At 60.7% G+C, this 57130-nt stretch carries 52 protein-coding genes (1 of these 52 cut by a window edge); 28 read left to right on the top strand and 24 right to left on the bottom strand.

What is annotated here, in order from left to right; all coding sequences use genetic code 11:
* Together tldD and FHT82_RS25665 are read left to right on the top strand one after the other, a co-directional pair.
* Positions 1–1244, top strand: partial view of a metalloprotease TldD gene (gene tldD, locus FHT82_RS25670; RefSeq protein ID WP_183735526.1) — the 3' portion only. It extends 172 nt beyond the left edge of the window; only the last 1244 of its 1416 coding nucleotides appear in the window; the start codon falls outside the window, past its left edge; its stop codon occupies positions 1242–1244.
* A gap of 12 nt (positions 1245–1256) precedes the next feature.
* Positions 1257–1754 carry a GNAT family N-acetyltransferase gene (locus FHT82_RS25665; protein ID WP_183735525.1) on the top strand — a complete coding sequence of 166 codons (498 nt, stop codon included), beginning with the start codon at positions 1257–1259 and terminating at the stop codon, positions 1752–1754.
* 12 nt (positions 1755–1766) lie between these two features.
* Here FHT82_RS25665 and FHT82_RS25660 read toward each other — a convergent pair whose 3' ends face one another.
* Entirely contained in the window at positions 1767–2072 is a 306-nt protein-coding gene (locus tag FHT82_RS25660; protein ID WP_183735524.1) for a pyrophosphatase, read from the bottom strand.
* Between the two features lie 62 nt (positions 2073–2134).
* Positions 2135–3427: a D-alanyl-D-alanine carboxypeptidase family protein gene (locus FHT82_RS25655; RefSeq protein WP_183735523.1), complete on the bottom strand. Its 1293-nt coding sequence runs from the start codon at positions 3425–3427 to the stop codon at positions 2135–2137.
* Positions 3428–3659: 232 nt separating this feature from the next.
* On the opposite strand from FHT82_RS25655, the gene FHT82_RS25650 reads away from it, so the two are divergent.
* Positions 3660–4694 carry a polysaccharide deacetylase family protein gene (locus tag FHT82_RS25650; protein ID WP_183735522.1) on the top strand — a complete coding sequence of 345 codons (1035 nt, stop codon included), beginning with the start codon at positions 3660–3662 and terminating at the stop codon, positions 4692–4694.
* A 5-nt stretch (positions 4695–4699) separates the two neighbouring features.
* Here the strand turns inward: FHT82_RS25650 and pdxH are convergent, their stop codons facing one another.
* Positions 4700–5320 (bottom strand): pyridoxamine 5'-phosphate oxidase, encoded by a 621-nt coding sequence (gene pdxH, locus FHT82_RS25645; protein ID WP_183735521.1) that lies wholly within the window; start codon positions 5318–5320, stop codon positions 4700–4702.
* A gap of 63 nt (positions 5321–5383) precedes the next feature.
* Here pdxH and FHT82_RS25640 point away from each other — a divergent pair, with 63 nt between their 5' ends.
* The 4 genes from FHT82_RS25640 to FHT82_RS25625 all read left to right on the top strand — a co-directional run bounded on the left by FHT82_RS25640 (position 5384) and on the right by FHT82_RS25625 (position 8906).
* Positions 5384–5842 carry an RT0821/Lpp0805 family surface protein gene (locus tag FHT82_RS25640; RefSeq protein WP_183735520.1) on the top strand — a complete coding sequence of 153 codons (459 nt, stop codon included), beginning with the start codon at positions 5384–5386 and terminating at the stop codon, positions 5840–5842.
* Between the two features lie 289 nt (positions 5843–6131).
* Entirely contained in the window at positions 6132–7316 is a 1185-nt protein-coding gene (locus FHT82_RS25635) for a DnaJ C-terminal domain-containing protein (RefSeq protein WP_183735519.1), read from the top strand.
* Positions 7317–7438: 122 nt separating this feature from the next.
* Positions 7439–8257, top strand: coding sequence for an enoyl-ACP reductase FabI (gene fabI, locus FHT82_RS25630; RefSeq protein ID WP_183735518.1), 819 nt, complete (start codon positions 7439–7441; stop codon positions 8255–8257).
* Positions 8258–8291: 34 nt separating this feature from the next.
* Complete coding sequence (locus FHT82_RS25625; RefSeq protein WP_183735517.1) at positions 8292–8906, top strand: histidine phosphatase family protein; 615 nt, start codon at positions 8292–8294, stop codon at positions 8904–8906.
* Here FHT82_RS25625 and FHT82_RS25620 read toward each other — a convergent pair.
* On the bottom strand, positions 8899–9159 hold the full coding sequence (locus FHT82_RS25620) for a DUF1344 domain-containing protein (protein ID WP_112542941.1): 261 nt from the start codon (positions 9157–9159) through the stop codon (positions 8899–8901). The genes FHT82_RS25625 and FHT82_RS25620 overlap by 8 nt on opposite strands.
* 246 nt (positions 9160–9405) lie before the next feature.
* Between FHT82_RS25620 and FHT82_RS25615 the strand changes: the two genes are divergently transcribed.
* From FHT82_RS25615 to ribB, 3 genes are all read left to right on the top strand, one after another.
* Positions 9406–12579 carry an EAL domain-containing protein gene (locus FHT82_RS25615; RefSeq protein ID WP_183735516.1) on the top strand — a complete coding sequence of 1058 codons (3174 nt, stop codon included), beginning with the start codon at positions 9406–9408 and terminating at the stop codon, positions 12577–12579.
* A 175-nt stretch (positions 12580–12754) separates the two neighbouring features.
* Positions 12755–13852, top strand: coding sequence for a chorismate synthase (aroC, locus tag FHT82_RS25610; protein ID WP_183735515.1), 1098 nt, complete (start codon positions 12755–12757; stop codon positions 13850–13852).
* A 10-nt stretch (positions 13853–13862) separates the two neighbouring features.
* On the top strand, positions 13863–14966 hold the full coding sequence (ribB, locus tag FHT82_RS25605) for a 3,4-dihydroxy-2-butanone-4-phosphate synthase (RefSeq protein WP_183735514.1): 1104 nt from the start codon (positions 13863–13865) through the stop codon (positions 14964–14966).
* A 27-nt stretch (positions 14967–14993) separates the two neighbouring features.
* Here ribB and FHT82_RS25600 read toward each other — a convergent pair whose 3' ends face one another.
* Entirely contained in the window at positions 14994–16184 is a 1191-nt protein-coding gene (locus tag FHT82_RS25600) for a winged helix-turn-helix domain-containing protein (protein ID WP_183735513.1), read from the bottom strand.
* Between the two features lie 126 nt (positions 16185–16310).
* Between FHT82_RS25600 and FHT82_RS25595 the strand changes: the two genes are divergently transcribed.
* Genes FHT82_RS25595 through FHT82_RS25585 form a run of 3 tightly spaced genes read left to right on the top strand, consistent with a single transcriptional unit; the run spans position 16311 to position 18180 of the window.
* Complete coding sequence (locus FHT82_RS25595) at positions 16311–16985, top strand: ABC transporter ATP-binding protein (protein ID WP_183735512.1); 675 nt, start codon at positions 16311–16313, stop codon at positions 16983–16985.
* On the top strand, positions 16985–17593 hold the full coding sequence (locus FHT82_RS25590; protein WP_183735511.1) for an energy-coupling factor transporter transmembrane protein EcfT: 609 nt from the start codon (positions 16985–16987) through the stop codon (positions 17591–17593). Before FHT82_RS25595 ends, FHT82_RS25590 begins: the two co-directional genes overlap by 1 nt.
* A gap of 23 nt (positions 17594–17616) precedes the next feature.
* On the top strand, positions 17617–18180 hold the full coding sequence (locus FHT82_RS25585) for a biotin transporter BioY (protein WP_183735510.1): 564 nt from the start codon (positions 17617–17619) through the stop codon (positions 18178–18180).
* Here FHT82_RS25585 and FHT82_RS25580 read toward each other — a convergent pair.
* Positions 18177–18578, bottom strand: a complete 402-nt coding sequence (locus FHT82_RS25580; RefSeq protein WP_183735509.1) for an acyl-CoA thioesterase — start codon at positions 18576–18578, stop codon at positions 18177–18179. The two genes, FHT82_RS25585 and FHT82_RS25580, sit on opposite strands and share 4 nt — an antisense overlap.
* A gap of 186 nt (positions 18579–18764) precedes the next feature.
* Here FHT82_RS25580 and FHT82_RS25575 point away from each other — a divergent pair, with 186 nt between their 5' ends.
* From FHT82_RS25575 to FHT82_RS25565, 3 genes are all read left to right on the top strand, one after another.
* On the top strand, positions 18765–19700 hold the full coding sequence (locus FHT82_RS25575) for a histone deacetylase family protein (protein WP_183735508.1): 936 nt from the start codon (positions 18765–18767) through the stop codon (positions 19698–19700).
* Positions 19701–19702: 2 nt separating this feature from the next.
* Positions 19703–19954: an exodeoxyribonuclease VII small subunit gene (locus tag FHT82_RS25570; protein ID WP_183735507.1), complete on the top strand. Its 252-nt coding sequence runs from the start codon at positions 19703–19705 to the stop codon at positions 19952–19954.
* 87 nt (positions 19955–20041) lie between these two features.
* Positions 20042–20809: an SDR family oxidoreductase gene (locus tag FHT82_RS25565; protein WP_183735506.1), complete on the top strand. Its 768-nt coding sequence runs from the start codon at positions 20042–20044 to the stop codon at positions 20807–20809.
* 87 nt (positions 20810–20896) lie between these two features.
* On the opposite strand, the gene FHT82_RS25560 is transcribed toward FHT82_RS25565, so the two are convergent.
* Both FHT82_RS25560 and FHT82_RS25555 read right to left on the bottom strand, forming a co-directional pair.
* Positions 20897–21409, bottom strand: a complete 513-nt coding sequence (locus FHT82_RS25560) for a hypothetical protein (RefSeq protein WP_246698224.1) — start codon at positions 21407–21409, stop codon at positions 20897–20899.
* A 4-nt stretch (positions 21410–21413) separates the two neighbouring features.
* Complete coding sequence (locus tag FHT82_RS25555; RefSeq protein ID WP_183735505.1) at positions 21414–22103, bottom strand: hypothetical protein; 690 nt, start codon at positions 22101–22103, stop codon at positions 21414–21416.
* Between the two features lie 312 nt (positions 22104–22415).
* Between FHT82_RS25555 and FHT82_RS25550 the strand changes: the two genes are divergently transcribed.
* Together FHT82_RS25550 and dxs are read left to right on the top strand one after the other, a co-directional pair.
* Positions 22416–23339, top strand: coding sequence for a pirin family protein (locus FHT82_RS25550; RefSeq protein WP_183735504.1), 924 nt, complete (start codon positions 22416–22418; stop codon positions 23337–23339).
* 102 nt (positions 23340–23441) lie between these two features.
* Positions 23442–25358 (top strand): 1-deoxy-D-xylulose-5-phosphate synthase, encoded by a 1917-nt coding sequence (dxs, locus tag FHT82_RS25545; RefSeq protein ID WP_183735503.1) that lies wholly within the window; start codon positions 23442–23444, stop codon positions 25356–25358.
* A gap of 24 nt (positions 25359–25382) precedes the next feature.
* Here the strand turns inward: dxs and FHT82_RS25540 are convergent, their stop codons facing one another.
* Both FHT82_RS25540 and FHT82_RS25535 read right to left on the bottom strand, forming a co-directional pair.
* On the bottom strand, positions 25383–25712 hold the full coding sequence (locus FHT82_RS25540; protein WP_183735502.1) for an Atu4866 domain-containing protein: 330 nt from the start codon (positions 25710–25712) through the stop codon (positions 25383–25385).
* Between the two features lie 2 nt (positions 25713–25714).
* The gene (locus FHT82_RS25535; RefSeq protein ID WP_183735501.1) at positions 25715–26452 is read right to left on the bottom strand and encodes an SDR family oxidoreductase; all 738 of its coding nucleotides are present in this window, start codon (positions 26450–26452) and stop codon (positions 25715–25717) included.
* Positions 26453–26626: 174 nt separating this feature from the next.
* Between FHT82_RS25535 and FHT82_RS25530 the strand changes: the two genes are divergently transcribed.
* Entirely contained in the window at positions 26627–27502 is an 876-nt protein-coding gene (locus FHT82_RS25530; RefSeq protein ID WP_183735500.1) for an AraC family transcriptional regulator, read from the top strand.
* A 66-nt stretch (positions 27503–27568) separates the two neighbouring features.
* Here the strand turns inward: FHT82_RS25530 and FHT82_RS25525 are convergent, their stop codons facing one another.
* Complete coding sequence (locus FHT82_RS25525; protein WP_183735499.1) at positions 27569–29515, bottom strand: methyl-accepting chemotaxis protein; 1947 nt, start codon at positions 29513–29515, stop codon at positions 27569–27571.
* Positions 29516–29831: 316 nt separating this feature from the next.
* Between FHT82_RS25525 and FHT82_RS25520 the strand changes: the two genes are divergently transcribed.
* Together FHT82_RS25520 and FHT82_RS25515 are read left to right on the top strand one after the other, a co-directional pair.
* Positions 29832–30578 carry a TlyA family RNA methyltransferase gene (locus FHT82_RS25520; RefSeq protein WP_183735759.1) on the top strand — a complete coding sequence of 249 codons (747 nt, stop codon included), beginning with the start codon at positions 29832–29834 and terminating at the stop codon, positions 30576–30578.
* Complete coding sequence (locus tag FHT82_RS25515) at positions 30575–31825, top strand: class I SAM-dependent RNA methyltransferase (protein ID WP_183735498.1); 1251 nt, start codon at positions 30575–30577, stop codon at positions 31823–31825. Before FHT82_RS25520 ends, FHT82_RS25515 begins: the two co-directional genes overlap by 4 nt.
* A gap of 7 nt (positions 31826–31832) precedes the next feature.
* Here FHT82_RS25515 and FHT82_RS25510 read toward each other — a convergent pair whose 3' ends face one another.
* The 4 genes from FHT82_RS25510 to FHT82_RS25495 form a co-directional block, all read right to left on the bottom strand.
* A complete protein-coding gene (locus FHT82_RS25510) occupies positions 31833–32306 on the bottom strand; it encodes an SRPBCC family protein (protein WP_183735497.1) in 474 nt (157 codons plus the stop codon).
* Positions 32307–32310: 4 nt separating this feature from the next.
* Entirely contained in the window at positions 32311–32676 is a 366-nt protein-coding gene (locus FHT82_RS25505; RefSeq protein WP_183735496.1) for a metalloregulator ArsR/SmtB family transcription factor, read from the bottom strand.
* Positions 32677–32807: 131 nt separating this feature from the next.
* On the bottom strand, positions 32808–33560 hold the full coding sequence (locus tag FHT82_RS25500; protein ID WP_183735495.1) for a crotonase/enoyl-CoA hydratase family protein: 753 nt from the start codon (positions 33558–33560) through the stop codon (positions 32808–32810).
* Positions 33561–33570: 10 nt separating this feature from the next.
* Positions 33571–35349 (bottom strand): acyl-CoA dehydrogenase, encoded by a 1779-nt coding sequence (locus FHT82_RS25495; RefSeq protein ID WP_183735494.1) that lies wholly within the window; start codon positions 35347–35349, stop codon positions 33571–33573.
* A 309-nt stretch (positions 35350–35658) separates the two neighbouring features.
* Between FHT82_RS25495 and FHT82_RS25490 the strand changes: the two genes are divergently transcribed.
* Entirely contained in the window at positions 35659–36651 is a 993-nt protein-coding gene (locus tag FHT82_RS25490) for a transporter (RefSeq protein WP_183735493.1), read from the top strand.
* A 54-nt stretch (positions 36652–36705) separates the two neighbouring features.
* On the opposite strand, the gene FHT82_RS25485 is transcribed toward FHT82_RS25490, so the two are convergent.
* The gene (locus tag FHT82_RS25485) at positions 36706–37194 is read right to left on the bottom strand and encodes a BA14K family protein (protein ID WP_183735492.1); all 489 of its coding nucleotides are present in this window, start codon (positions 37192–37194) and stop codon (positions 36706–36708) included.
* A 143-nt stretch (positions 37195–37337) separates the two neighbouring features.
* Positions 37338–38582, bottom strand: a complete 1245-nt coding sequence (locus FHT82_RS25480) for an aromatic ring-hydroxylating dioxygenase subunit alpha (RefSeq protein ID WP_183735491.1) — start codon at positions 38580–38582, stop codon at positions 37338–37340.
* Between the two features lie 391 nt (positions 38583–38973).
* Between FHT82_RS25480 and FHT82_RS25475 the strand changes: the two genes are divergently transcribed.
* The 3 genes from FHT82_RS25475 to FHT82_RS25465 all read left to right on the top strand — a co-directional run bounded on the left by FHT82_RS25475 (position 38974) and on the right by FHT82_RS25465 (position 42098).
* Positions 38974–39582 carry a DUF6656 family protein gene (locus FHT82_RS25475; protein WP_183735490.1) on the top strand — a complete coding sequence of 203 codons (609 nt, stop codon included), beginning with the start codon at positions 38974–38976 and terminating at the stop codon, positions 39580–39582.
* A gap of 91 nt (positions 39583–39673) precedes the next feature.
* Complete coding sequence (locus FHT82_RS25470) at positions 39674–40648, top strand: L-threonylcarbamoyladenylate synthase (RefSeq protein ID WP_183735758.1); 975 nt, start codon at positions 39674–39676, stop codon at positions 40646–40648.
* 19 nt (positions 40649–40667) lie between these two features.
* Complete coding sequence (locus FHT82_RS25465; RefSeq protein ID WP_183735489.1) at positions 40668–42098, top strand: FAD-binding oxidoreductase; 1431 nt, start codon at positions 40668–40670, stop codon at positions 42096–42098.
* Positions 42099–42258: 160 nt separating this feature from the next.
* On the opposite strand, the gene FHT82_RS25460 is transcribed toward FHT82_RS25465, so the two are convergent.
* Positions 42259–45984 (bottom strand): DUF1217 domain-containing protein, encoded by a 3726-nt coding sequence (locus FHT82_RS25460; protein ID WP_183735488.1) that lies wholly within the window; start codon positions 45982–45984, stop codon positions 42259–42261.
* Positions 45985–46284: 300 nt separating this feature from the next.
* On the opposite strand from FHT82_RS25460, the gene FHT82_RS25455 reads away from it, so the two are divergent.
* Positions 46285–46851: a DUF6101 family protein gene (locus FHT82_RS25455; protein ID WP_183735487.1), complete on the top strand. Its 567-nt coding sequence runs from the start codon at positions 46285–46287 to the stop codon at positions 46849–46851.
* Between the two features lie 61 nt (positions 46852–46912).
* On the opposite strand, the gene ubiA is transcribed toward FHT82_RS25455, so the two are convergent.
* The 5 genes from ubiA to FHT82_RS25430 all read right to left on the bottom strand — a co-directional run bounded on the left by ubiA (position 46913) and on the right by FHT82_RS25430 (position 53185).
* Entirely contained in the window at positions 46913–47872 is a 960-nt protein-coding gene (ubiA, locus tag FHT82_RS25450; RefSeq protein ID WP_183735486.1) for a 4-hydroxybenzoate octaprenyltransferase, read from the bottom strand.
* Between the two features lie 55 nt (positions 47873–47927).
* The gene (locus FHT82_RS25445) at positions 47928–48737 is read right to left on the bottom strand and encodes a MipA/OmpV family protein (protein ID WP_183735485.1); all 810 of its coding nucleotides are present in this window, start codon (positions 48735–48737) and stop codon (positions 47928–47930) included.
* 117 nt (positions 48738–48854) lie between these two features.
* Positions 48855–49433, bottom strand: coding sequence for a histidine phosphatase family protein (locus FHT82_RS25440; RefSeq protein WP_183735484.1), 579 nt, complete (start codon positions 49431–49433; stop codon positions 48855–48857).
* A gap of 49 nt (positions 49434–49482) precedes the next feature.
* Positions 49483–50742, bottom strand: a complete 1260-nt coding sequence (locus FHT82_RS25435) for a cyclopropane-fatty-acyl-phospholipid synthase family protein (protein ID WP_183735483.1) — start codon at positions 50740–50742, stop codon at positions 49483–49485.
* Positions 50743–50875: 133 nt separating this feature from the next.
* Positions 50876–53185, bottom strand: coding sequence for a Tex family protein (locus FHT82_RS25430; protein WP_183735482.1), 2310 nt, complete (start codon positions 53183–53185; stop codon positions 50876–50878).
* 237 nt (positions 53186–53422) lie between these two features.
* On the opposite strand from FHT82_RS25430, the gene glyS reads away from it, so the two are divergent.
* Positions 53423–55600 (top strand): glycine--tRNA ligase subunit beta, encoded by a 2178-nt coding sequence (gene glyS, locus FHT82_RS25425; protein WP_183735481.1) that lies wholly within the window; start codon positions 53423–53425, stop codon positions 55598–55600.
* Positions 55601–55649: 49 nt separating this feature from the next.
* On the opposite strand, the gene FHT82_RS25420 is transcribed toward glyS, so the two are convergent.
* Entirely contained in the window at positions 55650–55859 is a 210-nt protein-coding gene (locus FHT82_RS25420; RefSeq protein ID WP_183735480.1) for a 4-oxalocrotonate tautomerase family protein, read from the bottom strand.
* 97 nt (positions 55860–55956) lie between these two features.
* Here FHT82_RS25420 and FHT82_RS25415 point away from each other — a divergent pair, with 97 nt between their 5' ends.
* Positions 55957–56865 (top strand): LysR family transcriptional regulator, encoded by a 909-nt coding sequence (locus FHT82_RS25415; protein WP_183735479.1) that lies wholly within the window; start codon positions 55957–55959, stop codon positions 56863–56865.
* Positions 56866–57130 lie beyond the last annotated feature (265 nt).

The raw sequence follows: 57130 nt of genomic DNA, 5'->3' as shown, positions 1-57130 counted from the left end.
AGGGTTTTGGCCTGCGCGCCGTGGCCGGCGAAGCTGTCGGTTATGCGCATGCGGGTGACCTCTCCGTCTCGGCGCTGAAGCGGGCCGCCGATGCGGTCGGCGCCGTCACGCGCGGCTATTCCGGCAGCTATGCGGCAGCGCCCCAGGGCACCAACCGCAAGCTCTACACCGACGAGAACCCGATCGGTTCGCCGACCTTCGAAGAGAAGGTGAAGGTGCTGACCGATATCGACGCTTATCTGCGCGGCAAGAACGACAAGGTGCGGCAGGTGACGGCCTCCGTCGCCGCAAGCTGGCAGGTGGTCGACATCCTGCGCGCCGACGGCCATCGCGTACAGGACATCCGGCCGATGACGCGCATCAACATCTCCGTGATGGTCGGCGAAGGCGATCGCCAGGAAAGCGGCTCCTACGGCCAGGGCGGCCGCATCGGCTTCGGCGATTTCATCGCGACGGGAAGCTGGCAGCACGGTGCCGACGAAGCGCTGCGCCAGGCACTCGTCAATCTCGAAGCGATCGACGCGCCGGCAGGCACGATGGACGTCGTGCTCGGCTCCGGCTGGCCGGGCGTCATGCTGCATGAGGCCGTGGGTCACGGCCTCGAGGGCGATTTCAACCGTAAGAAGACCTCCGCTTTTGCGGGTCTCCTGGGCCAGATGGTGGCAGCACCAGGCGTGACCGTCGTCGACGACGGCACAATCGACAGCCGCCGCGGCTCGATCACCATCGATGACGAAGGTACGCCTTCGGCCTATAATGTGCTGATCGAGAACGGCAAATTGGTCGGCTACATGCAGGATCGGCAGAATGCCCGGCTAATGGGCATGGCGCCTACCGGCAACGGCCGCCGCCAGGGCTATGCGCATGTGCCGATGCCGCGCATGACCAACACCTATATGCTCGGCGGGGACAAGTCACCGGAGGAGATCATCGCCTCGGTGAAGAAGGGTATCTATGCCGTCTCCTTCGGCGGTGGTCAGGTGGATATCACATCAGGCAAATTCGTCTTCGGCTGCACCGAGGCCTATCTCATCGAAAGCGGCAAGATCGGTGCGCCAATCAAGGGCGCCATGCTGATCGGCAACGGCCCGGATGCGATGAAGCGTGTGTCTATGGTCGGTAACGACATGAAGCTCGACACCGGCATCGGCAATTGCGGCAAGGCGGGCCAGTGGGTGCCTGTCGGCGTCGGCCAGCCGCATCTGCGCATGGATCAGGTCACCGTCGGCGGCACGCAGGCCTGAGGCGATACAACCATGGTCGAGATCGAAATCAGAACCTTCGCCCCTGACGATGCCGATGACGTGATCTCGGTCATCCTGCCGATCCAGCGTGAAGAATTCGGCATCGACATCACCGCTGACGCGCAGCCGGACCTGCGCGTCATTCCCGACTTTTACCAGTCGGGCAAGGGTCAGTTCTGGGTCGCGATCAAGGACGGCGCCATCGTCGGCACGCTCGCCCTCAAGGATATCGGAAACAATCAGGCTGCGCTCCGGAAGATGTTCGTGGCCGCCGAGGTGCGAGGCCGCGAACACGGCGTCGCCAACCGGCTGCTCGAGGCGCTCTTTGCCCATGCCGGCGAAGTCGGCGTGACCGATATATTCCTCGGCACGACGGACAAGTTTCTTGCTGCGCAGCGGTTCTATGAAAAGAACGGATTTTCAGAAATTCCCAAGAAGGACCTGCCGCGGGCATTCCCGCTCATGGCGGTGGACAGCAAATTCTACCAGCGCAAAGTCGCAACGAGCTGACCATCAAGCGGATCACGCCTCCGGCTTGAATTTCCATTTCCGTTCGACTGCAGCGGCGAGATCGATGTCGTGGCGACGGGCGAAGAGCAGGAGATGGCCGAGGATATCGGCGGTCTCATCGGCGAGGTCGCGTTCCATCTCCTCGGGCGAACGGCCTTTGGCACGACCACGACCGGTCAGGCGGTTCCAGGCCTGGGTCAGTTCACCCATCTCCTCCTGCAGCTTCAGCAGGAACCAGTCGGCATCGCGCTCAATGCCGTTGGCGCTGGCATAGGTTGACGATGAGGTCTCGAACTGATCGGCGAGCCGTTGCAGCATGACGTTCTCCTTTTGTTTATGAGGAGAGCGCCGATTCCCGGAAATTGTCCAGAGCGTGCAGCTCAGCCCTGGTTCGGCAGGAGCATGCAGTCGTAAGAGCGTTTCTTGAGAGCGTCGCAGGCAGAGGTCGCGTCTTCCTTGCTCTGAAACCCTGTGAAGCGGGCGCGGTAAACCGCATTGGCGCCCTTGCCGACAGCTTCAGTATAAGGCGAGGCGGAGACCAGCGGTGCACCGGCCTCGGACTGAGCCTGCGCAAGAAGCGCGCGGGCGGCATCAGCGCTCGGGGCGGCGGAAATCTGGATCTGCCAGCCGCCTGCCTTGCCGGCTGGTGCGTTGGCGACTGGCGCTTTCGACGCCTTGCCGGCATTGATGATCTCGTCCATTGCCGCCGGGCGCTCCAGCGGAATAACCCCATCGCTGGCATAACCGAGCGCCTTTGGTGCGGGTTCGTCCACAACGCGCGGTGCGCTCGCCGGCACGGGAGCATCGGCGTCATCGGCGGCCGAGGCGACCTCGACCTGCTGCTTGGCATTGATGCTGGCGGTCAGCCTGGCGCCGCCGGAGGAGGCACGTCCCATGTAGCGGTCGAAGAGTGCTGCCATCTTGGCGTCGCGGCTGCGGGCCGTGCGGCCGCCGAGCACCACGCCGACCACGCGGCGGTTGCCGTCCTTCACGGCGCTGACGATGTTGAAGCCGGAGGCATTGGTGTAGCCGGTCTTGATGCCGTCCATGCCCTCGTAGCGATACATTAGATTGTTGTGGCCGCGGATGGTCTTGCCGCGGAAATTGAAGCTCGCGATGGAGAAGAGGCGATATTCGCTGGGATAGTTCTTCATCAGCGCCACGGCGAGCGTGGACATGTCGCGCGCCGTCGTGATCTGGCGCTTGTCCGGCAGGCCGGATGCATTGACGAAGACCGTGCGGCTCATGCCGAGTTGGCGGGCCTTCTGGGTCATGAGCCGGGCGAAATTGCTTTCCGAACCGCCGAGTTTTTCACCGATGGCGGCAGCAGCATCGTTCGCCGACTTGACGATCATGCCATAGACCGCCTCACGCACGGTGATCGTACCGCCCGCTTTCACGCCGAGCTTCGTCGGCGGACGGGAGGCCGCATATTTCGACATCGTGACCGGCGTATCCCAGGTGATCTTGCCGCGATTGAGCGCCTCGAAGGTCAGATAGAGCGTCATCATCTTCGTCAGCGATGCCGGATGGTTCAGCGTATCGCCGTTTTCGGACGCAAGGACCTTGCCGGTGCGGGCATCGAGCACGAGGGAAGCGCTGCCGGCAAAGGCCGCAACGGGTGCAGAAAGTGCCAGCGTCGCGGTCAAAATGGCAGCCAGAAGCCTTCTCATGCACTTCCCCTCATTATATCCGGCGAGTCGCTCCAACCGGAATTATGTCCCGTATTGTGACAGATGCCCACAATCTGGCGCGACTTTGAGGCAACGCCCAAGTTTTTTCCAAGCTTTTGTTTCGCTTGGTTAACAGCCGATAAAGAAGCCACTTTCCAGGCCGGATTCAGCAAGGTTTAACGGCAGATTGGTAGCTTGTGTGACACGATTACAAAGCGGGGTCACGGGAAAAATGGGTCAGTGGAAGCGGCGTCTGAAGCGCATCGCGATCGGCGGCGGGCTGGAAGCGGCGTGGCTGGCGAATGCCGCAGGGCTCATGAAAGAGGCCCGCGGACGCGGTGTCATCTTCACGCTCCATCACGTGCGCCCGCATATCGCTCAGCCGTTCGAACCCAACGAACATCTTGAAATAACGCCGGAATTTCTGGACGCGGCGCTTCGGCGACTGAAGCGGAGCGGCTATCGTTTCGTACCGCTCGATGCCGTGCCCTCGCTATTGTCGGACCCGCAGGACGATCGCCTGTTCGCCGCCTTCACGCTGGATGATGGGTATCGCAACAATCTCGTCCATGCCCTGCCCGTTTTCGAGCGGCATCAGGCACCTTTTACCGTTTTCGTAACGCAAGGCTTTGCCGAGGGCTCGCACAGCATCTGGTGGGAAACCCTGGCGCTGCTGCTCGGCAGGGAGAACAGCATCGAGTTCAACTTCGGCCGCGGGAGGGAGAGACTGGCGCTCGACACGGACGTCCGAAAATGGGACGCTTTCGACCGGCTTGCCGAGCTTATCCACAGGCAGGACGAGAGCCGCGCCATCTTGGAGGTGGATGCGCTGGCCCGGCGCCACGGAATCGAGCCCGTCGACATCACGCGGGAACTGGTCATGGCGCCGCAGGAGTTGCGCAGACTTTCGGCAAGCCCGCTCGCCAGTCTCGGCGCCCATACGATCAGCCACCGGGCGCTGGCCCGGCTGCCGCAGGCGGAAGCACGGATCGAGATGGAAATCTCGGCCGATTATGTCGAATCGATCACCGGCATCCGCCCGCGGGCGATCGCCTATCCCTATGGCACGCGGGAAGCTGCGACAGGCCGCGAAGCGGAGCTCGCGGCAAAGCTCGGCTTTGCCGTAGCCGTGACAACGCAGCCGGGATTTCCGGCTGCAAGTCGGCCCACCTATATGCCGCGTATCTCGCTCAACGGCCTTTACCAGAAGCCACGCTATGTTTCGGCGCTGGCATCAGGCATTCCATTGAAACTGCTCGGCAAATAAACTCTTTACGGGTACATCCGCACCTTGTCCCACCCCCCCTCGGGCGTCGGCCGGCGGAATTCGATCCGGTCGTGCAGCCGGAACTTCTGGTCCTTCCAGAACTCAATCGAAGTTGGGCGTATCCGGAAGCCGGACCAGTAGGATGGGCGCGGAATCTCGCCGATTGCGTAGCGCGCGGTATATTCGGCAACCGCCTTTTCCAGTGCAAAACGGCTTTCGAGCGGGCGCGACTGCTTGGAAGCCCAGGCGCCGATGCGGCTGCCGCGGGCGCGGGTGGCGAAATAGGCGTCGGCTTCGGCATCGGTGACCATTTCGACGGGGCCGCGTACACGCACCTGACGGCGCAGCGTTTTCCAGTGGAAGCACATGGCCGCCTTCTTCTGTCCCAAAATTTCGCGACCTTTCTGGCTCTCGAAATTCGTGTAGAAGACGAATCCGTCGGTATCGAAACCCTTCAGGAGAACCATGCGGACATTGGGCAGCCCATCTTCATCGACCGTCGCGAGCGCGACAGCATTGGGGTCGTTGACTTCGGAAGCCTCCGCCTCCTTCAGCCATTCCCCAAAGAGCTTGAAGGGCTCCTCACTTTCGGTAAAGTCACCACCTGTTAACCCGTTTGCCGACATATTAATTCAAATCCCGCGGTTTATTAAACTGACCCAGCCTTCGACGCTGGGGAAGAACACAGGGTGGAAGTCATAGCAAAGACACATCGCCATACAAAGGGTTCGCTGCGCCGCAGCGTCAGACTCTCCATCGTCGGTATCGCGATTCTGTCCCTCTCCGGCTGCGTGGCCGGAGGGTTCGATTTCCTGAGTTCGGCAAAGGTGGATCGTTCGGTGGCGACAGGCACCGTGCCACAGCCCGCTCCCAGCACCGATACGCTTTCCGACGAGATGACGGTGCGCAACGCCGTAACCTCAGCCGATATCCAGAAGCTCGAGGGACAGCCCCTTCCCTGGGCCAATGCCTCGACCGGCAGCGCCGGTGTCATCGATACGATCGTCGAGAACAATGACGCCGGCCAGGTCTGCCGCCAGTTCCGCACGACGCGCCACTCCTATGTCGGCATCGCCAAGTTCTATGGCAAGACCTGCCTTGTCGGCGGCGGCAACTGGCAGCTTCTGAGCTTCCAGCCGGAAAGCTGAGCCCGTCTGCTCAGCTGTTTCGGCGGGATGCACGCCTGACGCGCCAGGGTTAATGTGTCGTGCCGATTCGCCTCAATGTTTAGTGAAAGACTAACCATTCGCGGCAAAACACCCCATGTCCAACTTCGGAAATAAGAAGTGATTAGCAACTCTCCCGCACGATCGGCCGACGAGCGGGCTTTCCTGTCGCATAAGCGAACGGGACGGCGCGTCATGAGTTGAGTATTCGGTTTCCGGGAACGGCCACGAGGAACATGCCTCCCGGATTGCGACAGCGGCGGTGCGAACAATGCGTGATCCATACAAGGTACTGGGCGTCAAGCGCGACGCGGGAGCGGATGAAATCAAGGCAGCCTGGCGCAACATGGCCAAGGCCGTGCATCCCGATCACAATCAGGGTGACCCGACGGCGACCGCACGTTTTGCCGAGATCGGCCGCGCCTATGAGACGCTGAAAGATCCAAGGAAGCGCAATCTCTTCGACAGCGCAGTGCGTATGGCAGAGGCCAAGAAGCAAGAACAAACGATCATGCAGCAGCGGCACGCAGCCCGTGAGGCGGCCGAGCGCGCAAAGGCCGCGCAGGCCAATGCCGAACGCGTGATGGAAGAGCTTGCGCGCGCCAACGCCAATGCACAAAAGGCCGCCGCGGCAGGTGCCAAACAGCAGCAGGCCGGCACTGCCGAAGCCGCAGAAGAGATGGTCGAACGGATCTTCGGTGCGCAGACAGCCCGCACTGCCGGCGCACAGGCCCAATCCCAGGCGCATTCGCAGCAAGCACAGGCCAAGCCGCATGCAGCGGAGGCCGCCAAGCAGCCGGAACAGGAAACCACCGAATCCGACCCCGCCAAGGCAGAGGACGAGCATATGGAGGCCTCCGTTACCGGCGGCACCAACATGTCCCTGCCGCTCAGTCTGCTGACCTCGCTTGTGCGTCGCTTCACCGGCGCCGGCCAGCCGGGCCTTGAAAAGGCGCCGGATGAAGGGGCGACCGCGACCGTGACGATCGAAGACATCATGAAGGGAAGCTGGACGACGGTTTCCCTTCCCGAAGGCCGCGAAGTGGGCTTTGCCCTGCCGGCCGGCACGACCGAAGGCCATCAGATCCGGCTCAAGGGCCAGGGTTTCAAGCTGCCTGGCATGCAGCGCGGCGATGCCGTGATCAATATCCACATCGCCCCCGACCCACGCTTCACCGTCGACGGTTTCGACGTGCATGCGGTGCTGCCGCTGAACATCGAGAATGCGGTGCTCGGCACTGAGGCGCGTATCGACGGGCCGCAGGGACCGCTCAATGTAACGGTCCCGGCCTGGTCCGGCTCCGACAAGACGATCCGCATTCCCGACCAGGGCCTGCCCAACGACAGCGGCGGAAAAGGCGATCTCGTCGTCGAATTGCGTATTATGTTGTGGGAAAAACCCGACGATAAAGTCACCGATCTCATGCGAAGTATGCGTGAAGGGCTGTTTTTATGAAATTTCAGTGACAATCGCACCCTTTGTTACGATCCCTAACAGTTGATGATCTTAGCCAAGCTTGAACCGATTAACGGCCTATGCCATAGGCAGGATCATCAGAATTCCTAGGGAAGCGAAATATGGCTCAAGCATCCGGCCTCATGGCAGGCAAACGCGGCGTCATCATGGGTGTCGCCAACAATCGTTCGATTGCGTGGGGTATTGCCAAGGCCATTCATGCGCAGGGCGGGGAAGTTGCATTCACCTACCAGGGCGATGCCCTGAAGAAGCGCGTGGAGCCACTGGCTGCCGAAATCGGCGCCGTCATGGTCGGCCATTGCGACGTCAGTGACGAATCCACGATCGATGCCGTTTTCGACAATGTCGAGAAGCTGTGGGGCAAGATCGATTTCATCGTGCACGCGATCGGTTTTTCCGACAAGGACGAACTGACCGGCCGTTACGTCGATACGACACCGGACAATTTCGCCAAGACGATGCAGATCTCCGTCTACTCCTTCACCTCGGTCGCTCGCCGCGCCGAGAAACTGATGACGGAAGGCGGCTCGATGCTCACCCTCACCTATTACGGTGCAGAAAAGGTGATGCCGAACTACAACGTCATGGGCGTCGCCAAGGCTGCTCTTGAAGCGAGCGTCAAGTATCTCGCCGTCGATCTCGGACCGAAAAACATCCGCGTCAACGCCGTTTCGGCAGGTCCGATCAAGACGCTGGCTGCTTCGGGCATCGGTGATTTCCGCTATATCCTCAAGTGGAACGAGTACAATGCGCCGCTGCGCCGTACGGTTACCATCGAGGAAGTGGGCGATGTCGGCCTCTACCTTCTCTCCGACCTGTCGCGTTCGGTGACCGGTGAGGTGCATCACGCCGACAGCGGCTATCATGTCATTGGCATGAAGGCTGTGGACGCGCCTGATATTTCCGTCATCAAGGACTGAGGCGTCCTACTACCCTCGAGCGGAGCCGATCCCCGTGCTTATCTATGTGATCAGACACGGCCAGACCGACTGGAATGCGGAGCGTCGCCTGCAGGGGCAGAAGGATATTCCGATCAATGCGATCGGCCGCGAACAGGCAAGACAGAACGGGATCGCCCTTGCGGCGATCCTGAAGGGCGAAGATACGGAATTCGATTTCGTCGCAAGCCCGCTCGGCCGCACGCGCGAGACCATGGAGATCATGCGATCAGCCATGGGGCTCCCGTCCAAGGACTACCGCACCGACGAACGCCTGGTCGAGGTCTCCTTCGGCGACTGGGAAGGCTATACGCTGAAGCAGCTCAGGGCCTCGCAGACCGAGCGCGTCGCAGAACGCAACATCAACAAATGGGATTTCATTCCGCCGGGAGAGGATGCGGAAAGCTACGAGATCATGTCGTGGCGGACCGGCGCATGGCTGAATTCGGTCGACCGGCCGACGGTCTGCGTCACTCATGGCGGCGTCATTAGAAGCTTATTCAAGATAATCTCCGACCTGCCGAAGGACATCGCTTCCGAGGGCGAAATTCCGCAGGACCGGATTTTGAGGATCGAGACGTCGCAGAGCCTGATCGGCTGGATCCAGCCCGGAGAGGGCTTGATTACTTGACGATGTCGAGATCGTTGATGACGCGCTTGCCGTCGACTTCCGTATAGAAAATCACCACCTTGACGCCGGCCTTCAGGCCTTCGAAATCGAATTCCTCGGGCGCCTGATAGGTCTTGCCGTCGTCCAGCGTCAGAACGAGATTGGTCGTGTCGACCTTTTTGATGGTCGCCTCGACATCAGCGCTCTCGGCAAAACTGCTCATGGGCGAAAGAAAATTTGCCGTGGCCAGAAGCGTAGCAATAACGAAACGCATGTCGGCAATCCCTTTGAAACGCTGCCGTTGATATCGAGTGGCCACAGATAAACTCCTGAATATGGCGAAAATTGCCCGGAAGAATGGCTTTCGGCGCCCAATTGATGAATAGGATTTTACGGATAATCAAGAGGCTCCGTTGACCGTCTTTTTCTCTCCGTTTACGCGATTTAGCAGCCACGAATGCGCGCAATCGTAAATTAACTCCTGCACCCTAAAGTCAATGCGAATGTAGGGGTGTGTGATTTGCAATTCCGGCCAAGCAACAGCAACCGGCTGCGGCGTGTTCTGAAGAATACGCGTGTCTCGCTGCTGGTTTCCGCCCTCATGGCTGTCGTCGTTATTGCCGTCGGCTTTGCGCTCGACAGCGCGAATACTGCCGCCTATCTGCGCGAGCTGCAAATCCGAACTGCAAACGAGACGAACCTGATCCGCGCCCGCATGCAGGCGCAGATCAACATGGACATCACCGCCGTCCGCGACCTTTCCAACCTGATCTCGCTCAGCACGCAGGCGAACGAAGTGGAGATGGAACGGCAGATCAACTGGCTGCTGATCCAGAACCCGCATTTCATCCATATTGCGGTCGCGCCTGATTTCATCGTCAAGTCGGTCTATCCGGCGCAATCAGGCAAAGACCGGATCGGCAGGGATGTGCGGGACGTACTGCTGCAACGCATGTCGATCAGCCGCAATTCCGGCGATCAGGCGGCCCGCTTCTACGGTCCCTTCAAGACGACGGATGCAGAAAACGCCTTCGCGATCTTCTTCCCGGTTTTCGTCAAGCAGGACGGCAAACGCCGCATCTGGGGCGCGGTCGAGGCGGTCATCGACCAGAACATGTTCTACGAGGCGACGGGCCTTAGACCCGCGCGCAACAGCGAGAACCAGGAGCGCTACCCGCATCTCGACCATCTGTCGATCGCGGTGCGCGACATCGGCACTCCGGACGAAACGGCCGCGCCCTTCTTCGGCCCCTCCGATATTTACGGCAAAGATCCGCTCCGCCGTAAAATCAATTTCGCGGGCGGGCGGTGGGAATTGGCGGCGGTACCGAACACAGGCTGGAAGGCCGTTCCAGACAATCAGCCCGAACTGCGATTGATCATCGTCGCCGCAGGCTGCGTGATCATCATCCCGATCTTCTTCGCCACGTTGCTGCTCGGCGAACGCAATCGCAATATTACGCAGCTTGAAGCGCGCGAGGCCAAGCTTCTGGAACTGTCGCAGCGTCTCAACCTGGCACTCGAATCCTCCCGGATCGGTATTTGGGAGTTGCCGGAAAACGCCACCAGCCTTTCCTGGGATGCGCGCGCATCCTCGCTTCACGGCCTCAAGGCGATCGAGGGTATCCGATCACAGGCAGTGTGGCTGTCAACGATCGTGCCCGAAGACCGCGAAATCGCAGAGGTTCATTTCTTCGGCTGCAGCATCGCGGGGGAAGCCTGTACCGCGCAATACAGAGTGATGCGGGAGGATGGCCGCATCCGCCACCTGCGGTCCATCGGCGCCTTCTATACGGATGCCGGCGGCGCAGGAAAGACGATCGGCATCGTCTGGGATGTCACGGCCGACGCGGAAGTCACCAACACGCTTCGTCTCGCCAAAGAAACAAGCGAACTCAAAAATGCCGAGCTGGAACTCGCACTGGAAGAGCTTTCAAGCCGCGAGGCCGAACTTTCCGTACTCTCCAGCAAGCTCGATCTGGCACTCGATTCCTATCAATGCGGAATCTGGGAAGCCGTTCTTGGCAAAGCCGGCTCGATCTGGGACGAGCGCATGCACGAGCTCTACGGGTTGAGGCAGAGCAATGCCTTCGTGACCGAAGACGCCTGGCTCTCCCGCATCCATCCCGATGATCGCGGGCTGGCGCTCGAAAGCGCCCGACATTTCAGGCAACTCGGGGACACGCATACGCTTGTCGCCCGTGTGCCGGACGAGAATGGCGGCTTGCGCTACGTGCGTTCTGTCGGCAAGGTGCACCGCACGCCGACCGGCGAGATGAAAATCATCGGCATCGCCTTCGATTCGACCGAGGACGCGTTGATGACGCTGCGCCTCAAGTCCGCGAAGGACGAAGCGATCGCCAAGAACATCGAGCTGGAGCTTGCCAAGAACAGGATCGAGCACAATTCTCTCCACGACCCGCTGACCTCGCTCGCCAACCGCCGCAAGCTCGACATAGCACTGGAAAGCCTGACGGATGCCGGCCGCAGCGAGCGGCAGACATTCGCGATCCTGCATATCGACCTCGACCGCTTCAAGGAAATCAACGACACACTGGGGCATGCCGCCGGCGACGCGATGCTGGTGCATGCATCCCGCGTGCTTTCGAGAAGCGTGCGTGACAGAGATGTCGTGGCGCGTATCGGCGGCGACGAATTCGTCATCCTCTCCTTCGACACGGGCGACACGGAGATGGCGGAGCTTGCAGGCCGCATCGTCGAGGAAATGCGTCAGCCCATCGATTTCCAGGGCTTCTCCTGCCGCTGCGGCGTGTCGATCGGCATAGCGCTGGCGAACGGCATCCATGTCGATGCGCGCAAGGTGCTGATCAATGCCGATATCGCGCTCTATCGCGCCAAGAGCCTCGGCCGCAACCGCTTCGAATTCTTCAATCACAATCTTCAAGCCGATATCATCAACAACAAGCGCACCGCAGACGAGATCCTCGCCGGCATCGACAATGGCGAGTTCACGGCCTGGTACCAGCCGCAATTCTGCGCCCGTTCGATGAAGCTGACCGGGGTGGAGGCGCTGGTGCGCTGGCGCCATCCCTCCAAGGGCTTGCTGACGCCGGATAAGTTCCTGCGCATTGCCGACGAGATCAATGTCGTACAGACGCTCGACCGCATCGTGCTGGAGACCGCATTGCGCGACAAGATGCGCTGGGCCGCTCAGGGCATCTCCGTGCCGAAGGTTTCGGTCAACGTCTCGGCGCGGCGCCTGCACGACGGCAGCCTGCTGGAATCGCTTGGCGACCTGCAGATCCGCCCCGGCGAAATCTCTTTCGAACTGGTGGAATCCATCTTCCTCGACGAGAGCGAGGATGTGGTCTCGCAGAATCTCGAACGGATCAAGGCGCTCGGCATCGATATCGAGATCGACGATTTCGGCACCGGCCACACGTCGATCGTGTCCCTGCTGAAACTGAAGCCGAAGCGGCTGAAGATCGACCGGCAGCTCGTGCAGCCGATCGTCGCCTCTTCGCAGGAGCGTGCGCTCGTCAGCTCCATCATCGAAATCGCCCGCTCGCTTGGCGTCGAGACGGTGGCCGAGGGCGTCGAGACGCTTGATCATGCCGAACTGCTGCGCGATCTCGGCTGCGATCTTCTGCAGGGCTATGCCTTCGCACGCCCCCTCTCCTTCGACGATTTCGCCATCGAGGCGCGCGGCACGGCTTGGCTGCTGGCATCCTAGAGCCCAGTGTCCACCTTCCACCGTTCGCAAATCCAGGGGACACCATTTCCCGGAGAGTACCTTTCGGCGCAAAGAAAGGCTTTTGCCTGAGCGTTTTTTTGGCCTATGAGTGTCGCGCCTTTTTAAGTAATGGCGCGGCCGGTGACGACCGGCTCCGCGCATCCGGCGGGAACACATGTCGCATAATACATTCGGTCACCTCTTCCGTGTAACCACCTGGGGCGAAAGCCACGGATCGGCGCTCGGCGCCGTCGTCGACGGCTGCCCTCCGGGGCTGCGCTTCAAGCTCGAGGACCTGCAAGTCTGGCTCGACAAGCGCAAGCCCGGCCAGAGCCGCTTCGTCACCCAGCGGCGCGAGGACGATCTGGTGAAGGTTCTCTCCGGCGTGATGATGGATGCCGACGGCGAAACGATGATCTCGACCGGCACGCCGATTTCCATGCTGATCGAAAATACCGACCAGCGTTCCAAGGACTACGGCGAGATCGCCCGACAGTATCGCCCCGGTCATGCCGATTACACCTATGACACGAAATACGGCATTCGCGACTATCGCGGCGGCGGCCGTTCGTCTGCACGCGAGACGGCGGCACGCGTGGCAGCCGGCGGCATTGCCCGCCTCGTCGTGCCCGGTGTCACCATCCGTGGCGCGCTGGTGCAGATCGGCAAACACAAGATCAACCGCGTCAACTGGGATTGGGACCAGGTCGGCCAGAACCCATTCTTCTCCCCCGATGCCGAGATCGTACCCGTCTGGGAAGAGTATCTCGACGGCATCCGCAAGGCCGGCTCCTCCATCGGCGCGGTCGTCGAAGTCGTTGCCGAAGGTGTTCCGGCAGGCCTCGGTGCACCGATCTACGGAAAGCTCGACCAGGATATCGCTTCGCTGCTGATGTCGATCAACGCCGTGAAAGGCGTGGAAATCGGCAACGGCTTTGCCGCCGCCGAGACGAGCGGCGAGGACAATGCCGACGAGATGCGCATGGGCAATGACGGCAAGCCGATCTTCCTGTCCAACAATGCCGGTGGTATTCTTGGCGGTATTTCGACTGGCCAGCCGGTCGTCGCCCGCTTCGCCGTCAAGCCGACCTCTTCCATTCTCACCGAGAGGCAGTCGATCGATGCCGACGGCAAGAATGTCGATATCCGCACCAAGGGCCGTCACGACCCCTGCGTCGGCATTCGCGCCGTGCCGATCGGCGAGGCGATGATCGCCTGCGCCATTGCCGACCACTATCTTCGCGACCGCGGCCAGACCGGCCGGCTGAAATAGGACTTGTCCCATGCCTTATGACCAGAAGCGCGTTGTCGATGCCATCAGGGCTTTCGAAGCCGGCGAAATCGTCGTCGTCATGGACGACAATGACCGCGAAAACGAGGGCGACCTGATCGTTGCCGCCGTGCATGCGACGCCGGAAAAGATGGCCTTCATCGTGCGCCACACATCAGGCATCGTGTGCGCGCCGATGCCGAAGGAAGAGGCCAAGCGGCTGAACCTCAACGCCATGGTGGCGGAAAACGATTCCGCCCATACGACGGCCTTCACCGTTTCCGTCGATTTCAAGCACGGGACGACGACGGGCATTTCCGCCGACGACCGCACGCTGACGGTGCGTAATCTCGCCAATCCGAATGTCGGCGCCTCTGATTTCGTCCGCCCCGGCCATATCTTCCCGCTGGTTTCCCGCGAAGGCGGCGTCCTGATGCGCTCGGGCCACACGGAAGCGGCGGTCGATCTCTGCAAGCTTGCCGGCCTGCCGCCGATCGGTGTTATCTCAGAACTCGTCAATGACGACGGCACGGTGACGCGCGGCCCGCAGGTGGTGGATTTCGCCGAACAGCACGGCCTGAAGCTCCTCTCGGTCGCCGATCTCATCGCCTATCGCCAGCGCAAGGAAACGCTGATCGAACTCGGTTCGAGCTTCGATATCGAGACGCCGTTCGGCAAGGCCAAGGCCTACACCTATTCCCTGCCCTGGGACCCGATGCAGCACCTCGCCGTCGTCTTCGGCGATATCCGTGACGGTGTCGATATTCCGGTGCGCCTGCATCCGGAAAACGTCGCCGAGGACCTGTTCGGCAAGCGCAAGCCGGTCGATTTCTACATGCAGAAGATTGCGGAACTGGGCCGTGGCGTCATCGTCTACCTGCGCGAAGGCTCTGTTGGAGTCGGCCACTATGATAACGGCCGCAAGGCACGCAATCAGGGCCGCGAGGCCCATGCCGAAGCGCAGACGCGCGAAAACGAATGGCTGGAAATCGGCCTTGGCGCGCAGATCCTCAAAGATCTCGGCGTCAGCTCGATCACGCTGATGACCAGCCGCGAACGGCACTATGTCGGCCTGGAAGGATTCGGCATCAAGATTTCCAAGACGGAAATCTGCTGATTATCCTTTCTCCCTCGGGAGACGGGACTACCCTCTCCAGCCGTCCAGATAAACGACTTGCTCCACACCGGCAAAGCGCGCCAGGCGATCGAGCTCGGCTTCCAGCTTTTCGATCCGACCGGCAGACGCTTTCACGCGCGGCTCCAGCCACAGCCGCTTCACATCGAGCGTGCCCCTTTTCCTGTCTGCCTTCATATCGATGCGGCCGATCAGCCGGTCGCCTTCCAGGAGCGGAAAGACGTAATAGCCATATTCACGCTTCGGCTCCGGCACAAAGATCTCGATGCGATAGAAGAAGCCGAAGAGGCGCTCGGTCCGGTTTCTGTCCCGAATCATCGGGTCAAACGGGCTGAGCACCCGGATGCGCGGGGGCGCTTCCGGATAAGTGTCTATCGTGCCGAGGAAATCGGCAAAAGCCCATGAAGAGCGCGGCTTACCCCCAAGCGCCGGTTCGATCAGCACTTCGATCAGCTCATCCCCATGTTCGGTTACCCAGGCCTTCGCCTCATCCGGTGACAAGAGGTCCCAGAAGGCGGCGATTTCGCCGTGGGTGGCAAAGCCCAAGCGGGTGAGCGCACTGCGGCACGCCCAGTCGACGAAATCCTCGCGGCTCACCTCCGGCTCATGGAATTCGGCCGGAATGACGCGCTCGACGAGGTCGTAGATCTTCTGGAAGTTGGAGCGGCCGGCGATGGCGAACTTGCCGGTACGCCAGAAATATTCGAGCGCCGTCTTGTTCGGATGCCAGTTCCACCAGCCGCCGGAGACGTGACCGTCCGCCTTCATGTCACGCGCCAGGATCGCTCCGCCCTTGACCACCCGCTCGTAGGTTTCCTCGAATGAGGCTTCGAAGCCCTCGCCGCGCCATTTGCGCCAGCGCTCGATGATCGCCTTCTCCTCGTCGCGAAATTTGTGCTTCCAGTATTTGAAGAAGGCGCTCGGCAGGATGGAGGCATCATGCGTCCAATGTTCGAAGAGCGCGCCTTCCTTTTCCAGGAGCGCGGTCAAGTGCTCGCGCCGATAGGTCTGATTGCGGGAAAAGAGGATCTGGTGATGAGCGCGCTCGACCGTCTGGATGCTGTCGATCTGCACGAAGCCAAGATCATGGATAAGATCCAGCAGGCCAGCCTTGGTCAGCGCGCGGTTCGGAGGCGCGCTCAACCCCTGCTTGGCGAGAAAGACACGGCGAGCATCTGAATTGGAGAGCAGATTCGTCATGCCGCCATCATAGCGCGGAAAATCTTCCTAGCCACCCGATACCATATTGGAGCCGATTTGATTTTTGATCCTTTATCGGGTCATCACCGCCCTATAGAAGCAGGAACTCTAACAAGGGGACCAGATTTGGATATTCGTTTCGAGAGCGCAGGTGCCAGTTTCGGGCCAAGGGTCGCGGTCGAACCGCTGACGCTCTCGCTCACCGAAAACCGGCTAGGCGTCATCGGGCTCAACGGTTCGGGCAAGACGACCTTCGCGCGGATGATCAATGGGCTGATGAAGCCCACCACGGGCAAGGTCCTGGTCAACGGTCGCGACACGCGCGACGAGAAGACGGCGCTTGCCGATGTCGGCTTCATCTTCCAGTCGCCGCAGAACCAGATCATCCTGCCTATCGTCAGGGACGACATCGCTTTCGGATTGAAGGGCCGCGGCTTAACCAAGGCGGAGATCGATCGGAAGGTCGAGCTGGTGCTGGCTCGCTTCAACGCCAGGGAACTGGCCACTCGCCGCGCGCACGAGCTTTCCGGCGGCGAATTGCAGATTGCGGCCCTCTGTTCGGTGCTGGCGACCGGTCCCGACATCCTGATCCTCGACGAGCCCACCAACCAACTCGATCTGAGGAACCGCGCATTGGTGCAGAAGACCATCGACGGGCTCGAAGAAAACGTCGTCGTCATCACCCATGATCTGGAGCTGATCTCCGGTTTCGAGCGGGTGCTGCTCTTCCATGAAGGCGAGCTTGCTGCCGATGCGCCGGCGGCGCAGGCAATCGCCCGTTACAAGGAGCTCGCGGCCTGATGCAATCACTCTATGTCGAAGGCAACAGCGCCCTGCACCGGCTTTCGCCGCGGGCCAAGATCCTTGCCCTCTTCCTGCTCGGCTTCGTGCTGTTTTTGAGTAACAACCTTCTGCTGCTTGCGGTCGTCATGCTGTTGACCGTACTCATCTATCGCAGCGTCGGCATGCCGGTAAAGGAATCGGCCGCCCGGCTGAAACCGATCTTCTTGACGATCGCATTCGTGGCGCTCGTCACCCTTATCGTGAATCCATGGCATCAGGCTTTCGCAACATTGCTACGGCTGACCGGGCTGATGCTGTTTGCCGCCGCCGTGACAGCCACAACGACGATCGCCCAGTTCATGGACGAGATCACGACGCTTGTGCGGCCACTGGAACGCACCGGCTGGGTGAGGGCTGACGATGTTGGCTTGGCGGTCGGCCTCGTGCTGCGTTTCGTGCCCGAGATCATTGCCCGCTACCATGCAATCAGCGAGGCGCATGCAGCGCGGGGGTTGAAACTGCGACCGACGACGATCCTTACCCCGCTCATCATTCTGACGCTCAGGGATGCGGATAACGTTGCTGCGGCGATTGACGCGCGCGGCATTCGGCGGCATGTCAGTTAACGTTTTGTGAACTGGAGATCACGATGAGCACGCGAGACCTCGTCCTTACCGCTCTTTTCGCCGCGATCATCGTGGCCCTTGGCTTGCTGCCGCCAATCTATGTCGGCATTGTTGCAGTTCCGATCACGGCGCAATCGCTCGGCGTGATGATGGCAGGTGTCGTCCTTGGCGCGAAACGGGGCTCAATTGCGGTGCTTATCGTGATTGCACTTGTCGCAATGAACCTGCCGGTGCTTTCGGGCGGCCGCGGTGGAATGACGGCCCTTGTCGCCCCTACGTCGGGCTTCCTGTATGGCTGGGTCTTCGCTGCCTTCGTTACGGGCTTCCTCAGCGAGCGGCTGGTCAACGCCAGTCAGTCCGGCCTTGTGCAGACGGTGAGCTTTTTCCTTGCTGCCATCATCGGCGGCATCTTCGTGCTCTATCCATTTGGCATTGTCTTTGCGGCTATCGTGGCCGATGTCACCTTGCAGAAGGCCTTCCTCGGCAGTTTCTTTTATATCCCAGGCGATGTGATCAAGGCCTTCGTTGCAGCGCTCGTCGGCCGGGCCGTCATGGTCGGCTATCCGTTGCTGCCGGTTCGCGCTTAATCCAGAAAGCCATAGAGCCAGTCGCGCGTCTCTTCGGGAAGCGCGGCCGGCGAGCCGTCCTCACGGCTGCGTGCCTGCCAGGTGATCTCAACCTCGGCTGCACGCTCGTCTTCGATCTCGGCAGCGATAAGGAAGCCGATAGACCGGACGCCGATCTTGTCGACGCCAGCGGTGAAGGTTACCGTCTCGTGATAGTGCAATGGCCGATGAAGGATGCAGGACACCTTGGCGGGAGTATAGGCAGGCTCGTCCTCCACATCAGGTCTCAATGACCAGAAACCTGCAAGTACGGATTCCGCATAGGAAATATAAGAGGCCAGAAACATCTGGCCGTTCATATCCACATCGCGAAACGGCACACGCAATTCCACCATGTCCGGGCGGTTCGTCTTACTCATTTACAGGTCTGCCTTGCATGTTATCACTTAGACCCTAACACGGGGTCCGGCGAAGTAAACGAAACAATTAAATTAGCGTAAACGCCGGCACACGGCTCTTAATTGCGGCGATGCCGCTTGTTGAAATCGGCAGGCGGCGCCCCATCTCGTGTGGATCATGACATATACGACCGATAGAGTGCCGGCATGAGCACCCGTCTTTACGAACATCCCATCTTTCTCGAGCACGTGACGCCGTCTGGCCATCCCGAGCGCTCCGACCGCATCCGCGCGCTCAATGTCGCGCTGGAGCATCCGAATTTCGAGCGCCTCGACCGAAAGGAAGCACCGCAGGCGAATGAGGATGCGGTGCTGCTTGCTCATCCGGAAGAGCATCTGATCGCCGTCATGCGGCAGATTCCGGAAGAGGAAGATCAGATCAACCAACTCGAAGCCGATACTTATGCGAGCCAGAAGAGCCTGCAGGCCGCGTTGACCGGTATCGGCGGGGCAATGGCCGCAGTCGACGATGTGTTCCGCGGCAAGGCGGACAATGTGTTCGTCGCTGCTCGGCCGCCGGGACATCACGCCGAGAAAATGACGGCCATGGGCTTCTGTTTCTTCAACAATGCGGCGATTGCCGCCCGCCATGCACAGAGGGCGCACGGGGCAGAACGTGTGGCTATCGTCGACTGGGACGTGCATCATGGTAACGGCACGCAGGATATTTTCTGGGATGATCCTTCCGTGCTTTTCTGCTCCACTCACCAAATGCCGCTATATCCCGGCACGGGCGCCAAGGATGAGAACGGTGCGCATGGCACGATCGTCAATGCGCCGCTTTCGCCCAATGTCGGCAGCGATCATTTCCGTGAGGCGTTCAAGTCGCGCGTGCTGCCGGCACTCAACGATTTCCGGCCGGATCTCATCATCATCTCGGCCGGCTTCGACGCGCATCACCGTGATCCGCTGGCGCAGATCAACCTGACGGGTGAGGATTTCGACTGGGCAACCGGCCGTCTTCTCGAAGTTGCCGACCGCAGCGCCAATAACCGGGTCGTCAGCCTGCTGGAAGGCGGGTATGATCTGGAAGGGCTTGCCGAGTCGGCGGGTATGCATATCCTCAGAATGATGAAGGGTTGAGAATGACTGACAGCGCCAAGCCGGAGGTTTCCGGTCTTTCCTTCGAAAAGGCAGTTGCCGAACTCGAAAGCATCGTTGCCCGCCTGGAACGCGGCGACGTAGCGCTGGACGAATCCATCGAGATTTATGAGCGCGGCGAAGCGCTGAAGAAGCATTGCGAAGCGCTGCTGACCGCTGCCGAAAACCGCATTGAGAAGATCCGCCTCGACCGCGCCGGCAAGCCGCAGGGCGTCGAACCGCTCGACGGCGCTTAAGCAACAATAAAACTTCCTGTCTTAGACGCTTGGCCGCCGGCTTCCTGCCGATCTATGATCCCTCGACAACATCAAGGGAACAGCAGAATGACGGACAGATTGAAGGGGAAGGTCGCCATCATCTCGGGCGGCGCCACCGGCATGGGCGGCGCGGCCTCGAAGCTCTTTGCGGCTGAGGGTGCGCGTGTTGCGATCATCGATCGGAATGGCGAGGCGGCAGCCGAAACCATGAAGCAAATCCGTAATGCCGGCGGCGAGGCCGATTACTGGACGGCGGATGTCTCGGACGAAGCAGCGGTCAATGCCGCGGTGGCAGGCGTCGAAGAGCGCTATGGGCCGGTCACCGTGCTTTTCAATCATGCCGGCACGATCGTCATCAAGCCGTTCCTGGAAACCACGCTGCAGGAATGGGACTGGCTGCATGCGGTCAACGTCCGCTCCATGTTCCTGATGACCAAGGCGGTGTTGCCCAAGATGATCGAGGCCGGCGGCGGATCGATCGTCTGCACCTCCTCGATCTCGGCGGTTGCCGCCACGCCGATGGAAGTGCTCTACGACACGACTAAGGGGGCGGTGCATATGTTTGCGCGCGCCATCGCTGTCGAATTCCGGGACCGTAATATCCGCTGCAATGCCGTCTGCCCCGGCTTCATCCGCACGTCGCACGGCCTGCGCGAGGTGAAGGAGCTGCAGGCACATGGCGTCGATGTGTCCGATGCAGCAATTGCCGCACAGCAAGGCCGGATCGGCGAGCCGGAAGATGTCGCCCGCGCTGCGCTCTATCTTGCCAGCGATGAATCGATCTTCGTCAACGGCGCCCATCTTTTTGTCGACAATGGTTTTACCGCGATCTGAGCAAGCGCCGGTGAAGCCCTCTGAAAAAGTCCTGCGAAACGCTGCTTTCGGCCGCCGAAAGCAGCGTCGAGAAGATCAGGCTCCAGGCTATTTCTCCAGACTTAGCATCACGTAAGCCTCGCCGCCTTTCCGGTCATGCTGGAAGACGAAGCGATGTCCCTTGACCATGCCGGGGAAGGGCGTCCCTGCCTTGTTGGCCTGCGGCGTCTTATCGGCAAACTCGCTGATGGCGCGCAGGAATTGTGCATGCAAGGCCGGATTGGACCGGTTGGGACTCGTTACCGCGCATTCGCGATTGGGCTCGATTTGAACGGACAAAGACTTGTCATCCGTCATGCCCATGGCGGCATTGCCGAACGTGAGGAGTTTCTTGATGCCATAGCGTTTTGCCTTGGCGGAAGCGGCGGCAAAGGATGGTGCGGAGCGCAGGCAGACATCCTTGAAAGCGGTAATGGCGACATCGACGCCCTTACCGGCCTCAACGGGTGCCGCCGCCGCGATTTGTTGGGTTGCGAGGTATGCCGCGAATGTCGCCGCCAGCAAGGTGCGGGCCGCCCCGCCGTTCATCCAGCCGGTGGTGCGATGTTCAACCAATGTCATGATCTTATTTTCCCTTTGGTTTCGGATTCTCTGGAAGCAGGAGGCCGCCGTAGGCGGAGAACTTGGTGTAGGTCATGCGGGCATAGATCTCAGGCAGATTGAGCTTCATCGCCTCCCGCAACGGCTGCGGCGCTTCGGATCCGGCAAGGCGGGCCGTGTCATGCCCGAAAAACAAGCCGGTCGAACCCGTGGACACGATATCGACGATACCGGCATCGACGATTTCACCCTTGCCGATCACAATGGAATTGTCTCCGAGCAGCGGGATTTGGGGCTTGTCCCCCTTCTCGCCCATCCATCCGAGATTGGCGAACCCCATCGCCGCATTGTTGTTGCCGTTGTCGCAATAGACCATGGTGATGATATAACGACCGGGTTCGATCGCCCGGAACGACGTGCGGATGTCCTCGATAGCGGTCGCCTTGGCGACCGCAGCCAGGTTCAGTGTCAGCATCTGAACCGAAAGCTTGGCGAAGTCCTTCAATGCCGCGTTGCCATAGACGCCGGTCGGCTGTCCTATCTCGACGAAGGGGCCTGGATCGATCCTGCCATCGACGATCTTCTGGAGGCGAACCCGCCCCCTCGAACAATATGTGCCGTCCCAGGAGACGCGCACCACGGCTGCCGCCCCCTTTTCCCGAACCATGGTTTCCGCTCGCTTGCCGGCAACCTTGGTGCTCTCGCTCATTTTCATTGAATTGGGATTTTCTGCGCAGGATGAAAGAACAGTCAGGGACGCAATCAGACCGGCGGCCAGCGGTCGCATATTTCTCATTTTAAATCCGTGGCGTCCTATATATGCCCTTGCTCTTTAATGCCTCTTTCGGTTGCAAAATTTTCAACTCAGGACAAGCATTTTCCATTTTCTCACATCGCAAAAGTGTGCCTTGGTGAAAGAGTCATTGATGCGAAAGAACAGATTGAGCGGTTCGGATATCAGGCCCTGCGGCGGCCTTGCCTCCGTCGCCGTTCTGACTAAGGTGCGCAAACTGAACGGAGATCCCCCATGTCCTTCTTCCCCGGTAAAGATCCCCTGCCCGGCGATGCCTTCGCCTGTGATGCGATCGAGAACCTGATCATTCCGCGCACCAGCGATATCGGCGGCTTCCAGGTCCGCCGCGCCCTGCCGACGCGCCAGCGCCGGCTCGTCGGGCCTTTCATCTTCTTCGACCGCATGGGGCCGGCCATCCTGAAGCCCGACGAGGCGCTCGACGTGAAGCCACACCCGCATATCGGGCTTTCGACCGTCACCTATCTCTTCGACGGGGAAATCCGCCATCGTGACAGTCTCGGCACGGAAAAGGTCATCCGCCCTGGTGATATCAACCTGATGACGGCCGGCCGCGGCATCGTGCATTCCGAGCGCACGCCGGACAATCTGCGCGGCCATCCGCTCTCCATGTCCGGCCTCCAGACATGGCTTGCACTGCCTGACGACAAGGAGGAGATCGATCCTTCCTTTGCCCATACCGAAAAGACTGATATGCCGCTGATCGACGATGGCGGGGTGACCGGCCGTGTCGTCATCGGTTCGTTCGAAGGGCTGACTTCGCCGGTGAAGGTCTTCACCGATACGCTCTATGCGGATATTGCCCTGCAGCCGGGCTCGAAATTTCCCTTCGGTGCAGCGCATGAGGAGCGTGCCGTCTACGTGCTTGCGGGCGAGGTCGTCATTGCCGGCGACCGTTTCGCGGCGGACCAGCTTCTCGTCTTCCGGCCAGGCGATGCGATCACGCTCGAAGCCGGCACCGAGGGCTGTCATCTCATGCTGTTCGGGGGTGCTGCACTCAACTCGAAACGCTACATATGGTGGAATTTCGTATCCTCCTCGAAAGAGCGGATCGAGAAGGCCAAGGAGGAATGGCGCACCGGCCGCTTCGATATCGTTCCTGGCGACGAAGAGGAATTCGTGCCTTTGCCGGAGGGCTGAAGTGCTCTAAGGTGAAAAACTTGCGGTTATTCAAATGCAGTTGTTTTGCCGCAATTCAATCGAATAAAGCAAAGCCGATCAGTCAAAGAAGAGCGCCCGCCCGTGACACAATCCCCGAAGACCCCGCTGCTCGATCAGGTCGCCTACCCTGCCGACCTGCGCAAGCTCGAGGATCGCGATCTGCCGCAGCTTGCACGCGAAGTCCGGGACGAAATGATCGATGCGGTGTCCCGCACCGGCGGGCATCTCGGCGCGGGTCTCGGCGTGGTGGAATTGACGATCGCCATCCACAGCGTCTTCAACACGCCCGATGACCGGCTGATCTTCGACGTCGGCCACCAATGTTATCCGCACAAGATCCTGACCGGGCGCCGCGACCGCATCCGCACGCTGCGCCAGGAAAACGGCCTCTCCGGCTTCACCCGCCGGGCCGAGAGCGAATACGACCCCTTTGGCGCGGCGCATTCATCCACCTCGATTTCCGCCGGTCTCGGCATGGCAGTCGCCGCCGATATAGACAAGACGGACCGCCGCGTGATCGCCGTTATCGGTGACGGAGCGCTGTCGGCGGGCATGGCCTATGAGGCACTGAACAATGCCGGTGCTCTCGATGCTCGGCTGATCGTCATTCTAAACGACAACGACATGTCGATTGCGCCGCCGACGGGCGCCATGAGCGCCTATCTCGCCCGCCTTGCTTCCGGCCGCACCTATATGGGCTTCCGCGATTTCGGCAAGAAATTGACGGCTTACCTCGGCAAGAACATCGACCGGGCGATCACCCGCGCCGTCGAGCATGCCCGCGGTTACGTGACCGGCGGGACGATGTTCGAGGAAATGGGCTTCTATCATATCGGCCCGATCGACGGTCATTCCTTCGATCATCTTCTGCCGGTGCTGCGCAACGTGCGCGACAATGCGAACGGCCCGGTGCTGATCCATGTCGTGACGCAGAAGGGCAAGGGCTATGCGCCGGCGGAAGCTGCAGCCGACAAATATCACGGCGTCAACAAGTTCGATGTCATCACCGGCACGCAGGCGAAGGTGAAGCCGAATGCACCGAGCTATACCAATGTCTTTGCAGAAACTCTGGTCCAGGAAGCCACGCTCGACGACCGCGTCGTCGGCATCACAGCGGCGATGCCGAGCGGCACCGGTCTCGACAAGTTCGCCGAGATCTTCCCGTCACGCTATTTCGATGTCGGCATTGCCGAACAGCATGCCGTGACCTTTGCCGCGGGCCTTGCCGCCGAAGGTTTCAAGCCATTCGCAGCGCTCTATTCCACCTTCCTGCAGCGCGCTTATGACCAGGTCGTGCATGATGTGGCGATCCAGGGCCTGCCGGTGCGCTTCCCCATCGATCGCGCCGGTTTCGTCGGCGCCGACGGCCCGACGCATGCGGGCTCCTTCGACACGGCCTTCCTTGCCACCCTGCCCGGCTTCGTGGTCATGGCGGCCGCCGACGAGGCGGAGCTGAAGCATATGGTGCGCACGGCCGTTGCCTATGATACCGGCCCGATCTCGTTCCGCTATCCGCGCGGCGAAGGTATCGGCGTCGACATGCCGGAGCGCGGCCAGATTCTCGAGATCGGCAAGGGGCGCATCGTCAAGGAAGGCACCAAAGTCGCGCTTCTCTCTTTCGGGACGAGGCTTGCCGACTGTCTGTTGGCGGCCGAAGATCTCGATGCCGCAGGCCTGTCGACGACGGTTGCCGATGCGCGCTTTGCCAAGCCGCTCGACCATGCTCTGATCCGCCAGCTTGCACGGCATCACGAAATCCTCATCACCGTGGAAGAAGGTTCCGTCGGCGGCTTCGGCAGCCAGGTCATGCAGTTCATGGCGATGGACGGGCTGCTCGACCGCGGGCTGAAGGTCCGTTCGCTCGTCATGCCCGATATCTGGATGGAGCAGGCGAAGCCGGAGGCAATGATCGCCCATGCAGGTCTCGATCGCGCCGGCATCGTCTCGACCGTCTTCAACGCGCTCGGACGCGGTGTTGCGGTCGGTGTGGCCGGTTAAGGCCGCACACCGACCGGCATCTGCTTATTCCGGCTTCTTGCCGTCGCGATAGAAGATCATGCCGCCGTGATGCAGCACACCGTCGATGAAATCGCCGTCGGCGGTAAAGCCGGTATCGTCCCAGTATTCGATATGGTCGCCGGTCACTTCATAGCGGCCCTGATAGGCGCTCTTTCGCGTGCCGCGCGCCTCGTCATATCGCCCGTTCGGCAGCAGCTCCTGACGGATATGCCCGTCACCGGTGATCCACATGCCGAGATAGGGATGGTTCTGCATTTTCTGTTCCTCTGAAAGAGCCGATGAAGAGGCTGCGAACGAAAAGACCGCGGCTGCAAGTGCCGAACGGATTGCCATGGTCAGAGCCCCACATTTTCGGTCGGACGAACCGAGATGTCGTTGACGTCGACATCGTAGGGCTGCTCGATGGCGAAGCGGATTGCCCGGGCGATGGCGTCGGGCTTCAGGGCAATCGCCCGGAAGGAGACCATGGCTTCAGCCGAGAAGGGTTCGGTAATCGTCGAAGCGAGTTCGGATTCGACCACACCAGGATAGATGCAGGTGACCCGAAGTTTCTTATTTTCCTGACGCAGACCGTCGGAAATCGCCCGCACCGCATATTTCGTCGCGCAGTAGACGGCGGCGGTCGGCACGACCGCCAGGCCGCCCACCGAGGAGATATTGATGATCTGGCCGCGATCCTGCGCATTCATGATCGGCAGTACGGCGGCAATGCCGTAGAGCACGCCCTTGATGTTGACGTCGATCATCTGATCCCATTCCTCGACCTTGAGCGAGGACATGAGCGACAGCGGCATGATGCCGGCATTGTTGATGAGGACGTCGATGCCGCCGAAAGCATCGACCGCCGCCTTGGTGAAAGTCTCGACGTCGGCTCGATCGGTCACGTCGAGCGCGCGGAATTCCACCGTGCCGCCGCCGTCACGGATTTCCCATGCCAGTTCTTCCAGCCGGTCGGTGCGGCGCGCACCGATCATCAGCTTCGCGCCTGCCGCACCGAGTTCGCGCGCCACGCCGGCACCAATGCCGCTGCTGGCGCCGGTGATCAGAACCGTCTTGTCCTTGATACCAGTCATGTCTCTTTCCTCATGCTTCAATGATGGCCGCAGCCGGATGCTGCCGATCCATGCGCATGAGATTGGGTCCGAGGGGCGGAAGCCGATAGCAAGCTTCTCCGGATTTCTTGCACGATCTTCCGAAACCAGCCGAGAGCACTTGGCATTTGCCGCAGTGTCGGCCATGCTGCTTGAATGGAAAAAATTGCCGAACTTGCAGAATTGATCGATCGCCACACGGGTACGGACGGCAGCTTCGATACGGCGCTGCCGCGTGTCGGCATCATACGATCCTCCGCCCGAACGGAACCGATCCACACACTCTACGAACCTTCCTGCTGCATCGTGGCGCAGGGGCGCAAACGCGCTGTGATCGGCGACAGCGTGCATGTCTATGATGCCGCGCATTATCTCGTCGTCGGCGTCGACCTGCCCGTCATCGGCGCGGTCGTCGAGGCGAGCGCCAACCGGCCCTATCTGTGTCTGAGGCTGCAACTCGACCGCAGCCTGCTTACCGAGATGCTTCCTGCCGTCTGCGGACGGCCGCCGGAGAGCCCAGCGGCGGGCGTCAGCGCCACGACGCCTGAGTTGATCGATGCCGCCGCGCGCATGCTGCGGCTGCTCGACACGCCCGACGATGCGGAGGTTCTGGCGCCTTTGGTCGAGAGGGAAATCCTCTATCGCCTCATACGCGGGCCGCAGGGCGCACTGCTGCGGCAGATTGCCAATGGTGAAAGCCGGCTCAGCCAGATCGGCCGGGCGATCGACTTCGTTCGAAAGAATTTCAGCGAGCCCTTCGCCATCGAACATCTGGCTTCTGTGGCAGGCATGAGCGCGTCATCCTTTTACGAACACTTCAAGACGGTGATGGCGATGAGCCCGCTGCAGTTTCGCACCCAACTGCGTCTGCAGGAGGCGCGGCGGCTGATGGTGACGGAAGGGTTGACCGCGGCTGAGGCGGGTTTCCGGGTGGGCTATGACAGCCCTTCACAGTTCAGCCGCGATTATGTCCGCGTGCATAATGTTCCGCCGCGGCGGGATATCGAGCGGCTGCGCGCCTCCGCCGGGTGAGACCGCAAAAAAGAAAAGGCGGCACCGAATGCCGCCCTGCCCTTTTCATCAATGAGGCGATTGCTCTCAGAACTCGGTCCAATCTTCCTGGACAGCAACGGCGGCTGCCGATGCCTGCCTGCCGCCGAAGGCCTTGGTGACCTTGCCGGCGAGCGCACGGGCCGGAGAGGCGACCGGGCGGGACGCGGCGGTTGCGGCTACCGTCCGCTGGACCGGAGCGGCAGCCTGGGCGCCAAGCTTGAACTGTCGCAGCAGTTCGTCGAGGGCAGAGGCTTCCTGGGCAAGCGCGTGACTGGCAGCCGTCTGCTCTTCAACCATGGCGGCATTCTGCTGTGTGCCCTGGTCCATGTTGTTGACGGCGGTGTTGATCTCCTGCAGGCCGATCGACTGTTCGCGGGTGGCTGTGACGATCGCGCCGACGTGGCGGTTGATTTCCTGAACCTCGGCGACGATCGCCTCCAGCGCCTTGCCGGTTTCGCCGACGAGGCCGACGCCCGAGTTGACCTGTTCGCTTGATGTGTTGATCAGCGCCTTGATTTCCTTGGCAGCATTTGCCGAGCGCTGGGCGAGTTCGCGGACTTCCTGTGCGACGACGGCAAAGCCCTTACCCGCTTCACCGGCACGTGCCGCTTCGACGCCGGCGTTCAGAGCGAGCAGGTTGGTCTGGAAAGCGATGTCGTCGATGACGCCGATGATGTTGGAGATCTCGCCCGAGGACTTTTCGATCTGCTGCATGGCCGAAACCGCCCTGCGGACGACTTCGCCGGACCTTTCGGCGCCGAGGCGGGTGCGCTCGACAAGGTTGCCGACATCTTCGGCACGCTTGGCGGAGTCGCGGACCGTCGTCGTGACTTCTTCGAGAGCGGCGGCGGTCTCCTCGACAGCAGCGGCCTGCTGCTCGGTGCGGTGGGCGAGATCATCCGCGGCAGAACGGATTTCGCCGGCGCCGGCGTTGATGGCCGAAGCGTTGCGGCCAACCGATTGCAGGGCGGCCTGCAGCTTTTCGAGGGCATTGTTGAAATCGTTGCGCAGGCTGTCGTATTGCGGCGCGAAGGGCGTATGGATGCGGGCTGCGACATCGCCATTCGCAAGCCCTGCAAGGCCGCCGGCCAGAGCTTCGACCGCAAAGCGGAGTTCGCCTTCTTCACGGGCTTTTTGCTCATCGCTGATCTGGCGCTGACGTTCGGCTTCGCCGCGCATGCGGTCGGTTTCGCCGGCAAGCTGCTGCTTTTCGATGGCCGCTTCCTTGAACACGAGCACCGACTGGGCCATGCGGCCGACTTCGTCCTGCCTGTCGGTGGCCGGAACTTCGATATTGTTGTCGCCGCCAGCGAGACGATCCATGGCGGCCGTCATGCCGACGATCGGACGAACGATTGTGCGCGACAGAGCCCAGGCGAGTGCGGCAGCGGCGAGTGCAGCAGCAATGCCACCGGCCAGAAGCGTGGTCTTGAGGTCGCTGTTGGCATCCGCCCGCGCCGCAGCGAGTGCTATGGACTTGTCGCGGGCGAGAGACTTGATCTTGGCGGAAGCGGCACGGAAACCGTCGAGCTGGCCCTTGGTGGCGTTGACGCCGATCTTGACGACGTCTGCGATCGGCGTCTCTGTTTCCTTGCGAGCCTTGGCCTGCGGCTCGGCAAGCTCGTGGAAATACAGGTCGGCCGCCTTCTGCATGTCGTCGATCATCGAGACCAGCTCAGGCTGGGAAGCAGCAGTCTGCTTGGCAGCGGCAATCGCCTTCAGCATGCGGTCGCGGTTGGCGAAAATATCGCCATAAGTGCTGTCGCTGCGGAAGAGGATGAAGCCGCGCAGGTTGACGGCCTGCTCGAGCATGGCCTGCAGCGCGTCGTCGATCTGATTGACCAGAAGCTCGGACTTTTCCTGCTCGGCGGAAGCGCTCGCCGACGTGGTTGCCTTGGAATAGACGAAAGCGGAAACGGATACGAAAATAAGGATGAGTGCTGCGAACGTGGCCGCAAGCTTACCATTCAAGGATATGTTTCGGGCGAACATCGGTCAATTTCTCCTGGCGACATCAGGCGCGACAAGGGGCGGCCACGCAAATGCGCAGCCACAAGACTTCTTGATGAGGAACATGATCGGCGGTGAGGACGCAGGAGCCTTCATGGCACGAAGCGATTCAAAAAAGCGAACCGCTGCAATCAAAGTGAACCTATGCGAGCAGGGATTTAAATTTGTTTAAATTTGTGCGCCGCAGCACAAGTTGGCTCTGATTATTGCAGTTCCGGTGATGTGAAGCCGTGACAGCATATCCGTCATGCCAACAAAAATGCTTGCAACCGGCGGCTTTGCCGGTCATTCACAGCCGATGTCAGATCAAAACAGCCAGCGCCTCGACCAACTTCTCGTCACTCTCGGCCTCTTTGCGAGCCGCTCACGGGCGCGCGATGCCGTGGCGCGCGGCACGGTGAAAGTCGCCGGCAAAGTAGTGACAAAGGCCGGCGCCGTCTTCGCTTCGGATGCGACAATCGAGATCGACGATCCGGCACAGGATTATGTCTCGCGTGCAGCGTTGAAGCTTGTGGCAGCACTCGACCATTTCGGGCTCGACCCGGCCGGGCGGCACTGTCTCGATGTCGGCGCATCGACCGGCGGCTTCACGGAAGTGCTGCTGGAACGGGGTGCGGCGCATGTGACGGCAATCGATGTCGGCCACGGGCAGATGCATCCGAGGATATCGGCCGATCCGCGCGTGACCAATATCGAGGGGTTGAACGCCCGCAGCCTGACGGCCGAGGATATCGGCCACGCGGTGGATTTCATCGTCTCCGACGTCTCCTTCATTTCGCTGAAGCTGGCGCTCGCTCCGGCGCTCGATATCGCAGAGCCGGGCACCCTCGCCGCAATTCTCGTCAAGCCGCAGTTCGAGGCGGGACGCGAAGCAATCGGCAAGGGTGGTTTGTTGAAGGATCCGGCTTCCGGGCCTGATGTGGCGGCGGAACTCGAACGCTGGTTCAGCGAGGATATGGGCTGGAAGAGTTTCGGGCTCATCCCCTCGCCCATTTCGGGCGGCGACGGCAATCAGGAATTTCTACTGGCAGGGACGAAAGCGTGAGCACGGAAACAATCACGATCGACAGACTCGGTGCACAGGGCGACGGCATTGCCAACGGCAAGGATGGGCCAGTCTATGTGCCCTTCACCCTGCCCGGCGAGACGGTAGCGATCGCCCGCGTCAAGAACCAGGGCACCGTGATGTCGATCGCCTCGGCTTCCGCCGCCAGGCAGGAGCCGCCCTGCCGGCATTTCGGTCCCGATGGCGTCAATGGCACCTGCGGCGGCTGCACCCTGCAGCACATGGCGGATGTCCCCTACCGCGCCTTCAAGCGGCAGCTCGTCATCGATGCGCTGAGGTCCAAAGGACTGACGCCTGAGGTCAGCGAGATCGTGGCCGCCCATCCGGGTGAGCGGCGGCGGGTGGTTTTTGCGGCGCGCAAGACCGAGAAGGACATGCTCATCGGCTTCAACCAGGCCGAAAGCCACCACATCGTCGCCATCGAGGAATGTCCCATCTCGTCGACGGGGATCGTTTCCCGGCTGCCGGCGATCAAGGCCGTCGGTGCTGCCGTGGCGACCAATGCCGAGGCCTTCCGCATCGCGGTTCTGGAAACGCTCTCCGGTCTCGATCTTGCGATCGAAGGCGTGAAGAAGCTTTCCGACCAGCAACGGCGCAAGGCGGTCGAGGTCGTGCTTGGCCTTCGCGGCATTGCGCGCGTTTCGCTCGACGGCGAAATTCTCGTCGAGCCGGTGAAGCCGATGATCGAGTTCGGCGGCGTGCAGGCTTCCCCGCCCGCCGGCGGTTTCACGCAGGCGACGAAGCCGGCCGAAGAGGCGATGGCCAACCTCGTGCTTGCCCATGTCGGCAAGGCCAAGCGGATCGCCGATCTCTTCGCCGGTGCCGGTACGTTTTCGCTGCAACTTGCTCGTCTCGGCCGCGTGCATGCCGTTGAAGGCGACGGCAAGGCGATTGCGGCACTCGACCACGCGGCGCGCAACACGCAGGGCCTGAAGCCCGTGACCAGCGAAAAGCGTGATCTCTTCCGCCGCCCGCTGATGACCTCGGAGCTCAAAGTCTTCGATGCCGTCGTCTTCGATCCGCCACGCGCAGGCGCGGAATTCCAATGCAAGGAGCTGGCGCGCTCGATCGTCAAGAAGGTCGTCGCCGTCAGCTGCAATCCGCTGACGCTTGCCCGCGATCTCGCCCTCCTCGTCGAGGGCGGCTACCGCATTACGTCGGTTACGCCCATCGACCAGTTCCTCTGGACCTCGCATGTCGAGATCGTGGCCACGCTGGAAAAATGAGCAGCCGTCAGCCGACCTTTTCGCCGGCGAGATAGCGGCCGAGCTGATCGAGCTGTCCGGCGATACCGGCCTGGCGGTATTCCACCTTATCGCCACCGTCGAGGATGGTGATCTGCTCCGTCACCACGACATGCGTGCCTTCCGGCACCGGCGTCAGGCTGATGGTCGTCAGCGACGAAGAGATGCGCCGCTCATTGTGCGACATCGTATAGGCGTAGACGATACGGCGATCCCTGACGATATCCTCATAGCGGGCGTCGGCGACATATTCGTCGCTCTTGCCGAAATTGAACCGGCTGATATCGCGGCCGCCGACGCGGAAATCATTCTCGGTATAGGTGGTGGTGAAATCCTCGCCGATCGCCTCCCACTGCAGGCGTGCTTTCGGATCGGACCAGGCGGCAAAGACGCGCGGGGCCGGCACGTCATAGGTGCGCTCGACGGAGAAGGTGGAATGAAGGGTGCTGTACTCTTCCTGCATGATCTTACTCCTTTTCGTTCTGCTTCTCAGGGTTGTCAGACATTTCCGGATTGGCATCGAGATATGCGCCCAGCCTGTCGAGGCGGCGCTCCCAGAGCGTGCGGCGCTCGTTGATCCAGGCTTCGGCAGAGCGTAGCGCCTGCGGCTCGATCCGGCAGGTGCGCACGCGGCCGGTTTTTTCCGAACGCACGAGGCCACTCGCTTCCAGCATCTGCAGATGCTGGAGGACCGAAGGCAGCGCCATGGACAGGGGCGCGGCCAGTTCCTTAACGGAAGCCGGCCCCTTGCAGAGCCGATCCACCATGCTGCGCCGGGCGGGATCCGCCAGAGCCTGAAACATCAAATCAAGGGCATGCGATTGGTTAGGCATATGCCTAACTATAAGCGACGCAATACGGGAGTCAATAAATAGTTTGGCGAATACCTAACTATCCAGGATCAGGGAAGACGCTGTCGGTGTGTCTTGACATGCCGTTCTTCCAATAGCTTCTTTTTAGGGGCTCAGCGGCGCATGAAGGCCTCGAAGGCGGCGCGTGCTTCATCACTTCTCAGGCGGGCGGTGAAATGACGAGCCTCTTCATCGATCCGGGCAATGACCTCCTCCCGCGGGCCGCGAACGAGGTCGCGGGCGATCTTCAACGCTTCCGGCGGCTTGGCGGCAAGCTTTGCGGCTGCAGCCAGCGCCTGCTTTTCAACCTCTTCCGGGCTCGTCACCTTCCAGATGAGACCGGCTTGCCTCGCATCCTCGGCCGTAAAGGCCTCTCCGGCGGCGAGCATGGCGAAGGCGCGCTGGTGCCCCATGATACGCGGAGCGATCAGGCTGGAACCCGCCTCCGGCACCAGTGCCAGATCGACGAAGGGCGTGCGGAACTGGCTGCGGTCGGAGGCGATCGTCAGGTCGCAATGCAGGTTGAGCGTCGTGCCGATGCCGATTGCCAGACCATCGACGCCCGAGACGAGAGGCTTTTCGGCATTGACGAGCGCATAGAGGAAATCGATCAGCTCCAGCCCCACACTGCCGCCCATGGCCGCGGCGAGGAAATCGCCGATGTCGTTGCCGGCCGAGAAGCTGCCTTCGGTGCCGAAAAAGACCGTCACCCTGATCCCGGCATCGCTGTTTGCGGCATTCAGGGCATCCGTCATCGTGCGATACATGTCGCGGGTAAAGGCGTTCTTCTTTTCCGGCCGGTTGAAGCGGATGATCTGGACGGCCGGATCTTCCGCGGATCGCTCGATGACGATGGGATCACTCATTTTCAGCTCCTTAGGCAAGGACGGCGCGGGCCGCGGCAAGGCTCCCTGCGCCGTTGACGACACGGTCCTTCAGCGCCGCCGTTTCGGACAGCAGATTCTCGGCGGCGAAGCGGCAGAGCGCGATACGGCTTTCACCCGCCCCATCCGCTACGCGAGCAAGGCCGCCTTTTGCGAGATAGCAGCCGGTCAGAGCAAGCCCAAAGAGACGCTGATAGGGCGTGGCGCCGGACAAGGCCTCTGCCGATTTGCCCTCTGCGAGGTGGGCCAGCAGCCAGTCTGTCGCCTTCTCCAGATCGGCGAGCGCAGCTCCGAGCCTGTCGGCCGTCGCGCCGAAACCCTCGAGGTTCGAACTGGAGACAGCCTCAGCGATCGCCTTCATCTCGGCGATGAAGCCCCTGACCTGCTCGCCGCCGGACAAAGGCAGCTTACGGATGACGAGATCGATTGCCTGAATGCCGTTCGTGCCTTCATAGATCGGGGCAATGCGGGCATCGCGCAGATAGCGGGCCGCACCTGTCTCCTCGATGAAGCCCATGCCGCCATGAACCTGAATGCCAAGAGAGGCGACATCGACGCCGGCATCGGTCGCAAAGGATTTGGCGATCGGCGTCAGCAGTGCTGCGCGCTCCTGCCAGTCCTCGCGGCGTTCCGTAGCACGATGCGCCATGTCGATCGCATGGGCGCAGGCATAGGCGATAGCGCGCGAACCCTGCGTCAGCGCCTTCATGGTCAGCAGCATCCTGATCACATCGGGATGGTCGATGATTGGGCTCATGCCGGACCCGCTCCAGCCCGGCGCCCTGCCCTGCGTGCGCTCCTTGGCATAGGCGATCGCCTTCTGCGTCGCCGCCTCGCAGATCGCCACACCCTGCATGCCGACGGCGAGGCGCGCATTGTTCATCATCGTGAACATGCAGGCGAGACCCTTGTTCTCCTCGCCGATCAGCCAGCCGACCGCCCCCTTCTCATCGCCGAATTTTCCGTCGCCATAGATCATCGTGCAGGTCGGCGAGCCGTGGATGCCGAGCTTATGCTCCAGCGAATGGCAATAGAGATCGTTGCGGGCACCCAGCGAGCCGTCCTCATTGACGAGGAATTTCGGCACGAGGAAGAGCGAGATGCCGCGCGTGCCGGCAGGCGCGTCCGGCAGGCGGGCGAGTACGAGATGAATGATGTTGTCTGCCGCGTCATGCTCGCCCCAGGTGATGAAGATCTTCTGGCCGAAGAGACGGTAAGTGCCATCCTCGCAACGTTCGGCGCGCGCTTTCAACACGCCGAGATCGGAGCCGGCATGGGGTTCCGTGAGGTTCATCGTGCCGGTCCATTCACCAGACACCATGCGCGCCAGATATTTTTCCTTGAGGGCGGCACTGCCATGTACATTCAGGGCCTCGATCGCGCCCATGGTCAGCGTCGGGCAGAGCGCGAAAGCCATGGAGCCGGAGTTCCACATCTCGAGTGCCGCAACACTCAGCATGTGCGGCAAAGCCTGGCCACCGAAGTCCTCCGGTGCGGTCAGGCCGTTCCAGCCGCCGGCGGCCCAATTGCGATAGAGATCACGCCAGCCGTCCGGCGTTTTCACCTCACCGTTGGAAAGGCGGGCGCCCTGGCGGTCGCCGATGTCGGCCAGAGGGGCGATTTCCTTCGTGGCGAATCGTCCCGCCTCGGCAAGGATGGCATCGACTAGATCTTCACCAAGATCGCCCAAAAGACCACCGTCGATCGCTTCTGCCATGCCGGCGACGTGCTTCAGCGTGAACGCGATTTCCTCGACGGGCGCCTTGTACATCTTATTTTCCTCCGCATTCGGCTTACGCACGGCCAAGCCGGTGCACAAGCGCTTCCGTTTGAAGAGCTAATTGATTTTTACGTAAACGTCAATTTTGTTTCCGTCGATAACCTTGATCGGGAGCGCCTTTTCGCTTGTGCACTTGCACAAACAAACGTCATGGAGAATCTCTAAGCGTGTCGCGATCTTTCAGATCCGCTGCCACGCTTAGGTCTTGTTTTGACGCATGTCGTTATCGCAAAACCGCTACACACTTTTGCGCGACATGCTTTAGTAGGATTGATCGCCTTCGCGAGAGGATCGGCAACAATGGATACCTTGCCCGTCAACATACCCGGCCTCGTATGGGCCTACCGTTTCTCGCCGAAAAGCAAGAAGGCCGCGCGGCTGCAAAACAGCGCGACGGCCGCGGAGTTGACCGCGGACGACGGTTTCTATTGGCTGCATCTCAACCTCGCCGACGCCCGCGTACCCGCCCTGCTCGACACGCTCGGCGTGATGGATGACGCCAAGTCGGCTCTGACCACGCGCGATACGCACGCGGTTCTGACTGTCGACGAGCAGATGCTCTACGGCACGCTGGTGGACTGCCAGCGTGAGTTCGATCAGGACACGGCCGATCTCGGCTGGCTGCATTTCGCGATTTCCGACCGGTACATCATCACCACACGCCTGCAGCCGTTGAGAAGCGTGGAGCGGACACGTGTGATGATCGAGAAGAATCCCGGCAAGTTCACCCGCCCCGTCGATCTCTTCGAGCTGCTTGTAACCGAGTTCCAGCGCACGCTGATATCAGTCGTCATGGAGCTCACCGAAGAGCTCAACCTGATCGAGGATTTCGTCTACGACAGCGCCTCGCGGGACGAGCGCCGCAGGCTTGCTCCCGTCCGTCGCACGATCGTGCGCCTGCACCGCCACCTGCGCACGGTCCTCGCGCTGATGCGGCGAGCCGCAGCCTCAGACGAAGATGAAATGCCCTTCGGCTTTGACGATATTGCCGGGCGATTGACGAGCCGGCTGGAGACGGTCGACCATGATGTCTATGCGCTGCAGGACCGGGCACGGCTGCTGCACGAAGAAATCGATTCCAAGCTCTCCTCCGAGACGAACCGCCACCTTTATATCCTGTCGATCATGACGGCCTTCCTGTTGCCGCCGACGCTGGTGACCGGCTTCTTCGGCATGAACACGGCCAACCTGCCCTTCGCCGTCGGAGACTACGGTACGGAATATGCCGTGGTGCTCATCATCGCCTCCATCGCTTTGGCTTATTGGCTCTTGAAGCGGGTAAACATCCTCTAAAATGAAACGCCCGGCACGATGGCCGGGCGTTCTATCTCGATCTCTGGCTTCGCCTCAATAATAGGGTGAATAGCACTGTTGGCGCGGACCGTTATAGGGCTGGAACGTATTGTCATAGGCCCGATAAGAACGGTAGCGGTTTTCGCACCAGGCGACATGACTCGGATTGATGCCCGAGGGAGCCGGTGCGGGTGCATAGTAGCGCGGCTGTGCGGCGATGGCGCCACCAATGATCGCGCCGGCACCGAAGGCTGCCAGCGGATACCAGTAGCCATTATAGTGACGGTAACCCGGGCGATAATAGGAATAGCCGCGGTAGCCGCCGTACCAGCCAGGGCGATAGGCCGGACGGTAGCGCGGATAGTAACCGGGCCGGTAGTAGCCCCCACCATAGTAGCGGCGGTATTGGACGTTTTCGACAGGCGAAGATTTTTCCACCTGCGGGGCGGCCGGCATCTGAATTGCCTGCGACGGCACGAAGCTCGTCACAACGACGGCGGCGGCCATAACCGCAGTCGCGACCTTCTTACTCAGCCCAAACATTGCGTATCTCCGATCAAGAGCGAAAAAGCCTGCTGACCAACGGATAAAACGGAAAATTGTTCCCGAATGACCCGAAAGCAGCCTTTACGCTCCATCTCTACCGGAGGTGAAATGAACCGGACATTAACCGGTCATGAACGCTCTCAGGCGACGACTGAAAGCTTGGCCTGATCGCCCTGCAGGCGATTGATCATGAAATTCGAATACCATTCGAGGAACTGCATGACGCCGCCTTCGTGGGCAGTCGAATAAGGACCGGGCTCATAGGCCGGCGAGCGGATGCCAAAGGCATTCTCTTCGACGATGCGGCGATCCTGATCGTTGGTCTCGGTCCAGACATGTGTCAGGTCTTCGAGATTGTAATCCACGCCTTCGACAGCATCCTTGTGGACGATCCACTTGGTGGTCACGGCCGTCTCGTTGGCGCTGAGCGGCAGCACGCGGAAGGAGATGGCGTGATCGCCGAGCAGATGGTTCCAGGTCGTCGGATAGTGGAAGAGCAACATGGTGCCGATGTGGCTGATCTTCACGTCGTCGGAGAGTGGGCGCTTGACGGCGGGCTTGCCGGACATGGTGTAGCTCTCGGCATCCTCGATCAGCGGCATGCGAGCGGTGCGGAACTGTCCGTCCGGCGAGATCTGGAACTTGCTCGGCAGGCCGGCCGCCTCGCAGCGCGCCCAGTGGCCGGCAATCTCCGGATCGTCAGCGCCACCGTCCGTGCCGGTCACGCTCGGTGCTTCCGGATAGGTGCGGCAGAGTTCAGGATGGTTTGCGGCGCAGTGATAGCACTCACGATTATTTTCCCAGACCAGTTTCCAGTTGCCCTTCTCGATGATGGTGCTCTGGAAGGCGATCTTGGCCTCGCCGATGTGATGCGGGGCCATGTAAGGCTCGATCTTGTCGCGTACTGACTGGAAGTCCGGCGCGACATTGGCGAGGCAAATGAAGACGTAACCGGCGACGATCTCGCAATGAACCGGCTTCAAGCCGTAACCGCTCTTGTCGAAATCATCGCCCATGTGGCGGGCGAAGGCGAGCTTGCCGTCGAGGTCGTAGGTCCATTGGTGATAGGGGCAGACGAGACGCACCGACGAGCCGTGCTCCTTGGTGCAGACACGCGAGCCGCGGTGGCGACAGCTATTGTGGAAGGCGCGAATGACATTGTCGCGTCCGCGCACGATGACGACGGGATAATCGCCGATCTGGACGGTGAAGTAGGCGCCCGGCTTCGGCAATTCGCAATCATGGCCGATGAACAGCCAGTCGCGATAGTAGATCATCTCCATGTCCAGACGGAAATAATCCTCGTCAATATAGAAGGGCTGTTCGAGACTGAAACCCTCGCGGCGGCTCTTGAGCTGGCGCAAAACGTTGCTGCGAATATCCATCTGCCTATCCTTGTGCATGTGGCTGCTACTCTTTTCGAGCACCGCAGCGGAAGCGCGCCCGCTTCCTTCTCCCTCCGGAGAACTGGTCATGGGGTTATTTAAGCACCGAGCATGCCGGTCGCTTGGTTGTAAAGCGACATCCGCTTCGAAATTGACGACAGGGAGTCGAGCGGTCCTCAGAAACATTCATTCGCCTTTGATTATCGTCAATTGCGACATTTCCTGGCCCTTCAGACATAAGCGAATCCAATGCGCAGATAAAATCCTGTCGTATTTACGACATGTCGGCCTCAAACCCGGCTCTCGCGCCTTCTTCGCGCTATTTTAACAGGGCGTTAAGCACGAAATCCTATCCTTGCCGGTGACCCACACAGCGAAGACTGCGGAAACCATGGCCAAACTTCGATATTTCGACACGCGGGAAGAGATCAAGCCTACGGAACCGCGGCTTTTCGCCAAGCACTCGGAATTCCTGCGCACCGGCCGTATCAGCCGCCGTCGCGAAGACTGGCTCCCGGAGGAGCGCCGCTATCTCACACATGAGGAAGTGGCCGAAAAGACCGCACGAAAGCTGCAGGCCGCCGGTGAAAAAACCCACCAGAACATCAACGGTTTCCACCGCGCGATCCAGTTTCCGAAGATGATCTTCCACCGGACGCTGGCCGACAGCCCGCATCTCGGCTACTGCCACGTCACGGCCGCACGCACCAAATTCGCCCACTACGACGAAGTGGCATGGGCCTTCTACATCGCCAACTTCTATTCCGACATCGGCGACAACGACAATTTCTTCGACAATATCGCGGTACAGAATTCCCGCATGTATTTCGCCGTGGCGGTCAAGCCGGGTGAAAGCACGCCGGAGAAGATGGTGGTCGACCGCTCCGTGCGGGGCAACGGCCTGCTCTTCCGCACAAACGATCCGCAGATCGCCATCCGCAACATCCTTCTGCTCGGCGCCCGCAACGAGCAGCTTCGCCAGATCATCCGCCAGCTATAGGTCCGCCGGCTGTTGGTCCGCTCGTTCTGGACGGGATTGATCGCGTCGCAAGGAAGGCCTAATGACTGCCGCAGTAAAAACCGGGCAGGACATGGCACGCATTATCGACATCAAGGCGGACAGGCAGACGGCGCTCGAAGCCGGCTGCGCGGCACTTGCCGAAGGCTTTGCTATCGCCATTCCTACCGAGACCGTCTATGGCCTTGCCGCCGACGCCACCAATCCGGCTGCAATCACCCGCATCTACGAGAGCAAAGGGCGGCCACGCTTCAATCCGCTGATCTGCCATATGGCGGATCTTGCGATGGCAGAGACCTATGCGGAATTCGATCCGATCTCGCGCGCGCTCGCAGAAACCTTCTGGCCCGGCCCGCTGACGCTGGTCCTGCCGCTGAAATCAGGCACCACGATCCATGCGCTGGCGACCGCGGGCCTCGACAGCGTCGGCATCCGCATACCGAAAGGCTTTACGGGTGAACTGATCCGCGCCTTCGGGCGACCGCTCGCGGCTCCGAGCGCCAATACATCAGGCAAGGTGAGCGCCACGAGTGCTGCCCATGTCGAAGCCGATCTCGGCGCAAAGATACCGCTGATCCTCGACGCGGGCGCGAGTGCAGTCGGAGTGGAATCGACGATCGTGAAGATCGAGAACGGCGAACTTCGCTTGTTGCGGCCAGGCGGTCTGCCGGCCAAGGAGATCGAGCGGGTGACCGGCAAGCGATTGCTGCGTTCAAAGAAGGCTGCCGCGGCGATCGAAGCGCCGGGCATGCTCGCCTCGCATTACGCGCCGGGTGCGGCCGTCCGGCTGGATGCCACCGATCTCCACCCCGGCGAAGCGCTGATCGCCTTCGGACCGGAGACGGTGGCAGGCGCCGAGCATGCCGCGATCACGCTGAACCTCAGCCCGCGCGGCGATCTCTCGGAGGCGGCCGCCAATCTTTTCGACTACATGAAGAAGGCCGATGCCAGCGGCGCGGCCATGATCGCCTTTTCACCGATCCCCGACGAGGGGCTTGGAGAGGCGATCAACGATCGATTGCGGCGCGCGGCGGCACCGCGCGAGTGAGGAAGAGGGACCGGGCTCCATGAGCAGCACAAGCATTTCGCCTGATATCATCGAGCGTTTCACGGCCATCGTCGGCGAGAAATATGCGCTTCGCAGCGAAGCCGATCTCGCGCCGCACCTCATCGAGAACCGCGGCCTCTATCACGGCTCCTCCCCTCTCCTGCTGAAACCCGGTTCGGTCGAGGAAGTCTCCGCGATCATGAAGCTTGCCACCGAGACCGGTACCGCAATCGTGCCGCAGACGGGCAATACCGGCCTCGTCGGCGGGCAGACGCCGCGCGAAGGCAAGGCGGATGTCATTCTGTCGCTCGAACGCATGAACAAGATCCGCGATGTCGATCCGGTCGCCAACGTGCTGGTCGCCGATGGCGGCGCGATCCTTGCCGAGGTGCAGAAGGCCGCCGAGGCGCATGGCCGGCTGTTTCCGCTGTCGCTCGGCTCCGAAGGGTCCTGCCGCATCGGCGGAAACCTTTCCACCAATGCCGGCGGAACCGCGGTTCTTGCCTATGGCAATATGCGCCAGCTCTGCCTCGGCCTCGAAGTCGTACTGCCGACGGGCGAAATCTGGGACGGGCTCCGCCGCCTGAAGAAGGACAATACGGGCTATGACCTGCGCGATCTCTTCATCGGCGCGGAGGGCACGCTCGGCATCATCACCGGTGCGGTGCTGAAGCTCTTCCCGCAGCCGCTCGGCCATCAGGTGGCCTTTGCAGGGCTTTCGTCTGTCGAGGATGCGCTCGCCTTCTTCAATCTTGCCTCCAGCCTCTGCGGCGCTTCTCTCACCGGCTTCGAGCTGATGCCACGCTTCGGCGTCGAGATCACCGCGCGCAATATCGACGGCGTGCGCGATCCGCTGGAGACGCCGCATGACTGGTATGTGCTGGTCGATATCTCTACCTCGGATTCCGCTGAAACGGCCGAGCGAATGATGAATGCCGTGCTGGAACAGGGTTTCGAAGCGGGACTTGTTCAGGATGCGGCAATCGCCTCCTCCGTCGCACAGCAGAAGGCACTCTGGCATATGCGCGAAAGCATGTCGGAGGCCCAGAAGCCGGAGGGCGGCTCGATCAAGCACGATGTTTCCGTGCCGGTTTCGAAGATCCCGCACTTCATGAACGAGGCTGGAGAGGCGGTGATGTCGGCAATGCCCGGCGCACGCATCTGCGCCTTCGGCCATATGGGCGACGGCAATATCCACTACAACATCTCGCAGCCTGTTGGTGCCGACAAGGATGCCTTCATCGCCCGCTGGCACGAAATGAACCATATCGTGCACGGGCTGGTGCTTGCCCATGGCGGATCGATCTCCGCCGAGCACGGTATCGGTCAACTGAAGCGTGATGAGCTGGCGTCGATCCGGCCTGATATCGAGATGGAGCTGATGCGCCGCATCAAGCGCGCCTTCGATCCGGCCGGCATCATGAACCCGGACAAGGTGGTGAGCCTCTAGAGCCTTTCCTAGAGCGCCGTGCGTCCATTCGGACGCACAAAGGACGCTCTAACTCTTTGAATCGACGCATCGGGCTTTCCGAAAATCGATTCCGATTTTCGGAAAGCCCGATGCTGTAGGCTCTGGGAGGCTCACACCATTATCAAAGCAACGACGACGCCTAGCCGGTGCCGCCGGTCAGGAGCTGAAGCGCCGGCGACTGCTGCGTGTTGTTCTTGATGTCGTACATGGCCGTGAAGCGCTTGACGAGCTTGTCGATCTTCTTGGGATCCTGCAGGTCCTCGAGCTTCACGAAACGGCCGAGAAGATCGACCTGCTTGGCCACGTCCATCGACGAAATCTGCGCCGGCAGGCTATAAGTCGTCTGGACGACCTGATAGAGCGCCTTGTCGCCGAGGATCTGGTAGAGCGAGGTGACGTCACCAGCCTTTCGCTTGAAATAGAGCGCCAGGCGAACGCCATCATTCTTTTCGCCCTCCTGGGTTTCCAGGGTCATCTGCACATATTGCTGCTGCGTACTCGCCTCGGCCTGCTTGTCCTGGATCGTACCCATCTTGGCGCGTGTCAGGTTGCCGTCCTTGTCGAAATTGAAGGAAGCGACGATCTCCTTGAAGCGCGCGTCAGCCGTAGTGTTGAGATAGCTCTTCTTGTCATCAGGATCGGAGGTGAAGATCTTCTTCAGCGTATCCTTGTCATACTTCTTCGGATCGAGACCGTTTGCTTTCAGCACGAGATCCGTCAGGCGTTTGTCGGCCAGGAAATTGTCGAGCGACGTTACGGTTGGTATGGTCTTGCCGAAATAATCCACTTCCTTGGTGGCATCCTTGGAAGCGCGGTCCTTTGCGGGACCGTCTTTCATGAGCATGGTCGCATGCGACTTATAATCGGTCGCATATTTCGCCATCGTGGCGGCGGAAAGAGCCGACAGGGGCTCGGCAGCCTTACCGTCAGCACCGAAGTTGAACGCGCGCACCATCTTGGTGATGCGGTCGTCCTTGAAGGATGCGACATATCCCTTCGGATCATAGGGGTCGCTTGCAAGCAGCTTGCGCATGGTGGAGCGCGAAACGTCGTTCGTCGTCAGGCCATAAGCCTGCAGCGCCATCTGATAAAGATCCGGATAGGAGTCGTTGCCGAGGAGCGTATCGGCGGTGGCGTTGGTTTTCATGAAATCATTGATGTTCTTTACGCCCTTGGCGTCGTCCATTCGCGACTTGTAGTTCGCGATGATGCGGTCAATGAGATCATCGCCCTGATTGTTGGCGCGAGCGCCGTAATTATCTGCCGTGTTGATCGTCTGCTCACCGGTCTGAGCGGTCGTCGAGGTCGGCAGCGAACCGTCGGCCGCGAAATTGAAGGCAGCGTTGAGATCGCTTTGGCCGACGGAAGCGGCATGGGCCGGGTCGGTGAGGATATTCCTCAACTCGGCGCTGCTCGTGTCGTAGACCAGGCCATAGGCCATCTTCAGATAATCCGTCAGGGACGAGTCAGCGAGGAGCTGATCGACATCATTGACGTCGCCCATCCGGTCCAGAACGCCCTGTTCCCGCGCGTTAGCCGCCGAATTCACAGAAGCCATCTGTGCGGAGGTCTGCGCCCAACCGGGAGTGACAGTGCCGTCCGCCGCGAAATTGAACGCCGCCTTCACATTGGCATAGAGTCCGGTGTCGCTCTGATCGATGAGAATGTTGCGCAAATCGGTATCCGTAACGCTCGTCGGAATACTGAAGGCATAACGGATGTAACTGTTGAGCTTCTGGTCGCCCAGCAACTGATCGACGCTGGTGATCGAAGACATCGTGCTGCCGTAATAGGTGGCGGCGTCGTCTGCTTTATTCGTCATCGCGGCCACCTGGCCGGCGTTCTGCGACAGGGTGTTTTGGGCGACCGTGCCATCCTGGTGGAAATTGAAGAGCTGATAGACGTCGCTGTAGCCCTGGGCAGCCGCGACCGTCGGATCGGTCAGAATGCCGCGAAGCGTGCTGTCGCTGATATCATTACCGATCTGCATGCTGGAACGGAGGAAGCTGACCAGCTTGCTGTCGGCAAGGAACACGTCGACGGCCGCAGTCGAGCCGTTATTGGAGAGATCGCTGACCTTCGTCTGGTAATAGGAAGAGTTGTTTGAGGCGAGCTGGTTGATGCCCTGAAGCTGCGTGATATTCTGGGCGCCGACAACACTGCCATTCGGCTGCGTCTGAAAGGTGACCGAGCCATCCGCGTTGAAATTGAAGGCATCATGGATGTTCTGATGGCCTGCGGTAGCCGCATAAGCGGAATCCGTCAGGATGTTCTTCAGTTCGGCATTGCTGAAATCCTGACCGAGGCCATAGGCATCCTTGATATAGGAGGTCAACATCTTGTCGGAAAGCAGTTCGTCGACATTGTCGATCGGGCTGACACCACCCGGCGGCATCATCATGTTCAAGAAGTAGCTCGAGACGTTCGTCGCGCCACTCACTATGCCCGTCAACTGGTCATAGGACTGCGCGCGCTCCGTCGGAGAGACCGTACCGTCGGACTTGAAATTGAAGGCCTCGTAGGCGTCTCCCAAATCGACCGAACGGGCATAGGCAGGATCGGTCAAGACGTTTTTCAGCTGCGTAAAGCCCGGATCCATGCCGAACGCGGAGCGAACATAGTCTGCAAGCCGCTTGTCACTGACCAATTGATCGACATTGGTGATCGTGCCGATCTTGGACAGATAGTAGCTCTTGTTGAGATCGGACATCACCGCGCTGGTATAGTACACATCGCTCGCCGTGCCGTCGCGGTCGACGATCTGCGTTGCAGTCTTGATGTTATACTGTTCGATGACGTTGTTCTTCTGCGTCGCAGTCTGGGCGGCGCCGACTACGGGAGCGCGGAAGGCGTATAGTTCCGCGACCGAGTCGGTCTGGCCGGAATTCTGCGCCGAACCACTGACCGAACCATCGGCGTTGAAGTTGAAATAGGAACGAAGTTCCTTGTATTTGTCGCCGACATAGTTGAGCGACGGATCGGGGTTGTTGAGCGGCGCATCGCCGCCGAGGGTGGCCGGATCGCTTGTCAGCACCATCTTGATGAAAGCGTTATCGGCCGTTGCCGGATCGATGCCGACGGACTGCAGCGCCACCGTGCGCAGGCGCGGATCGGCTAGAAGGTCGTCGACCGACTGCACCGAACCGATATTGTCGCGGAAATACTGTGTGTCGCCATTGTCGGGTTTGAAGTTGAATTGCTGGGCGAGCGCATAGAGCTTGTCGCCGACATATGTCTTGGTCGGATCGTAAGTTGGATCGCTCGCATCAGGCGCCTTGCCACCAAGCTTGCTGATGTCGGTGGTCAGGACACCAGCAATATAGTCCTTCGACATGTAGGTCGGGTCGATGCCGACACTCTTCAACGCGTAATTCAGGAGACGGGAATTGCCGACGAAGTCCTGGACGGTCTTCACATCGTCCATCTGCGCGCTGTAATATTTCGTCTCTGTGGCAGTCTGTTGTGCCGCATTGGCAAAGGACTGCTTGTAGAGGCCGATCAGATCGTCTTCCTGCGCGTCCGTCTGAATATCCTTGGGCGGCGCGTTGAAATTGAAGGCGGCGGCAAATTCCTTGTAACGCGTGTCAGAGAGCTTATTGGCGAAGCTGTTTGCGTCCGTGAGATCGCTCTGCAGGACCTTCTTCATGAAGGCCTTGGCATAGATCATGTCGTCGAGACCGTAGGCTTTCATGGCGTAGCTGTAGAGCTTGTAGTCGCCAAGGAAGTCGTCGACGTCCTTCACCTTGTTGATGTTGTCGGCGTAATATTGGGCGTCTTTCTTAACCTGCGCCTGATTGGCGACGCGGTCGAGGCTCTTAGGCATATCGCGAGACAGAATGGTGTATGCCAGGGATGCCGTGATCATAAATGCGCCCTTTTCAGCAAAGTCTTTAAAGAATGACGGACCATTGGTGCGAGCATTTTGCCACGCAAAACTTACCCGAGACTTACCTGAAGCTGTCCCGCTTTAAGACACGGGCGCGTTCACCATCTGGAAACCCTGCCATATTCAGTTTTGCTAACCATTCCCGGAGGCAGGATTTCTTTAACCGCAATTTTTAAGCTGTACGGAACGGGGGCCGCCTATTGTCGGGCCATAGAGGACGAAAAGTCCCAAGGAGAAGACCGGAAACCGGCTCTCAGGTAAGACAAGGGTAGAAATGAAATGAAGAATACCGTTCTGAAGCCCGTCTGGGCTGGCACGACATTGCGTCTTGATCCGTCTCGCTTTCCGCAGCAGGTAAGCTATGCCATCCACGACGATGCCGGTGACGTCAGCATAACGATCGACGAACGCGGCGCGGTCCTGCGCAAAGTTCTCCCCTCCAGCGGCCTGCCGCTCTCCATCGCCCTGCCGCGGCGGGTTTTCAAGGGCGTTGCGGCCCGCGCCATCGACCACGGCGACGGAGACGTCACCGTTACGCTCGAACTGCACCATGAAGATCCGGAACTCTGCATTCCGCTGCTCGTCGCCCATGATCTCGGCGATATCGCCGCCGACTGGCGCAGCTGGTCGGAAGCCTTCGGCATTCCGATGCTGATGGTGGAAGCCGACGGCGTCGCCCGCCCGCTCGAGGAGCATCTCGGCGGCCTGCGCACCAGCGAAATGAAGCCGCGCCGTCGCCATTCCTATTTCGCAAACCGTCGCCCGCGCTTCCTCGTGCGCCGCACGACCGGCAAGCTCGGTGTCATTATGAAGATCGAGGGCAAGGAAATCATCGCCCGCAACTGAGCGTTCTCTTCAGAACCGATCCCGAAACCCGGCCGTCGCGCCGGGTTTTTTCATTTCGCGGTCAGGGAATGGCGAACAGCAGCGAAACGAACAGGCCAAGGAAGATAATCAGCCCGACGCGAGTGTTCGATTTGAAGAGCGCCAGGCACTGGGCGCCGTCATTGATATCGAGCGTCCTGATCTGCCAGGCAAACATGCCGGCCGCGATCAGCAGGCCGATGAAGGCGAGAAGTCCGACGCCAGCAAGTGCGAAGGACAGGAACATCAATACGAGCGTCAGACCATAGAGGCCGATCAGCGCCAGGCGCGTGCGGTCGCCGAACAGCCGGGCGGTGGAACGAACCCCTATCAGCTCGTCATCCTCCTTGTCCTGGTGGGCGTAGATCGTGTCGTAACCGATCGTCCAGACGACGGAAGCGGCATAAAGGAGGACGGCCGAGAAGGCCAGACTGCCGAAAATCCCCGCCCAACCCATGAGCGCACCCCAAGAAAAGGCGAGACCGAGGAAGAATTGCGGCCAGTCGGTAAAGCGCTTGGCAAAGGGATAAAGCGCCACGATACCGAGCGACAGCACCCCGAGCAGCACAGCAAACCAATTGAACTGCAACAATACGAACAGTCCGACCAGCGCTTGCAGGCCGATGAAAATTTTCGCTTGCCGTCGCGTCACGCGACCCGAGGGCAACGGGCGCGAGCGGGTGCGCGCCACCTGCATGTCGATCTCGTGGTCGACAAGGTCATTATAGGTGCAGCCGGCGCCGCGCATGGCAACCGCGCCGATGAAATACAGGAACAGATGATAGAGCAGCAGGGCGCCGGAAAAGACGCGCGGCTCGATTGCCGCATTAGCGGCGAGCGTCGCCGACCAGAAGCACGGCCACATGAGAAGCTGCCAGCCGATCGGCCGGTCCCAGCGCGCCAGCTGTGCATAGGGCCACAGCCAGGGCGGCAGGATGCGGTAAACCCAATTATCCGAGGGCGCATCGGCAACGCGCCCGTTGAGACCATCAATCTGTTGCATGGAACCATCTAGCGACGGCTGGGCTCCATGGTCAAGGCACGACCACGCAGCCGGATCAGTTCAGCGTGAAATTGAACTTGTAGCTCGCGGACATACCGATCAGGAACTGGTTCTTGGAACCACGCTCGCGCACGAGGCTGCTGTCAGCCGCCGGACCGGCGAGGCGCCTGTATTCCGCGAAGGCACTCGTCGACAGATTCTCCGTCGCGTTCCAGGTGAGCGCAGTGCCGGCACCGTAGGACTGGATGCCGCCCGAGGGATCGTAAGGCTTCAGCCCGCTTGCAGCCGACTGCGCTTCATTGACGCCGTAGTAGGAATGGAAATAGCCGCTCGTTGCAAAAGTGGCACGCGGGCCGCCTGACAGTTGCAGGTCGGGCGCGATATCGGTGAAGGCATCGAGCGCCACGTCGGCCACGAGGCCGTCATGGGAGCGGATACCCTGGCGCACGTCGGCGCGGGCACGCAGCCAATCGGTCGGATAGACTTCGGCGAAGCCACCGACTTCGGCGCCCCACTTCACTTTCTTCAAACCGCGCAGATCGCTGTCGTCGTCTTCGTCACGCTCAGGCACATAGCGGCCGACGATACCGGCGCGGAAGCCGCCGTTGTCGGTCAACGCGAAGGAGGGATTATCGTTGCGCGAGGAAAAGCGCGGGCCGGCGCCCTGACGGCCGACCGAGATCAGCGGGCTGAACTTGAATTCATTGCTCGACGCACCCTCGAACTTCGGAGCGGAAAAGCCTGATACGCCGACCTTCAGATACCAGTCACCGGACCACCAGTGGCCGCCTTCCTGAGCGGAGGCGGTGCCGAAAGAAACAAGGGCAATAGCTAAAGAGATCGATACGACAGATCGATTAAACACATCCGCACTCCAGAAAACACAATACAAGAACGGCCGCGGACGGCGGCGATCGGTACATTTACGGCGAGGGTGTTACCTCAATCTTAACCACGGCGGCGAGATCGAAGGGATGTGAAATTACCTCTGGTTCCAGCAGCGAATGACCGGTTCGGTCAGATCGTGCTCGTAGCCGAGAACGCTGATGCTCGTCGTATCCAGACTGAAACGGGAGCCATCTTCCGCCGGCAGGCCGAGCCAGCGGGCGCCGAGCACACGCAGGAAATGCGAGCTCGAAAAGATCAGGACCGGCGCATCGATCTGCCGAAGCTCCGCGATGATGCGATCGGCACGGGCGCCGACATCGGCTGCTGCTTCGCCATCCGGGCAACCATCGCGGAAAAGCTGCCAGCCGGGGCGCTTCGAGAGGATTTCCTTGGTCGTGATGCCTTCGTAAGCGCCATAGTCCCATTCCGCGAGATCGGGCTTGATGATCGCCCCTTCCCCGAAACCCGAGAGCGCGCAGGTGTTGCGGGCTCGCTGCGAAGGGCTCGACCAGACCGCGGAGACGGAAAGACCCGCAAGCCGCGAAGCAAGCGCGCGGGCCGCAGCTTCGCCATTGGCGGTGAGCGGAATATCGGTCCGGCCGGTATGCTGACCGGACAGCGACCATGCCGTCTCGCCGTGGCGCACGAGGGTGATTTCAGGAAATGCGCTCATATCCGTCTCTCCAAAAAAGAAAAAGCGCGGTTGGACCGCGCTTTCGATATCAGAAGGTGAACTTCTCCAGGGGTGGACGCGTCGCCTCGAATTCCCGAAGCTTCACCTCGTTCTGCGCAATGTAATTGCGGTTATCAGGTGTCGCGAACTGATTCTTAGTGATCTGGATTTGCTCGATGAAAAGCTCGTCCCAGCGGAAGCCCATTTCGGAGCCGGCCAGATAGAATTCCCACATGCGGAAGAACTTCTCGTCGTAAAGCGCCACGGCTTCGGCCTTGCGGGCGACGAAGCGCTCACGCCAGTGGCGCAGAGTGTAGGCGTAGTGCAGGGGCAGCACCTCGACGTCGCGGGTCAGCAACCCCGCCTTTTCGAGCGGCACCAGCGTTTCTGCAATCGAGGGAATGTAGCCCTGCGGGAAGATGTACTTCTCGATGAAGGCGTTGGTCGCAAAACTCGGCTTCGGACGCGCGATCGAATGCAGCAGCATGACGCCGTTGTCATCCAACAGCTCGTACACCTTTTTGAAGAAGTTGGGATAATTGCCGATGCCAACATGTTCGAACATGCCGACCGAGACGATGCGGTCAAACTTCTTACCCGTGAGGTAGCGATAATCCTGCAGTTCGAAACGGACACGATCGGCAAGACCGCGCTTCTCCGCTCGTTCGCGTGAGATCTTCAGCTGCTCTTCGCTGAGCGTGATACCGGTGACATCGAGGCCGGGCGTCGATTCCGCCAGATACATGGCCATGCCGCCCCAGCCCGAACCGATTTCCAGCACGCGCTGGTTCGGCTGCGGCATGAGCTTTGCCGCGATGTGGCGCTTCTTGGCGACCTGCGCCTCTTCCAGGCTGATATTAGGCGGATCGAAATAAGCGCAGGAATACTGCCAGTCCTCGTCGAGGAAGAGTTCGAAGAGCTTTTCGGAGAGGTCGTAATGATGGGCGACATTACGCTTGTTGTGATTGATCGGCATGCGGCTCTTGAGCTGTTGCATGGCAATGCGGCCGATCAGCAGGGCAGCCATCTTGAAATCGAAGATCTCATTGGTGGTATTCTGCTTCACTAGGGCGAGGAAGTCGTAGATGTCACCCTGTTCGAGAATGAACCGGCCTTCCATATACATTTCGCCGAGCTTCAGCGTCGGATCGCGACGGATCGCATCCTCGGCTTCCTGATCGGCAAGACGAACGGCAACCAATTCCCCGGTGCCGTCGCCAATCGTGTGGGTCTCGCCATTGGCAAGAGTAAGGGCCAAAGAACCCTTTCGGACAATTTTTTGGACAATCGATAAGAATGCCGACGCCATGGACGCCTCGCAAATGTGACAGGATGGTCACATCAACTTAATAGCTCTCTTCTGCCTTACAAGCGCCGGATTTAGCACTCCGCAGATTCAATTGCCAAACTGTGACATTTTTGCAAACTTGAGGGCTAAGCCCTTATTTTCGCTTCATGGCTTCGGCGAGCGCCGCACCGAACGCACCCTGGCTCTGCGGCTTTGGCGGCGCGGGCTTGCGATCCTGCTGCGGACGCGGGCCGGTATTTGCGCGCGACTCACCGCGCGGAGAACCCGCCGGAGCGCCGTCATCTTTGCGCATGGAAAGGCCGATGCGCTTGCGCTTCACATCGACTTCGACGACGCGAACCTTGACGACGTCGCCCGCCTTCACGATTTCGTGAGGGTCCTTGATGAAGCGGTCGGCAAGCTGGGAGACGTGGACCAGGCCATCCTGATGCACGCCGATATCGACGAAGGCGCCGAAGGCCGCGACATTGGTGACGGTGCCTTCCAGCACCATGCCGGGCTTCAGGTCGCTGATCTCATCAATGCCCTCCGCAAAAGTCGCAGTCTTGAAGCTCGGGCGCGGGTCGCGGCCCGGCTTATCCAGCTCGGCGATGATATCCTTGACGGTCGGCAGGCCGAACTTCTCGTCGATGAACTTGCGCGGGTCGAGCGCCTTCAGGGTGACGCTATCGCCCATCAGCGAGCGGAGGTCACGGCCGCAGGCAGCAACAATCTTCTTCGCTACGCCATAGGCTTCCGGATGCACCGAGGAGGCATCGAGGGGCTCCTTGCCATTGGGGATGCGCAGGAAGCCGGCCGCCTGTTCGAAGGTGCGCTGCCCGAGGCGGGCCACCTTCAACAGGTCCTTACGGCTTTCAAAGGCGCCATTCTGGTCTCGATGCAGCACGATCGCATCGGCAATCGAGCGGCCAAGGCCGGAAACGCGCGAAAGCAGCGGCGCAGACGCCGTGTTGAGATCGACGCCGACGGCATTCACGGCGTCTTCGACGACCGCATCGAGCGAGCGTGAGAGCTTCGTCTGATCGACGTCGTGCTGGTACTGGCCGACGCCGATCGACTTCGGCTCGATCTTGACGAGCTCGGCGAGCGGATCCTGCAGGCGCCGCGCGATGGAGACGGCGCCGCGCAGCGATACGTCGAGCTGCGGGAATTCTGCAGCAGCGGTTTCCGAAGCCGAGTAGACGGAGGCGCCGGCTTCAGAGACGATGACCTTGGTGGGCTTTGGCGCCGGAAGAGCCGTCAGCATATCGGCCACCAGCTTTTCAGTCTCGCGGCTGCCCGTGCCGTTGCCGATCGCGATCAACTCAACATTGTGCTTGCGAATGAGGGAAGCGAGCTCGGCCTGCGTGCCGCGCACGTCATTCTTCGGCGGGAACGGATAGACCGTGGTCGTATCGAGCAGCTTGCCGGTGCCATCGATGATCGCGACCTTGACGCCGGTGCGGATGCCCGGATCGAGGCCCATCGTGGCGCGCGAGCCGGCGGGGGCTGCCAAAAGCAGATCCTTGAGATTGCGGGCAAAGACGTGGATCGCTTCTTCCTCGGCCCTTTCGCGCAGTTCGCGCATCAGGTCGAGCGAGAGCGACATGGAGAGCTTCACGCGCCAGGTCCAGCTCGCGACATCCATCAGCCAGCGATCGCCCGGACGGCTTGTGCCGATCTCGTAAGCAGCGGCGATCATGCGCTCGACCGGCTTGTTCGGCGAGGCAATCTCGGCATCGGCATCGATCGTCAGCGTCAGCACTTCCTCGTTCCAGCCGCGCAGCATGGCAAGCGCACGGTGGCCGGGGGCGGTTGCCCAGCGTTCGGAATGATCGAAATAGTCGGAGAACTTTTCGCCGGTCGCTTCCTTGCCTTCAACGACCTTCGCCTTGAGAAGCGCGGCATTGCGCATATGGGCACGCAGCTTGCCGAGCAGATCGGCATTTTCGGCAAAACCTTCGGCGACGATGTCGCGGGCACCGTCGAGGGCCGTCTTCACGTCAGGCACATCGGCGGTGATATAGGCTTCCGCAAGTGTGGCCGGCTCCTTGCTGCGATCGGCAAGGATTGCTTCGGCAAGCGGACCGAGGCCGCGCTCGCGGGCGATTTCGGCACGGGTGCGACGCTTCGGCTTGTAGGGCAGGTAGAGGTCTTCCAGCTCGGCCTTGGTCGTGGCAGCACTGAGCTTGCCCATCAGTTCCGCGGTCATCTTGTCCTGACCATTGATCGAACCGATGATCGCATCACGGCGGGCTTCGAGCTCGCGTAGGTATACGAGGCGTTCGGCCAGCGTGCGCAGCTGCGTATCGTCAAGGCCGCCCGTCATTTCCTTGCGGTAGCGCGCGATGAACGGCACTGTCGCTCCCTCGTCCAGCAGCTCGATCGCAGCCTTCGCCTGATCGGGCCGGGCATTGATTTCGGCGGAGATGCTTGCTGCGAGCGAACGAAGGTCAGCGGCCATGAGATTTCCTGCAGTTTATTAGGGTTGGCGGACCATAGCGGCGAAAAGCGACAAGGCAATGCCCGCCGCCGCTTTCCACAGTCGAAGGCAACGTTCTTGCCGATTCAAGCGGCGTGATTGAGGCGCAATTGAGCGTTCCTCTTCCTGTTTTTGCGGTTGTGCAGATGCGGCATTCTTTGGTAGCAGAGGCGACCATTTTGGATCGCCCTGCCCTACGGGCGCTAGGAAAAGAGTACCATGCCGAACCTGCTTCTCGAACTTCGCTCCGAAGAGATCCCCGCCCGCATGCAGCGCAAGGCCGCCGGCGATCTCAAGAAGCTCCTCACCGATGCCCTGGTGGAAGCAGGACTGACCTATGAGGGCGCACGTGAATACTGGACGCCGCGCCGCCTGACGCTCGACATTCACGGGCTGACCGCCCGCTCCGCCGACATCCGCGAAGAACGCAAGGGGCCGCGCACCGACGCCAACGAGAAGGCGATCGAAGGCTTCCTGCGCGGCGCCGGCCTGTCCTCGGTTTCCGAAGCGCAGATCGTCAGCGATCCGAAGAAGGGCGATTTCTACGTCGCCGTCATCTCCAAGCCAGGCAGAGCCGCCGAAGAGATCATCGCCGAAGTCATGCCCGGCATCATCAAGGATTTTCCGTGGCCGAAGTCGATGCGCTGGGGCAAGGCCTCCTCGCAGCCGGGTTCGCTGCGTTGGGTTCGCCCACTGCAATCGATCGTCTGCACCTTCGGCAGCGAGCATGAAGAAACCGTCGTCATCCCCTTCGAGATCGACGGTATCATCGCTTCCAACGTGACCTATGGCCATCGCTTCCACGCGCCCGATGCCATTACCGTCAAGCGCTTCGACGACTATGTCTCGAGCCTTGAGAAGGCGAAAGTCATTCTCGACGCGGAGCGGCGCAAGAACATCATCCTGCATGACGCGCGCGACATCGCTTTCGCCAGCGGACTGGAACTGGTGGAAGACGAAGGTCTGCTGGAAGAGGTGTCCGGCCTCGTGGAATGGCCGCAGGTGCTGATGGGCTCCTTCGATGCGGATTATCTCTCGATCCCCTCGGAGATCATCCGCCTGACGATCAAGACGAACCAGAAGTGCTTTGTCACCCGCAAACAGGGCGAGGAGACGCTTTCGAACAAATTCATCCTCGTCTCCAACATCCAGGCGACGGATGGCGGCAAGGAAATTATTCACGGCAACGGCAAGGTCGTGCGCGCCCGACTTTCGGACGCGTTGCATTTCTGGAAGCGCGACCAGGGCAACCTGCCGGACCTCGAAACGCTGGAAGCATCCGCCAAGAAATTTGGCCTCGACCTTGCCAAGCCGCTCGACCAGCGCATGGCAAAGCTCGATGCGCTCAACGTGACCTTCCATGCCAAGCTCGGCACGCAGGGTGACCGCGTCGAGCGCATCCGGGCGCTGGCCGCCAAGATCGCCATGCCTGCCAGCGCCGACTATAAGGTCGTGGACCGCGCCGTCGTTCTCTGCAAGGCAGACCTGCGCACCGAGGCCGTTGGCGAATTCCCGGAACTGCAGGGCGTCATGGGCCGTAAATATGCTGCTCTGCAGGGCGAAGACGTCTCCGTTTCGACGGCCATCGAAGATCACTATAAGCCTCAGGGTCCGTCGGACCGCGTGCCCGAGGACAGGGCGGCGATATCAGTAGCGCTTGCCGACAAGCTTGATACGCTCATCGGCTTCTGGTCGATCGACGAGAAGCCGACAGGCTCGAAGGACCCGTTTGCGTTGCGCCGCGCGGCCCTCGGCATCATCCGCATCCTGCTCGAACAGCGCGTCCGGGTGACGCTGCTGCCGCGCATCGTCTCTCATATGCAGCGGATCGATTCCGATATCGGCGCAAGTGTTGACGCAGACGACCTGTCGCGTCAGTTCGACCTGCTCTCGTTCTTCCACGATCGCCTGAAGGTCTATCTACGCGATCAGGGCGCTCGCCACGACCTCATCGATGCCGTGCTGACGCCGGAATCCGACGATCTCCTGATGGTCGCCCGCCGTGTCGAGGCGCTGACGGCCTTCATCACCTCGGAAGACGGCATCAACCTGCTTGCCGGCACCAAGCGTGCCACGCAGCTTCTGGCCGCCGAGGAGAAGAAGGGCACGGTTGTCGCCGATGGCGTTTCCGAGGCATTGCTGAAGCTTGACGCCGAGAACGAACTGTTCGCCGCCATCACTAAGGCTTCGTCGGAAGCTGCCGGCGCGGTTGCGCATGAAGACTTCCGCTCGGCCATGGAAGCGCTCTCGAAGCTTCGCGCACCGGTCGACCGCTTCTTCACCGACGTGCTCGTCAATGACGAGGATGCCGCCATCCGCGCCAACCGTCTCGCACTGCTGCGGATGATCCGCGCGGCGACCGGAACGGTGGCGGACTTCTCGAAGATCGCCGGTTGAGGCGGGCAACAAACAAATGGGGCCTTTCGGCCCCAATTTGCTTTTGCGCTCATCGCTCCTTTCGCATCTTGGCGATCGTGAGCGTCTCGCCGGCGCGGCCATAGCCGCCGTCGATGACTTCATCGACGAGAACCATGGTGTACGGGCGAACGCCTTCGCCGAAAAAGTCGACGAACATGGCAGTCGTGCGGAGGATGATGTCCTCCTTCTGCTCTGCCGTCAGAGTACCCTCGGGAAACTTGTAGTTTGCAAATGGCATGATGAACTCCTGCCCGGTTTGTGTTGTGACAAAGCAAACCTAGCGGCATCGGGAACATGCTTGAAATTGATATGAAGTATATGCATTCATCCATGCCATGGATTTGCACGGTATCGATCTCAATCTGATTGTCGCCTTCGACGCGCTCATGAAGGAACGGAGCGTGACGAAGGCCGGCATTCGCATCGGCCGAACACAGCCGGCGATGAGCGCTGCTTTGGCCCGGTTGCGCAACCTTCTCAAGGATGAGTTGCTGGTGCGCGGGCCGCAGGGGTTGCAGCCGACACCACGGGCGCTTGATCTCGCCGAACCCTTGTCGCGCGCCCTTGCCGAAATCCAGCGCACGCTTGCTTTTACGCAGGCGTTCGATCCCTCGACCTCGTCCGCCACCTTCACGATCGGCCTTTCCGACCATCCGACTTTCGCGCTTCTCCCGCAGCTCGTTACTCTTCTCGCCAAGGCGGCTCCGGCCACGACATTGCAGGTCAGGAATTTCAGTGCGCGTGACGACGCCATCGACCTGCTGGATTCGGGAGAAGTTGATGCTACGGTCGGCGTGCCCGCAACGAAAACAGGACGCATTCTGACCCAGCCTCTGTTCGAGGAGCGTTTCGTCTGTATCGTCAGGAAGGGTCATCCAGCTGCAAGGAGCGCGCTCAATCTCGATGCATTTCTGGCTCTTCCGCATCTGCTCGTCTCGCCAGAGAACGAGCGCTTCGGCCATGTCGATGCAGCGCTGGCGAAAAAAGGGCATCAGCGACGGCTCGCGCTGACCCTTCCGAATATGTGTGCCGCACCGCTGCTGATTGCCCGCTCCAACATGATCGCCACCTTGATGGCCGGTGTCGTGGCGGCTTCGGGTCATTCGGACGAGCTCGCCTTGCTGGAGCCGCCTATCTCGCTCGACAGCATCCCTTTTGTCCTGTCATGGCATCGGCGCAATGATGCACATCCAGCGCAGCGCTGGTTCCGGGCCTGCATTTCCGATGCAGCGCCCAGTATATAGCGCTTTCCGACATCTTCCCGGAAAAGAACACGACCGCCGGATTTACATCCGGCGGCCGCTAATGCTTTGGTGATGAAAAGGCCTGACGTCTGCGCCCCGTTTATGCGGCGCGGCGCCCTTGATGCATGGCGGGAGCCGCCGCAGCGTTGCCGACGCGGAAGCCCCTGATGAGGCCGAGCAGTTCGTCGGTGTCGGCAGCCAGCGTTTCGGCCGATGCCGTGGTCTCTTCGGCCATGGCGGCGTTCTGCTGGGTGGCGGCGTCGAG

Source organism: Rhizobium sp. BK275 (genome assembly GCF_014193555.1).
Lineage (GTDB): Bacteria > Pseudomonadota > Alphaproteobacteria > Rhizobiales > Rhizobiaceae > Rhizobium.
The sequence above is the reverse complement of the archived record's forward strand: the minus strand, read 5'-3'. Positions and strand labels throughout refer to the sequence as shown.

Bases quoted from the DNA above. Each gene is read 5' to 3' on its own strand.
- FHT82_RS25655 (WP_183735523.1), bottom strand. From the start codon at position 3,427: ATGAGAAGGCTTCTGGCTGCCATTTTGACCGCGACGCTGGCACTTTCT.
- FHT82_RS25455 (WP_183735487.1), top strand. From the start codon at position 46,285: ATGAAGAATACCGTTCTGAAGCCCGTCTGGGCTGGCACGACATTGCGT.
- FHT82_RS25565 (WP_183735506.1), top strand. From the start codon at position 20,042: ATGACGGACAGATTGAAGGGGAAGGTCGCCATCATCTCGGGCGGCGCC.
- FHT82_RS25470 (WP_183735758.1), top strand. From the start codon at position 39,674: ATGGCACGCATTATCGACATCAAGGCGGACAGGCAGACGGCGCTCGAA.
- FHT82_RS25550 (WP_183735504.1), top strand. From the start codon at position 22,416: ATGTCCTTCTTCCCCGGTAAAGATCCCCTGCCCGGCGATGCCTTCGCC.
- ubiA (WP_183735486.1), bottom strand. From the start codon at position 47,872: ATGCAACAGATTGATGGTCTCAACGGGCGCGTTGCCGATGCGCCCTCG.
- FHT82_RS25660 (WP_183735524.1), bottom strand. From the start codon at position 2,072: ATGCTGCAACGGCTCGCCGATCAGTTCGAGACCTCATCGTCAACCTAT.
- FHT82_RS25585 (WP_183735510.1), top strand. From the start codon at position 17,617: ATGAGCACGCGAGACCTCGTCCTTACCGCTCTTTTCGCCGCGATCATC.
- FHT82_RS25490 (WP_183735493.1), top strand. From the start codon at position 35,659: ATGGATACCTTGCCCGTCAACATACCCGGCCTCGTATGGGCCTACCGT.
- ribB (WP_183735514.1), top strand. From the start codon at position 13,863: ATGCCTTATGACCAGAAGCGCGTTGTCGATGCCATCAGGGCTTTCGAA.
- FHT82_RS25540 (WP_183735502.1), bottom strand. From the start codon at position 25,712: ATGGCAATCCGTTCGGCACTTGCAGCCGCGGTCTTTTCGTTCGCAGCC.
- FHT82_RS25430 (WP_183735482.1), bottom strand. From the start codon at position 53,185: ATGGCCGCTGACCTTCGTTCGCTCGCAGCAAGCATCTCCGCCGAAATC.
- FHT82_RS25635 (WP_183735519.1), top strand. From the start codon at position 6,132: ATGCGTGATCCATACAAGGTACTGGGCGTCAAGCGCGACGCGGGAGCG.
- FHT82_RS25525 (WP_183735499.1), bottom strand. From the start codon at position 29,515: ATGTTCGCCCGAAACATATCCTTGAATGGTAAGCTTGCGGCCACGTTC.
- FHT82_RS25465 (WP_183735489.1), top strand. From the start codon at position 40,668: ATGAGCAGCACAAGCATTTCGCCTGATATCATCGAGCGTTTCACGGCC.
- FHT82_RS25665 (WP_183735525.1), top strand. From the start codon at position 1,257: ATGGTCGAGATCGAAATCAGAACCTTCGCCCCTGACGATGCCGATGAC.
- FHT82_RS25530 (WP_183735500.1), top strand. From the start codon at position 26,627: ATGGAAAAAATTGCCGAACTTGCAGAATTGATCGATCGCCACACGGGT.
- FHT82_RS25420 (WP_183735480.1), bottom strand. From the start codon at position 55,859: ATGCCATTTGCAAACTACAAGTTTCCCGAGGGTACTCTGACGGCAGAG.
- FHT82_RS25485 (WP_183735492.1), bottom strand. From the start codon at position 37,194: ATGTTTGGGCTGAGTAAGAAGGTCGCGACTGCGGTTATGGCCGCCGCC.
- FHT82_RS25510 (WP_183735497.1), bottom strand. From the start codon at position 32,306: ATGCAGGAAGAGTACAGCACCCTTCATTCCACCTTCTCCGTCGAGCGC.
- FHT82_RS25505 (WP_183735496.1), bottom strand. From the start codon at position 32,676: ATGCCTAACCAATCGCATGCCCTTGATTTGATGTTTCAGGCTCTGGCG.
- FHT82_RS25475 (WP_183735490.1), top strand. From the start codon at position 38,974: ATGGCCAAACTTCGATATTTCGACACGCGGGAAGAGATCAAGCCTACG.
- pdxH (WP_183735521.1), bottom strand. From the start codon at position 5,320: ATGTCGGCAAACGGGTTAACAGGTGGTGACTTTACCGAAAGTGAGGAG.
- fabI (WP_183735518.1), top strand. From the start codon at position 7,439: ATGGCTCAAGCATCCGGCCTCATGGCAGGCAAACGCGGCGTCATCATG.
- FHT82_RS25555 (WP_183735505.1), bottom strand. From the start codon at position 22,103: ATGAAAATGAGCGAGAGCACCAAGGTTGCCGGCAAGCGAGCGGAAACC.
- FHT82_RS25535 (WP_183735501.1), bottom strand. From the start codon at position 26,452: ATGACTGGTATCAAGGACAAGACGGTTCTGATCACCGGCGCCAGCAGC.
- FHT82_RS25415 (WP_183735479.1), top strand. From the start codon at position 55,957: ATGGATTTGCACGGTATCGATCTCAATCTGATTGTCGCCTTCGACGCG.
- FHT82_RS25600 (WP_183735513.1), bottom strand. From the start codon at position 16,184: ATGACGAATCTGCTCTCCAATTCAGATGCTCGCCGTGTCTTTCTCGCC.
- FHT82_RS25620 (WP_112542941.1), bottom strand. From the start codon at position 9,159: ATGCGTTTCGTTATTGCTACGCTTCTGGCCACGGCAAATTTTCTTTCG.
- FHT82_RS25520 (WP_183735759.1), top strand. From the start codon at position 29,832: ATGTCAGATCAAAACAGCCAGCGCCTCGACCAACTTCTCGTCACTCTC.
- FHT82_RS25580 (WP_183735509.1), bottom strand. From the start codon at position 18,578: ATGAGTAAGACGAACCGCCCGGACATGGTGGAATTGCGTGTGCCGTTT.
- FHT82_RS25500 (WP_183735495.1), bottom strand. From the start codon at position 33,560: ATGAGTGATCCCATCGTCATCGAGCGATCCGCGGAAGATCCGGCCGTC.
- FHT82_RS25480 (WP_183735491.1), bottom strand. From the start codon at position 38,582: ATGGATATTCGCAGCAACGTTTTGCGCCAGCTCAAGAGCCGCCGCGAG.
- FHT82_RS25440 (WP_183735484.1), bottom strand. From the start codon at position 49,433: ATGAGCGCATTTCCTGAAATCACCCTCGTGCGCCACGGCGAGACGGCA.
- FHT82_RS25435 (WP_183735483.1), bottom strand. From the start codon at position 50,742: ATGGCGTCGGCATTCTTATCGATTGTCCAAAAAATTGTCCGAAAGGGT.
- FHT82_RS25495 (WP_183735494.1), bottom strand. From the start codon at position 35,349: ATGTACAAGGCGCCCGTCGAGGAAATCGCGTTCACGCTGAAGCACGTC.
- FHT82_RS25590 (WP_183735511.1), top strand. From the start codon at position 16,985: ATGCAATCACTCTATGTCGAAGGCAACAGCGCCCTGCACCGGCTTTCG.
- aroC (WP_183735515.1), top strand. From the start codon at position 12,755: ATGTCGCATAATACATTCGGTCACCTCTTCCGTGTAACCACCTGGGGC.
- FHT82_RS25460 (WP_183735488.1), bottom strand. From the start codon at position 45,984: ATGATCACGGCATCCCTGGCATACACCATTCTGTCTCGCGATATGCCT.
- FHT82_RS25560 (WP_246698224.1), bottom strand. From the start codon at position 21,409: ATGACATTGGTTGAACATCGCACCACCGGCTGGATGAACGGCGGGGCG.
- FHT82_RS25650 (WP_183735522.1), top strand. From the start codon at position 3,660: ATGGGTCAGTGGAAGCGGCGTCTGAAGCGCATCGCGATCGGCGGCGGG.
- FHT82_RS25575 (WP_183735508.1), top strand. From the start codon at position 18,765: ATGAGCACCCGTCTTTACGAACATCCCATCTTTCTCGAGCACGTGACG.
- glyS (WP_183735481.1), top strand. From the start codon at position 53,423: ATGCCGAACCTGCTTCTCGAACTTCGCTCCGAAGAGATCCCCGCCCGC.
- FHT82_RS25570 (WP_183735507.1), top strand. From the start codon at position 19,703: ATGACTGACAGCGCCAAGCCGGAGGTTTCCGGTCTTTCCTTCGAAAAG.